The sequence below is a fragment of the Streptomyces sp. NPDC048566 genome (assembly GCF_043199735.1).
In the GTDB taxonomy this organism is placed as follows: domain Bacteria; phylum Actinomycetota; class Actinomycetes; order Streptomycetales; family Streptomycetaceae; genus Streptomyces.
The window spans coordinates 226,465-284,135 of sequence record NZ_JBICWL010000005.1 but is presented as its reverse complement, the minus strand read 5'-3'; the positions used below and the strand labels follow the sequence as shown (position 1 = coordinate 284,135).

Sequence of the window (57,671 nt, the reverse complement as noted above, 5' to 3'; positions counted from 1 at the left end):
GCCTCGCCCGCGGCGGCGATCAGGTCCGCGTAGGCATCCTCCAGAGCAGCGGTGCGCATGGCAGGCTCCTTCGTTCCGGTGCGTGGGGTGGCTGGGGCATCGAGTGCGTCCCGTCCGTCCTCGGCACGGCGGGCGCGGCCGGGCGCCGCGCGGGCGTCGGGTCCGGCGAGGGCCAGCTCCACCAGGCGCCGGACCTCCCCGGGGCCGAGGTCCTCCAGATCGCGCACCATGTCGGCCGCCTCCGGATCGCCGCCGCAGCCGAGGAACTTGGCCCGTGCGAGCGCCGCGTGGCCGGTGCCGTCGGCCCCGCCCGCCGCCCCCACCGCCGAGCGCCGCTCGGCGCGCAGTTCGCGTCCGTCGCGCAGCCGCACGGTGACGCGCGCGCCGAGGTTCTTGGTGGCCCACCGGAAGTCGGTCTCCGGTTCCAGCCAGGCGGGCGGCAGGGCGTCGGCGGCCCGGTCGTCGATGGCGCGGACCCAGGCGTCGGCCCGCTCGCCCGCCCGCCGGAGCGCCTGGCCGAGCGGGGCGGTGGCCAGCAGCGCGTGCCGGCTGAACGCCGGGTCGTGCTCGGTGCGGACGCGGCCGGCGAGTTCCCAGCGGTCGGGCCGGTCCACCGCGGGCGCGGCGAGGTCGCGCGGGCGCAGCGAGCCGGTGAGCAGGGCGGTGGCGACGTTGTAAGGGAGGGAGAAGTTCAGGGCGGCGACGGGGGACCCGGGGCCGATCCGGTGCTGCCGGGCGATGCGGTCGAGTCCGGCGGTGAACACCGAGCCCTCCACCACCACCTCGGCGATGTCGTCCGGGTCGGTTCCGGCGAGCGCGGGGTGCAGTTCGGCCGCGCAGTCCACGGCGGCGCTGGTGTAGGCGCTGCCCGGGTGGATCTTGTACGAGAAGGTCTCGCTGTGCCAGAGGCTGCCGAGTCCGGCGAGGGCCTCCTCGGGCAGTGGAATGTCGGCGAACCGGTGCAGGAACCCCTGCGGGTGCTCCAGGACGTCCTCGGGCCCGGTCAGCCCGGCCCGCGCCCCGTCGCACGCGCTCAGCCCGATCTGCACCGGCACCGCGGCCACCAGCACCTTGGCGTCGGTGTGGAAGAAGCCGCGCGACAGGCTCCATGTCGGCACCGAGAACGCCATGCCCAGGGCGTGCGTCCAGAGGCCGGCCGGGGCGTTCTCCGCGCGCAGCCGCCCGGCGACCGCGCCGGCGAGGTGGGTGTGCCCGGCGGTCTGGCCGCGGAACGGCCCGAGGGTCGCGGCGGCGGTGATCCGGGCGGCGGTCTCGTTGGCGGCGAGCACCGCGGTCAGCAGCCGGTGTCCGTCGAGCCCGAGTGAACGGGCGTAGAGGAGGGGGACGTTGACGGTGGAGTGCGAGAGGTGCCCGGCGTAGGCGGTGTCGTCGTAGTCCAGGCAGACGGTCGCCATGGACAGCGAGTGGACGGCGCGCTGCGGATCGTCCTGGAGCGGGCCGCCGTAGGCCCGTTCGATGCGCCGGCCGAGCGGGTGGCCGTACCCGGCGCGGGCGGCGCCGAGCTGGCTGAGGATCTGGCTCTTGAGGTGCCCGACCACGCGTGCGGGCGCGTCGTCGAGGTCGAGCCGTCCCGCCCAGTCGCCGAGGCGGCGCAGGATGCCGGCGTCGCCGGGCGCGGCGTGCCGGTCCGGCTCCCCGGCCCCGGGCGGGGAGCCCGTCGCCGCGGAGACCGGAGCCGGACGCTTCGCCGGCTCCGGCTCCCGGGACGGTTTTGGGCGCGGGGCGAGCCCGGCGGCGGGGGCCGGCCCGGAGGCGCTGCGGGCCGGTGCCGGAGGGACGGGCGGGACGCGGTCCGGGCCGGGGGCCGGGTCCCGCTCCGGGGGAGTCGTCGCCGAGCCGGGCATCAGGAGTGCTGCCCGGCGGTCTCGACCGGGAGGCCGTCCTGGTCGCGGCCGTCCGCGGCTGCGGCGCCGGGCGCTTCGGTGCGCCGCCCGCCCTTGAGGAAGACCAGCGCGAACAGCCCGCCGACCAGGGCACCGGCACCGGCGATCTCCATGGCGAGGTGCATGCCCTCCACGTAGACCGGGCTCACCGCCTCCATCACCGGCCCCCGGGCCCCGGGGGGAAGGAGGGCGAGGCGGGACAGGTCGCCGTCGCCGAGCAGGTCGACCGCCTGGGCCTGCGTCCGGGCGGGCAGGCCGGTGTCCGCGAGCGCGCCGGGCATGCCGTCGCGCAGGTGCCGCAGCAGCAGGGCACCGGCGAGGGCGACTCCGAAGACCGTGCCGACCTGGCGGAAGGTGTTGGAGACGCCGGAGGCGGTGCCCGCCTGCTCCGCCGGGACGGACCCGAGGAGGGCGACCGTGGCGGGCGCGCCGGTGAAGGAGACGCCGACGCCGAGCAGGGCGAGCGACCACCAGTAGCTGCCGAACCCGGAGCCGGTCTCCAGGACCGTGAGCCCGAACAGGCCGCCGGCCGACAGCACGGACCCGACGGCGATCGGCAGCCGCGGCCCGATCTTGGCGGCCACGACGCTGGCGGCGAACGAGGCGATCATGATCGGCACCGTGAGCGCGAGGAACCGCACGCCGGTCTCGACGGAGCTGAGCCGGTTGATGCTCTGCAGGTACAGGGTGAGCAGGAAGATCGCCGCGAACAGGCCGAAGAGGCTGAGGAAGTTGACGATGCCCGCGACGACCACGATGGGGCTGCGGAAGAAGCTCATCGGCAGCATGGGATCGGGGTGGCGCAGCTCCCACAGCACGAACAGCAGCAGTGTGACGGCCGAGCCGGCGAACGCTCCGAGGATGATCCCGGACGTCCAGCCCTTGCCGTTGCCCTCGATGAGCCCGTACGCCAGGGCCGCGATGGTCGTGATGAACAGGAGCTGCCCGACGAGGTCGAGCCGCCGCTCGCGCACGGAGCGGTTCTCCGTCAGGAGGCGGGCGAGCACGGCGGTGGCGATGACGCCGACGGGCGCGTTGACCCAGAAGATGCTCTGCCAGCCGTAGTGGTCGACGAGCACGCCGCCGAGCACGGGCCCGGTGGACAGCGCGATGCCGCCGACGCCCGCCCAGATGCCGATCGCCTTGGCGCGGGCCGCGGGGGAGGTGTACGCGGCGGACACCAGCGCGAGCGAGACCGGGATCATCACCGAGCCGCAGACCCCCTGGAGGGTGCGCCCGACGAGCAGCAGGCCGATCGAGTCGGACACGGCGCACAGCACGGAGGTGAGGGTGAAGCCGACCAGTCCCGCCAGGAAGATCTTCTTGCGGCCGAGGATGTCACCGAGGGTGCCCGACGTCAGCAGCAGACAGGCGAAGGTGAGCGTGTAGGCGTCGATGATCCACTGGAGCTGGGTGATGTCCGTCGACAGCTCCTCCTGGATGTCGGGCAGCGCCACGTTCACGATCGTGGCGTCGAGATAGACCATGAACACGCCGAAGCAGAGGAAGGCGAGCAGAAGCCCCTTCCGCTGGCCCTGGGCGGTGGTGTCGCTCATCACGGTTCCCTCGTGTCGAAGGTCGGGGTCGGAGGCGTCGAACGTCCGGGGACGGATGGCCGGGCGGGATCAGGGGGTGGGAAGGGGCCGGTGCAGCCGGGCGCCACGACGCTTCGAGGCTAATGACCGACGGTCAGTCAGTCAACTGGCCGACGGTCAGTCAGTGTGGGACGGTAGATTGGTGGGCGGTGTCCCACGCGCCCGACGGGGATCGCCGGACAGGAGACGAGACCATGGCGACGGCAGCGGCAGCAGAGACCGACCCGGGGAAGCCGGCGCGCCGCAAGCGCCGGACCATGAGCCCCGACGACCGCCGCTCCGCGCTGATCAGAGGTGCCACCGAGGTCTTCCGCGAGAAGGGCTTCGCGGCGGCCACGGTCGCCGAGCTGGCCGAGGCGGGCGAGGTGGCCAAGGGCACCTTCTACCTCTACTTCGACTCCAAGGACCACCTGCTCGGCGCGATGTGGGAGGAGTACGTCGACGTCTTCCTGCGCGACACCCGCGCCATGCTCGACGAGGGCGGCGCCTGGTGGCCGAGCCTGGACCGGCTGATTCGCACGATGGTCGAGCACGCCGTCGACAACGCCGACCTGCACCGCGTCGTCTACCGCTCCGCCAACGCCAAGGCCCTGGAGCTGTGCCACGCCTCGAACCAGCGGGTCGTGGACCTGATGTGCGACTTCGTGGCGCGCGGCGCCCTGGTCGGGGCCTTCCGTGCCCGGGACACGGGCCTCGCCTGCCGGTTGGTCTTCCATGCCGCGGACGGCCTCCTCGACGATCTGATCAGCCGCGACGAACCCATCGACCTGGAAGCCGTCACCGCATCCGTGCTGGAACTGGCGCACCGCGGCCTCGGCGACCCGGACCTCGGCTGAACGAGCCCCGGCGGCGGGGCACCCGGACCGCCGCCGGGTGGACCACGCCCCGCGCGGACGCCGCGTGCGCCGACGCGCCGGTCGCGCGGCAGGGGCGAACGGCGGGCCGGGCGGCCGGAACGGAACGGGACAAGCGCGGACGGTGGGAGCCGGCCCGGACCGGAGCCCGCCCGGCCCCAGACGGAACGGGCCCGTGGGACCGCGGCCCGCCCGGCCCGAGGCGCAACGGTTGCGGGGACCGGCAGTGCGGGGGCGCCTCCGACCGGGCGCGCCCCCGCACTGCCTCGTGTGGCGCGCGGTCCATGCAAGAGCCCGGCACTGCGAGGCGCCTGAGACACCCGTCTCAGCGGAATGTCAGGAGCATCGGGAAGAGTCTGCGGTGCACCGGGAAGCGGACAGCGCACCAAGGCCCGCCGAACGGCGCGAGGAGAGGTACCCGAAGCGGCCCAACGGGGTACCGAGGCAACTTGGTTCGGGTTTCGGCCCACGCAGGTTCGAATCCTGCCCTCTCCGCAGCACGTGCCCGAGCGGCGCCGCCGGACCCCCGGCGGCGCCGCCGTGTGTGTCCACCCCGGCTTGGAGGGCCGTCGTCATGAGTGCCCCGTTCGCATCGGTCCTGGTGATGGCCAACCCCGCCGCGGGCGGCTACCTGCCCGGCACGGCCGAGACGGTCCGCCGCCGGTTCGCCGACGCGGGCCGCGCCGTGACCCTCGTCGTCACCGGACACCCCGGCCACGCCCGCACCGCTGCCGCCGAGGCGACGGCGCCGGGCGGCCCCGACCTCGTGGTCGCCCTCGGCGGCGACGGGACGGCGCACGAGGTGGCCGCCGGGCTGTCGGTGGACGGGGACTCCGCGGCCCGGTCCGGCATCCGGCCGCCCGCCCTGCTCGTCCTCCCCACCGGCACCGGCAATTCGTTCTACCGCGAGATCTGGGCCGACCGCCCCTGGCAGGAGGCGCTCGACTGCGCCGCGACCGCGCCGCACGTCCGGACGATCGATCTGGCGCGCGTCGCGGAGAACGGGGCACCGGCCCTGCTCGGCGCCTCCACCGGCGTCGTCGCCCAGTCCCTCGTCACGGCCCGCGACATCGCCGACGCCGGCCGGGAGCGGTACGAGAAGGCGGTCGCGGCATCGCTGCGCACCTTCACCCCCTACCCGGGCCGGGTCCTCGTCGACGGCGCGGTGGTGCAGGAGGGCCCCACCGTCTTCGCCAACGTCGGGGGCGGCCGGCACCGCGGAGGCCGGTTCAGGCTGCTGCCCCACTCCGTCATGGACGACGGCCTCCTCGACGTCTGCGTCGTGGGCGCCGCCCTCCCGCTGCGCGAACTCCCCGCCCTCGCCCGCGACGGCGGGCACGTCGGCCGCGAGGGAGTGGTCTACGCACGGGGCCGGAGCATCGTCGTGGAGCGGACCGACGGCCGGCCGCTCGTCTTCGAGTACGACGGTGACGTCCTGGAGACGCCGGGGGACCGGTTCACGCTGGACGTGGTGCCCGGGGCCCTGCGGGTCGTGGCGCCCCCGCCCGGCAGGTGACGGGCGCTCCGCGCCGCCTCGCCGGCACCGGGCGTCCGCCGTCGCCCTCCCGTGCCGCTGCCGTCCGGTGCGCCGCCCCCGACACGCGGGCGCCACACCGGACGGCAGGACACGGCGGCGTCCCGCACGCCATGCTGGGCCTCGTCGTCCGGACCGGCCGGGCGGACCCGAGGCGCGAAGCAGGAGCCGACGCGATGACGAAGTACCTGATCTCGTTCCCGAGCGATGCCATGGTCGTGGCCGACGGCGAACTCCCGGCCGTGGCGGACGCGGCGCACGCGGTGGTGGCGCAGGCCAAGGCCGCCGGTGTGTGGGTGTTCGGCGGCGGCATCGACGAGAGCGTCCCACCGGTGCTGGTGGACGGCGACGGAACGGTGACCGAGGGCACGTACCCGCAGACCCGACGGATCGAGGGCGGCTACACGGTGCTCGACGTGCCCTCCCGCGCGCAGGCACTGGAGTGGGCCGCGAAGATCGCGACCGCCTGCCGGTGCGCGCAGGAGGTCCGGGAGTTCGCGTACGACCCCGAGAGCTGAGGGGTCCGGCCGCCGGCCGGGAGGGACGGGCGCACCGCCGAGCCGGTGCGCCCGTGCCGCTCAGGGCTCCAGTTCCACGGTGATCTCGGGGGGCCGGCGCAGGGTGTTGTGGACGGTGCAGTGCGAGGCGACGGCCAGCAGCGCAGCCCGGCGGTCCGCGGGGAGTTCCGGCGGCGGCACGAGCACCAGGCGCAGGGAGCCGATCCGGGCCGGGCGGTCGGCCGCCATGCCGAACTCCGTGGTGACGCGCAGTCCGCTGCGGGGCAGGCCGTGCCGCCGGAGGTAGCGGCCCGCGTAGAACGCGACACAGGTCGCCAGGGACGCGGCGAACAACTCGGTGGGGGTGGGTGCCGTGTCCGTGCCGCCGGCGTCGACCGGCTGGTCGACCCGAACCCGGTGTCCCCGCACGTCGACGGCGTAGGCGTCCTCGTCGACGTGCCTGACCTCCAGCCGGTGCACCTGCCCGGACGGTGATCGGAGGGTGTCCTGGATCTGCGGTGTCCTGCCGGCCATGGTCGGTCCCTTCTCGCCGGTGTCGGCTGCCTGCCCCTCCAGTCGACCGCCGCGGGCGCCGCGGTGCGAGAGGCCGACGGGGTGCGACGGGGGCCGTTCGGCCCTCGCGCCAGGTGCCGTCCGCCGACCGCGCGGGGCGTCATGCCCGGTGCCGTCGGCCCGGGTCCTGCGGCAATAGGGCGCAGGAGCCGCGGCGCGTACGGGACCGCCGAGGAAACCGCACCGGACGGTGCGGGCCGGCCGTTCGGCGCCCGTGTCCTCGGCCTTTCCCCGACGACGCGGCTCGCTCTGCCCGGGGTGCGCGGGGCGGGCCGGGGCGGCAACGCGTAGCGTTGCGCGGCGAGGAGCCGCGGCACGCGCGCCGGACGGCAGCCGGTGGGCGCGGCCCGGTGGGAAGCGGAGGAGAAGGCATGGACGCGGACGCCTGGGACGAGCGCTATCGGACCACCGACCGGGTGTGGTCCGCCGAGCCGAACCGGTGGGTGGTCCGGGAGACCGCCGGGCTGCCCCCCGGCCGGGCCCTGGACCTGGCGGCGGGGGAGGGGCGCAACGCCGCGTGGCTGGCCGGACGCGGCTGGAGCGTCGACGCCGTCGACTTCTCCCCGGTCGCCGTCCGCCGGATCGTGGAGGCGGCCGGGCCCCACCGGGACGCGGTGCGGGCGGAGGTCGCCGACGCCACCCGGTACGCCCCCGAGGAGGCCGCCTACGACCTGGTACTGATCTCCTACCTCCACCTTCCCGCACCGGACATGGCGGTGGTGCTGGAGACCGCCTGCCGGGCCGCCCGGCCCGGTGGCGCCCTGGTGCTGGTGGGACACGACGTGAGCAACGCCGAGCACGGCGTCGGGGGGCCACAGGACGTGCGGGTGCTGTCCGACGTCGAGCAGGTCCGCGCCGCGTGGGAACCGTGCGCCGACATCGTCGTCGCCGAGGTCGCCCGGCGCCCGGTCGGCGAGGCGGTGGCGCTGGACACCGTGGTCCGGGCCGTCCGGCGCTGAGAGCGCGCCGCGCCGGTCGGCTTTCGGCGGTGTGCGGCGTGATCCGGGTCCGGCCGGCCCGCCGTGCGCGGCAACCGCCGTCGGGGTGGTGACGGCGTGCTCGTGCTGCGTCCGGAGCAGGGCGGCGCTGTGGCGAGCGCGGTGCCGCGGCGGCCCGGCGCGGGCGCCGTCGGCGGTCCGGGCCGGAGCGCGCGGGTGGCCGGGGGCGCCTCGGTCAGCCGCGGGCTGCGAGGGAGTTGAGCGCGGCGTCGAGGCGCTCCGTCGCCTCGTCCGCCACGGGAGCCATCGCGTCGAGGCCGGACAGGGCGACCATGGTGCCCGGGTCGATCGCCTGGACGATCGTGTGATCGTCCTCGGTGCGGACCACGACGTTGCAGGGCAGCAGCAGTCCGACGGAGCGGTCGGCTTCCAGCGCGCGGCGGGCCAGGGGCGGGTTGCAGGCGCCGAGGATCAGGTAGGGCTCCATCTCGTGATCGAGCTTCGCCTTGAGCGTCGCCCGGACGTCGATCTCCGTCAGGACCCCGAAACCCTGCTGGGCCAGCGCCTCGCGCACAGCCTCCACCGTTTCCTCGAACGGTGCCTCCACCTTCACGGTGCGGTCGTACGGCACGATGTCCCACCTCGCTCTTCCTGAGCCGGCGACGCCGGCGTCCCTGTTCCCGATGTGGCGGGGCCACACCCTGAAATATACCCCCGGGGGTAAGTGTGCGGCTTGAGGTGGCGCGGCCGGCGGGGGAAATCGCCCCGAAGGGGTCGAGTGTGCTCGCCCGGCTGACGCGTGGTGTGCTCACCCGGTGCCGTGATCGCATGCTCGCGTGTGGCAGCGCGCGGGCGACGGCATTGCGCCGCGGCCCGGCGTGTCCCTGGCCCCTGAGGTTGGGGAGCGGTGTCGGGGGTGGCGCGTCCGGGGGCGGGGAGCGTGGTGCCGTCCCGCGTGGCGCCGTCCCCGTGGCCGCTGCCGGTCCGGCCGGCGGTACGCCGTGGCCGTCCCGTCGGGCCGGTCGGGGGCTCCGAGGGGAGTGTCGTCGCGGGGTCGACCGGCCGCGCCCGGTGAACGACTCCGCCCCGCCACCGGCGCGGAGGTGACGGGGCGTGCATGCGTGGGGGTTCGGTCCGGTCGGCCGTGGTGACGGGCGCGTGGTGGCGGCGGCGGTCCGCCGCACCGCCCGTGACGAGCGGGCCGGGTCAGGCCAGGGACAGGAACAGCTTCTCCAGCCGGCCGCGCATCGCGTCGCGGTCCTCGCCGGAGCGGCTGCCGTCCTCCAGGTCGGTCAGGCACTGCTGGAGCCCGGTCGCGATGATCGCGAAGCCCGCCCGGTCCAGCGCGCGCGACGCCGCCGCCAGCTGCGTGACGACCTCCTCGCAGTCGCGGCCCTCTTCGATCATCCGGATCACGCCCGAGATCTGGCCCTGCGCCCGGCGCAGCCGGTTCAGGACCGACTTCAGTTCGGCTCCCGCCAGATCAAGATCCATCATCACTCCTCATGAATACCCCCAGGGGTAATATACTCCCCATGTCCGGGGGTACCTGTGACGAACAAGGATGACAGCCTCCGTGGCGCCGCCCACATCGCCCCGCCCCCTTGATCGGCCCGGCATGGCGCGGGCGCGCCACCGGCCCGCACCGCATGCGGGAGACCCTCCACCCCACGTCCCGCTCGCGGGTCCGCCCGGCCGCTCGTGTCCGCATGCCGCCGCAGCGGTGCGGCGGCGGACGCGGACGGTCCCGCGGTGCGCGCGGCGTCAGCCGTTGCGCAGCCGGGCGAGCGTGGCGTCGAGGTCGGCCTTGCCGGGCCGGTTGTGGGGGAGCTTCGCGAGCATCGCCGCCATGCCGCAGGTGTTGGTGACGGCCGAGAAGACCAGCCCGCCGGCGATGCCCGCGGACAGCAGCCGGAACGCGGGGTGGACCACCTCGCCCAGCGCGAGGCCGAGCAGCACGACCGACCCGGCGGTCAGGCGCACCTGCCGTTCCATGGCCCACGTGGTCTTGCCGCCGCCCTCGGGACGGTGCAGGTCGTGGCCCTGGGCGGCCCAGGCGCCGGTGCCTCCGGAGAGCGTGGCGGTGTCGATGCCGTTCTCCGCGAGGGTGCGGCAGGCGTTCTCGGAGCGGGCTCCGGAGGCGCAGACCACGAGGATGTCGCCGCGCCGTGCCGCCTCGCGGATGTCGGGCAGGGCCCGCTGCATCTGGTCGAGCGGGATGTTCAGGGCCCCGGGGAGGTGGCCTCCGGCGTACTCGCCGGGGGTGCGCACGTCGATGACGGTGAGTTCGTGCAGGCGGCTGCTGGCGTGGCGGGGCTCGATGGCGGTGGGGGTGGGGGTGGGGGTGGTCATGGTGGTGTAAGTCCTCCGGTGTGCCGGGAATTCCCGCTGCGGGCGATTCCCGATGGGTGATGGGTTGTGCGTGGGTGCGAAAGAAGGGGTGCGTGCGAGGGTGGCGCGGATCGGGCGGGTGCCGGATGCGGGTGGCCCCCTGGGTGCCGCCGGGAAGGCGGTCACACGAGGACGTCCACCACCATGAAGGCGGCGACCGCGAGGAGCACGTAGGCGAAGAGGCGTTGCAGCGACTGCACGTCGAGCTTCTTCGCCAGGCGTTTGCCGTCCCAGGCGCCGAGGATGGCCGCCGCCGTGAAGGGGGCGACGACCGCCCAGTCCAGGTGTGTGCCGGTGCCGGCCCGGGCGCCGAGGGCGGCGAGCGAGTTGATCGTGATGACCAGCAGGCTGGTGCCGACGGCCCGGCGCATGGGCAGGCTGAGCACGCTCACCAGGGCGGGGACCGCGAGGAAGCCGCCGCCCACCCCGAGGAATCCGGTCACCGCGCCCAGTCCGCCGCCCGCCGCCGCGGCCTTGCCGGGCCGCACCGCGCCGGTGGGGCCGCCGCGAGCGGGCCGCAGCATGCGCAGGGCCGCGAGCGCGGCGAGGACAGCGAACGCCAGGGTCAGCAGCGTCTGCGGAAGGTGTCCGGCCAGCGCGCCCGCGATCATCGCGGGCACGATGCCGGCCGCCGCGAACAGCAGGCCCGTCCGCCAGGCCACGTTGCCGTCCCGGGCGTGCCCGGCGAGCGCGGTGACCGACGTCAGGGTCACGATGACGAGGCTGGCGGTGGTGGCCTCGGCGGGGGTGAAGCCGAGGAGGTAGATGAGGGCGGGGACCGCGAGGACGCTGCCGCCCCCGCCGAGACCGCCCAGGGCCAGGCCGACGACGGCACCGGCGACCAGCGCGAGGATCAGTGCGGTCATGCTATCGAGCCGCTGTTCCCGTGTCCGTCGACGACAGGGTGCCCCGCGGCGGCCCACGCCTGCATGCCGCCCTTCACGTCCACCGCGTCGGCGCCCCGTCCGGTCAGCAGATCGGCCGCCTGCTGCGAACGGCGTCCGCTGCGGCAGATCACCACCAGCGGCCGGCCCTGGGCCGCGGACGGCAGGGCCGCGCCGGTGGCCAGGGAGGACAGGGGCAGGTGGACGGCGCCGGGGGCGTGCCCCGCGCTCCACTCGGCCCGCTCGCGCACGTCCAGCAGGACGGCGGGTGCGTCGCCGCCCTGCGTGCGCCGACGGGCCTCGTCCACGGTGACGCGGTCGGCGCCACGACGGAAGAAGGACATCTCGAAACCTCTCGGGGGGAGTTGTGGGGGCGGACGGGTGGTGCCGGTCAGCCGGTGACGACGGTCAGTCCCGCGTCGGCGGCGGAGTCGAAGCCGTCGTCCACGGCCACCACGTCCCGCCCGGCGGCGTCCAGCAGTGAGGCCGCGATCCCGGCCCGCATGCCGCCCGCGCAGTGCACCCACACGGTTCCGGCCGGGACCTCGTGCAGCCGCTTGTGCAGCTGGTGGATCGGGATGTGCACGGAGCCCGCGAGGTGTCCGGCGGCCCGCTCGGAGTCCCGGCGCACGTCCAGCACCACGATCCCGTCGGTGCCGTGCTCGGCGAGGCCCGCGAAGGTGGAGCGCGGGAAGGAGGCCGGGGCGACGCCCTCGGGCGTCCACTCCTGCGGGGTCCCGGTCGCGGCGGACGCGGGACGGTCGATGCCGACCCGGACGAGTTCGCGCTGCGCGTCGGCCAGTTGCCCGGGGGACTCGGCGAGCAGCGTCACGGGCTTGCCCCACGGGATCATCCAGGCCAGGTACGTGGCGATCTTGCCCTCGGCCTCGAAGTTGAAGGAGCCGGCGACGTGGCCCTCGGCGAACGCGACCCGGTTGCGCAGGTCCACCACCCACTCGCCGGCCGCGAGCCGGGAGGCGATCTCCCCGGCGTCCGCGACGGCCGGCGGCGTCAGGTCCACCGGGGCGGGTCCGGCGGCGTTCGCGGGGCCCATGTGCGCGTAGTACGCGGGCACGTCGTCGAGGTCGGCGAGGAGCCGGGCGACGAAGGAGTCGACGTCCTCGGTGAGTGCCGCGTTGACGGCCTTTTCCTTGCCGATCGTCGTGGCGTCGCCCTCTGCCTGGGCGGAGGAGCAGAAGCTGCCGAACCCGTGGGTGGGCAGGACGGCCGTCTCGTCCGGCAGCTCCGCCGCGAGGCGGTGGGCGGAGGCGTGCTGGGCGCGGGCCAGGTCCTCGGTCAGCCGCGGCTCGACCAGGTCGGGCCGGCCCACGGTCCCGATCAGCAGTGATCCGCCGGTGAACGCGGCCACCGGCTGCCCCTGCTCCAGCAGGACGTAGGCGGTGTGGTGGGGCGTGTGACCGGGGGTCGCGACCGCCCGCAGCTCCAGGCCGTCGTCGACGGTCACGGTGTCGCCGTCGGCCACCGGCACCCGGGCGAACGAGACGCGGGCCGCCGCCGGTACCAGGTACCGGGCGCCGGTGACCCGGGCCAGCTCGAGCCCCCCGGTGACGTAGTCGTTGTGGAGGTGGGTCTCGACCACGTGCGAGATCCGCACCCCGCGCCGGGCGGCGGCGGCCAGCACCTGGTCGACGTCGCGCGGCGGGTCCACGGCCACTGCCTGCCGGCCGCCGCCGGCCAGGTAGTGGCGGTTGCCCAGGCCCTCGAGCTCGATGGTGTCGATGAAGAACACGAAGATGTCCCTTCCCACGATAATTACCCCCCCGGGTATGTACTCCACCGTAACATGAGTACCCCCGGGGGTATTCCGTCGATGCTGGAGGTCCCCCGTCGCGCGGCCGCCGGCCCTGCCCGGCGGCCCCGGGGGCGCGCCCTGCGGCGGCCCGGTGGCGCCTGGGCGGGCCGGGGCGGACCAGGCCCGCCCCGGCCCGGCGGCCGGGTCAGATGCGGCCGGTCAGCATGCCGCGCCAGTAGAGCTGCGGCAGCGCGTATCGCTTGAAGAGCCACATGTCGCGCCGTTCCCTGAAGGTGTCGATCAGCGGGAACGTCGGCGCGGGCTTCAGGTCGTAGTCGAACTCGGCGAGCACCATCCGGTCGCGGGCGGTCACCAGCGGGCAGGAGGTGTAGCCGTCGTAGCGCCGCGCCGGACGCCTGCCGGCCATCGCGTCGATCAGGTTCGCGGCCACGACCGGCGCCTGCTTGCGGATGGCGGCACCCGTCTTCGAGGTCGGCAGGTTCGCCACGTCACCGAGCGTGAACACGGTCGGATACCGCGGGTGCCGCAGCGTGTGCCGGTCGGCGGCGACGAACCCCTGCGGGCTCGCCGGGTCGGCGAGCGGACTCCGCTTGACCCAGTCGGGCGCGCTCTGCGGCGGCACCGCGTGCAGCAGGTCGTAGGGGACCGTCTCGGCGGTGCCGTTCGCGCGATCGGTCAGGACGACCTCCCCGCGGTCCGCGTCCACCGCGGTCATCTCCGAACTCAGCCGCACCTCGATGCCGTACCGCCGCGCCACCCGCTCCAGCACGCGCTCCCACTCCGGCACCTTGAACAGCACGGGATCGGGGATGACGAGGACGACCCGGATGTGGTCCAGCACCTTCCGCCGGCGCCAGTGGTCCGCCGCCAGGTACGCGATCTTCTGGGGTGCGCCCCCGCACTTCAGCGGCGTCGCCGGATGGGTGAAGACGGCTGTGCCGGAGCGCATGCCCTTGATCAGCTCCCAGGTCCGCGGGGCGTACTCGGGTGCGTAGTTGCTGCACACGCGGTCGTGCGCCATCGCGCCGGCGAGGCCCGGCACACCGTCCCAGTCCAGTTGCAGGCCGGGCGCCATCACCAGGTACTCGTAGGCGAGTTCGGAGCCCGTGTCCAGGGTGAGCGTCCGCGCCTCGGGGTCGACGGCGCGGGCGGCCCGGCGTATCCACCGCACGCCGTCCGGGACGACCGACGCCTCGGGGCGCCGGGTGCTGCGCAGCGGCGCCTGGCCGCCGCCCACCAGCGTCCACAGCGGCTGGTACCAGTGGCTGTCGGAGGGCTCGACCAGGGTGATGCCGGTGACCCCGGCGCGGCGCAGCCGGGCGGCGACACTGATTCCGGCACTGCCGCCGCCGACGACGGCGACGCGGTGCCGGCCGGCGATCGGTTCGTTGCGGGGTGAGGGGCTCGCGACCATGCTCGACGTCCTTCCCGTCCGGCCCGGCGGGCCGTGAGGCGATGGCGGCGACGCCCGCCCGGCGCCCGGCGCCCGGCGCGCCGACGGGTCCGGGGACGGGTCGCCCGCTGGTCCGGGGCCCTTCGGGACGGGCGCCGCACATCCGTTGGTTGCCTTCTCAAATACCCCCAGGGGTGTTTTCGGCAGTGAGCGTACGGAAGCGCCGCGAGGCGGTCAAATACCCGGCAGGGTATTTTGCCCGGGAGGTAACCCGGCGACCCGACCTCGGCGCGCGGCCGTCCACGGACGGCGGGCGCGGGCGGGCGCACGAGCCCCTGCGGGCGGCCGGGCACGGCCCTGCCGGTCACCTCGCTTCCGCGTCAGGTCGCCCGCTCCCGGGGGGACGGCGCGGCCTCCTCCAGGAACAGCCGGCCGGCACGGCGGGGAGTCGGCCCGCCCTCGGGGCCGTACCCGAGCCGGATCAGCATCTGCACGTGGTCGAAGGGCGCCGTCCGGCTCCGCAACCGGTCCCGCAGCTCGGGCCACTCCAGTGCCTGGTGCAGGAGCGAGGTCCGCAGCCCGTGGGCCGTGGCGACCAGCAGGACGTGCTGCATCGCCTGGCCGGCGCGCAGCCAGTCGCAGCGCCGGTCGTGGGCCGTGGTCAGCGAGGCGATGGTCGGGGAATGCTCGAACGACCGCGCGGGCAGCCGCTCCGCGGGACGGCGCGCGGAGAAGTCCCGCATCGGCAGCCGTTCGAACGCGTCCTGGGGTCCGAGGGCGGTCGACGGAATCCCGCTGTCGGCGCCGGCGTCCCGGTCCGTCCAGCGGCGGCTCTCGACCGTGCGCCTCGCGTCGTCGTGGTTGCGCTGCTCGGCCTGCGCCGTCACACGCAGCAGGCGCGCCGCCTCGCGCGGACCCGGCACCGTGAGCCGCGCCCCCTCCGGATGGGCCGCTTCCATCAGGGCGAGCAGGAGGGGGCCGGGCACGCCCTCGTTGCGGAAGGGGAGCCGGCTGCTGTGGCGGCGCCAGATGGCGTCGTACAACTCGGGGGAGTGCACCGTGTGGTTGCCCGCCCGGCCGGCGATCCGCACGGAGCCGAGAAGCCCGGGGTCGCGCGGATCGGGGAGCAGCCGTGTCACCGGCCGGCGGCCAAGGTGCGCCACTGCCAAACGCAGGTTGAACAGCGCGGCACCGGCAGCGAGGTGCAGGGCCCTGCCGTGCGGATCCTCGAAGGGCAGCGCCCGCTCCGCCGCGGCGTGGATCTCCAGGACGGGATCGTCGCCGGCCAGCCGGAAGCGCCACGGCTGCGTGTTGTGCATCGACGGTGCTGCGACGGCGGCGGACACGAGCTGCTCCAGCGTCGCCGCGTCCGGATAGGTCGAGGACATGGCGGCCTCCCGCCGGACGAGGTGGGGCCGCGGGCGTGCGGCTCTCCTCAGGCTGGACCCGCGGCTGCCCGATGCGCAGGGGCCGACCGTCCCGTCCCGCGGGCTGGACGGCCGCGACGTGCTCCGCCACCGGTCGCGCGGGTTGCGCGGTGCCGTGATCGTCCTCCGCCCGGGCCGCGGCGGGCCCCGGCGAGGCGGCCCGGACCCCCGTCCGGAGGCGGGCCGCCGCCCGGCCCGGGACGGCCCGGCGGGGGCCGAACGCGGTCGGGCGGCGGTGGACGCCCCGTGCCGGACCCTGCCGACGCCGTCGGCCGCGCAAGGGGTCGGACGCCGCGCGGCCCGGGCCGACCGGGCCCGCCGGACGGCCCGGGTGAGCGGCGCCACCCGGCACCCCGCCCGGGTGCCGCCCGGTCCACCGGCAGGCATCCTCCGGCGCTCACGGCCGGGCCGGGCCGGTTTTCAGCTCCCGGAGGCCGGCGACGTGATGAGCGCGGCCGTGGCCGCCGGGTCGACGAGGGCCGGCCTGCCCCGCTTCTACGTGGTCGTCCTGTTTCCAAGAGATCGCACCCGGGGACTTTCTGGTGGGCGGACGGCCCACCGCCCTCGGGCTGCGGATCGCCGTCGACCACATCGCCCGGCGCGATCCCGACGGGTCGGCGCGGCGCCGGACGGCCCGGTGGGTCGGCGGCAGGCTCCGCTCCCACCTCGCGCAACTCCCTGGCTTGCACTGGGAGTTCCACATCGACGAGACCAGCAGCGACCTCTGGATGATCAACGGCTTCGTGCCGCCCCCGCCCGTGTCCGACGCGGAGAGGACCTGGGCCCGGACGAACGCGGCGACGGCGTACTAGGGACCGGTGACGGTCCCGCGACGCGGGGTGCCGCCCCGGCGGGTACGGCCGCGCGGGTGTCGGCTGGGCGCGGGCCCGCGGTCCGAGACGGCCGTCGCCTTTCACGCCGGCCGTCCGGTGCGCGATCCCCGTCGCCGGGGGTCGTCCCCGTTCGGGGTCGACCCCCGGGTGCGACCCCCGCCGGGTGCGACCCCCGCCGCCGGTGCGTCCGCGGCGGCCCGGCTGCCTCAGGCGCCGGGCCGCAGCGCCGTGAGGACGAGGGTGACCGCTTGCTCGGCCCATCCCGGACGGCCGGCCCGGCCCGCCATGTAGTCGGCGTAGTACGGACCCAGCAGAGCCGACACGGCCGCGTCGAGATCCGCGTCCTCGCGGATCCGCCCGTCGTGCCGCGCCTGCTCCAGTGCCGCGCGCAGCAGCGATCGGCGGGGCAGTACGGTGCGTTCGCGCAGCAGGGCCAGGAGTTCGGGGGTGTGGGCCTCCTCGGCGAGGCAGGTGCCGATGAGGGCCATGCCGTTGACGCGTTCGACGGTGGCGGCGAAGTCCTCCAGGATGTTCACCAGGTAGGTGTGGAGGTCGGTGCCGGGCGGCGGGGCCTCGGCCATGCGGGCGGCGGCGAGAGCCGCGGTGAGGAGATCCGCCTTGGTCTTCCAGCGCAGATGGATGGTCGACTTGCTGACCTGCGCGGCGGCGGCCACCTGACTGAGGCTCATGCGCGTGTAGCCCTCGGAGGCCAGCAGGCTCAAGGCGGCCCGCAGGATGGCGGTGTCCTTCTCGGCCGAGCGCGGGCGCCCCGCGGTCCTGGTTTCCGTTCCACTCACCTGGTCAGCGTAGTCGAGTTCCCGAACCCGCCGGTTCGGAGTGGCGTGCGGGGCCGTTCGGCGGAAGGGGCCGAGAGGGGTCGTGGCGTCCCCTTCCGCCGCCCGGCCGGAGTGCCGGCGCCGTCGGTCAGGCGCCGGGGCGGGCGCCCGCGATGTGGAAGTTGAAGTCGCCGTGCCCGAGTGCGCCCCACAGGCGCAGCCAGAGGGGCAGCAGCATCTCGGTGCCGCGCGCGGTGGTGATGTCGCCCAGGTCGACGATGCTCGCCGGCGGCCAGCCGAAGGACAGCAGCATCTCCTCGACCTGCTTCTTGGCGTCGGCGTCGTCGCCGGAGACGAACACCTCGTGCTCGCCCGCCACCCGGGACGGGTCGACCATGACCGCGCAGTTCATCGTGTTGAGCGTCTTGACGACCCGCGCTCGCGGGAACGCGCGCTGGATCCGCTCGCCGAGGCTGTCGGTGTTGACCGGGTCCAGCGACGGCGGCATCCCGGCGGAGAAGTCCAGCGGGTTGGCGATGTCGACGAGCACCTTGCCGGCCAGGTTGTCCGCGCCCGCGGCGGACAGGACCTCCAGGCTGGCCGCACCCGCGGTCGTGTTGATCACGGTATCGGCCCGGCCCGACGCCTCGGCGAACGGGGTGAGGCGCACCGCGGGGTGCCCGGCCTGCCAGTGGGCGAAGGGCGGGTTGCCGTATCCGTCGGGCTCGGTGCGGGCGAGGGTGACTTCCGGGTCACGGGTGCCGACGACGGTCTCGTGACCGAGACCGCTGAGCTTGGCGGCGAGGGTCCGGCCGACGATGCCGGTGCCGAGGACGGCGTAGCGCATGGGATTCCTTCGAGCGGTGCGGACGGGACGGCCGGTCCGGCCGATGTGGAAAACCTAAACCGAGTGGTTCGGTATTGCAAGTGGGGCGGCGAGGGTGTGAAGGGCGTGGCGGGGTCGCCGTTTCGGCGGTTGGCGCGGTTCCGGCCGGCCGGCCCGGTGTGGCGGCCGGGTGGAACCGGCGGGTCGGCCGGGGTCCGTGGTGCGGGTGGAGCGGTCGAGTCGGGTGAAAGCCGTGCGGCGGTGACCTCGCCCTCACCAGGGGAGGCCACCGCCGCGACAGGAGCGGAGGGTCAGCGGGCGATCAGAGTGCAGCCTCCCGGGGTCGTGAAGACCTCGTGCAGGCTTCCCTCCGGCGTGCGGACGAAGGCGCGGCCGTACTCGTTCCGGCGGGCGATTCCGCCGTCGCTCCGAGGGCGCCGGCATGGTACGAACACTCCGCCCGGTCCGCGCCGTCGCTGCCGCAGTCCGGGCCGAACCCGTCGTCGTCGGACGCCTCGTCCCGGTCGGTGCCCCCACCGCCGGTCGGCGCCCCGCCCACCCCGGAAAGAGACCGTCGTTTCGCGATGCAGGACTCCACGATCACACCCCCCGAGACCGCCGCGGACGCGACCCGCCCGGGCCGTGCGTTCACCGCGGTGCAGGCCGCGATCCTCCTCAACGGCATCGGCACCCGCTGCGGACAACTGGCCATCGCCTGGTGGTCCTTGGGGCGCACCGGCAGCGCGACCTCCTTCGCCGCACTGGTCGCCGCCGGCTCGGGCGCCGAGGTCCTCGCCCGGGGACTGCTCGGCCGGCTCGGCGACACCCACCGGCCCGACCGGCTCGTCACCGCCTGCTACCTCGTCAGCGCCGTGCTGGTCGCCGGCCTGACCGGCCTCCACCTGGCCGGCCTCTACCAACCGGTCGTCCTGGCCGCCGGTCTCGTCGTGATCGGGCTGTGCAACGGCGTGCGCGAACCCGTGCAGACCACCCTGGTGCGGTCCCTGGTGCCGGTCGCGCTCGTCGAGACGGCCATGCGGCGCCGCGGCGGTGTCATGGCACTGTCCTCCGTGCTGGGGCCGATCGTGGCCGCCGTCCTGCTCGGCCTCGCCGGCACCGGACCCACCCTCGCGATCAACACCATTGCCGTGGCGGTGAGTTGTCTCCTCGTGGCGACGGTCTCCGCCACCTCCCCGGAGACGACCGGTGGCGGAGCCCCTCCGGGCAGGGGCGGCCGGACGTCCCTTGCGACGTGGTACCGCGGCACCGTCGACGGATGGCGTGCCGTGCACCGGATACGCTCCGAGTTCCACCTCGCCCTGCTGGCCCTCGCCGTCAACCTCGCCCTCTACCCGGTCTTCGCCGTGCTCCTGCCCGCGCTGACCCGCCGCGCCTTCCCCGACGCCACCTGGCTGATGGGGGTGGCCGAGGCGGCGTTCGGCGTCGGGCTGCTGCTCGGGAGCACCGGTCCCGTCGCCCGCCGCACCCGCGGCACGCGCACCCGATTCACCACCGTGACGGCCGGCTTCACCGCCACCGGCCTGTCGATCCTCGCCGCCGGGCTCGCCGCCGCACGTCTCACCGGCCGCCCCGGCCCGCTGGCGGCCGTACTCGCCGCCTGCTTCCTCGTCGGCGGCGTCGGACTCGTCACGGTCACGGTCACCACGTCCACCGTGCGGGTCCTCGCCACCCCCGCCGGGATGCGCAACCGCGTCACCGCCGGCGTCACCTTCCTGTCCGGACTGGCCATCCCGCTCGGCAACCTGCTCGGCGGCTCCCTCGCCGAACGCCTCTGGGAGGGGCCCGCCATGGCCGCCCTCGGCCTGGCCGTCCTCGCCGCGACCGCCGCCGGCGCCACCAGCCGCGACCTGCGCACGGTGCTGACCCTGCCCGACGACGCCGTCCCGGATGCCTACGGCCGCCTCTATCCGCTCGCCTTCCCCGGCGGCGAGCCGGAGGAGGTGACGATCACCGGTGAGGGCAGGCCGTGAGCCGTCCCCAATCTGCCGCTGGAACGCGGGCGTTGTGCCGTCGACGCGGCGGAGACTCGGTCAAACGGGAGATCGGGACCGCCAAAGCCCGTCTCCACCGGGAGCCTCACCGGCTTGCCCTCCGAACGCGGGGGCGGGCGCGGAGGGCGACCTGAAACGGCGGTCGTACGGCCGTTCCCGGCATGTCGCAGGCGGCGGCGGCTCGAAGGCGCCCGGGCCCGACGTGGGCGGGGTACCCCGGAGCCGTCCGACGGGCGGTGGCGGCTCCGGCACGGGCTGGTGGGAACCGCCGTGACGGCCGCCGCGCCTACCAGTGAACGGGCCGGCTGAGCGAGGGCGGCAGCCGGGTCGCCGCGTCGCCCCTGGCCGCGTTGAGCTGCGCCTGGGTGAGGAACAGCGCGCCGGTGAGGTCGGCGCCGCTCAGGTCGGCGTCGCGCAGATCGGCCCCGATCAGGTCGGCGTCGCGCAGGTCGGCCCCGCGCAGGTCGGCGGCGACGAGGAGCGCGCCGCGCAGGCTCGCCCCCCGCAGGTCGGCTTCGGGAAGTTTCGCGCCCATCAGGTCGGCCCCGCGGTGGTTCTTCTTGCGGCCGGGGACTTGCTCTCGGACGAGCTCGCCGGCCTTCAGCAGCAGGACGTTCACCTCGCCGCGCAGCGCGTTCACGTCCAGCCCGGTGATCGACTCGGCGCTGCCGCGGGTCAGGCCGTCGACACGGGTCAGTGCCTGCCGCAGCTTCTTGTGGACCGGGCGGGCCGGTGCGAGATCGAGGGCCTCGGTGATGTACCAGAGCAGCTCGTGCAGCTGCCGCATGACGGGGAAGACCTCGAACATGGGGCGTGCGGTCTCCGGTGCCCGGCGCCAGTCGGTGCCACCGAAGGTGACCTGGGACACCTTCTGCCCGGCGCCGAAGCAGTCGAAGACGGTGCAGCCGGGGTAGCCCTTGTCGCGCAGCTGTGCGTGGATGCCGCAGCGGAAGTCCGACCGGAGGTTGGAGCACGGCTGCCCGGCTGCCTTGTCGGCGGCGAAGTCGGTGGAGCGGGAGAACGGCAGGGCCACGCAGCACAGACCGAAGCAGTCGGCGCAGTCCGCCTGCAGCTCCGTGCGGTCCCGCGCTCCGTGGTCCGCCGGGCCACCGCCGTCCTGTGGGCCCGTCCCGGCCTGCGGTGTCGCGCCGTCGCGGCCGGCGGCGCCGCGCCCCCGGCCCTCCCGGCCCGCGGACGCGGCAGCTTCGCGGCCCTGGGCGGCGGACGGGTGCTTTCGCTCTCCGGTCTGGGCCGAGCGCCCTTGCCCGTCGCCCGCGGAAGACCGCCGGCGTCCCGCCGGGGGCGAGGGCTGCCGGGGCTCTCCGCTCGCGGCGGAGCGCTTGCGCCCTCCGGCCGACGAGGGCTTTCCGTGCTGTGGCGACACTGTCCGTGCTCCTGGTGTGCGGCCGGCACCGCCTGCCGCGATGCTCCGAGAACGGCATCCATTCTCGCAGACGGTGCAGGTCGCCCGAGCGGTCGGCGAACCGGGCGCGTTCCCGCTCGCGGTCTCGTGGGTGTGTCCGGGTGCCGTGAGCTCGTCGTCATGCTGCCGACGGGGAGCGGCGGCCGGCGGAGGGCGCCGCCGGTTACCTGCGGCGGCCGGCTGGAGGCGAACCTCCCGCCCGTGGGCGGCGACCGGCTGGATGCCGATGGGCAGACCCTCGCGGCTCTGCCCCGGCGGAAGGCCGGCCGTATCTATTCGTCGCCTGGGCGGCGAGCGTCGTCCAGGACGTCTCGCAGGGCCCAGTAGGCGGGTTTCGCCTCGTACGTCGCGTCCCAGGGGAGAGCGTTTCCCGGACTCGGGGGATAGTGCCGCAGGTCAGCCGTGGAGCCGTACTTGTCGGTGAAACCCCAGGTCGAGAACGAGGTGCAGTTGGGTTCTTCGACGCAGACGGCGAGTTTCCCCGCCAACTGGCGGGCCTGGACGTCCTCTTCGTCCTCGTCGACGAGGACGTCCGACTCCGAGACCCGGGCCTTCAGGCCGAGTTCGGCCAGAGCCCGGACCTTGCGTCGGAAGACCTCCGGATCGGTACGGTCGCCGACCGCGTATTCGTGGTCCTGGAAACCGACGCCATCGATCGGAACGCCCCGCTCCTTCAGCCGGATCAGCAGGGCGTAGAGGGCGTCCCAGCGCGGACCGTCCTCCTCCACCCCGTACTCGTTGAGGTACAGCACGGCGTGCGGGTCGGCCTCGCGGGCGGCGCGGAAGGCGATGTCGATGTACCGCTCGCCCATCGCCTCGAACCACAACTGCGGCCGCACGCCCCGGTTGCCGTTGGAGTAGTCCTCGTCCTCGTCGGACATGGGCTCGTTCACCACGTCCCATTCCGCCACCTTCCCCCGGAAGTGGCCCGCTACCGCACGTATGTGCTCCACCATGACGCGCCTGCGCTGCTCGTGCGTCATCCCCGCGCGCATCCAGGCGGGCAGGGCTTCGAACCAGACGAGGGTGTGGGCGTGCACCTTCATCCTGTTGGCCTCGGCGAATTCCGCCAAGGTGTCGCCTTCCGCGAAGGCGAACACGCCGCGCCGAGGCTGGACGAACTGCGGCTTGAAGTCGTTCTCCGGTGTCAGCATGGAGAACTCCTCACCCGCCGTCCGGCGGTAGGCGCCGTCGGTCAGCAAGGGGCCCGCGGCCAGGGCGGTTCCCATGCGGATCGGGCGCGGGAGAACCGCCGCCAGATCACGCATCGCATCGCTGGACCGTGGGACTCGCAGGCCGGGCGCGTCCACGACGGACATCCGGCCCCGTCCCAGTGACCGCGCGTGGAGAGCGCTGAGAGTCCAGCCCTTCCCGCGGGATCCCGCGTCCGCGCCGAACCAGATGCGGCCACCGCCGAAGACGTCCCGCGCGGGAACGGTCCCCACCACCCTGCCGTCGGCCTCCATCACCAGCCTGTCCGCGCGGACTTCGAGGGCCAGGCGGACGTCGAGCCCTAGGCCGCTCCCGAAGGTCCGGGTCATCGCAGGTCTGTCGGAGTCCCCGTCCCAGCGGTCGATCCGGAGCCTGTCGCCGACCACGCCGATGCGCACGCCGCGCCGTTCGTAGCGCCATTCGTCGTAGACGACCGGCGTCTCACCGTACAGATGCAGGTAGGCACCCGTGTCATCCGTGCGCCGCAGGCCGGCTTCGATCCGGACATCCCCGCGGAACACCATGTGGGGACCGCGCAGGTTCACCGGCGGGTTCGGCTGTCCGCCCGTACCGTCCTGGCGTGTGATGCGCCGGTCCAAGGGGGTGACCCGTACCCCTGCGTCCGTGGGCTTCCCGCCGGCGAAGTGAGCCCAGTCCCTGCCGTTCAGGAGATCTTCCACCGGTCCCCCCGCGGGCGCGGAGAGGCCGGCACGGTCCCCCGAGACACCCGTGACCAAGGCACACACAACCGCGATGACGGCACTCTTTCGAAACCGCATGAACAGCAGCACTCCGCATCCTCAGCCCGTCTTTCGACGGCATCGCCCTCCCCGGCCACACCGTCGCCGAGCACCCTCTCCCCAGCCGCGGCAAGAACGGTACGCAACCGATCGGGCCGCCCGCTGTGCATGATCGCGATTGTCTCAGGTGTGACGGACCGTCGGCCGGGGACCGTTCGGGAACGACGGCCGGAAGGCGGTCGCAGCGGACAACAAGCCGGCTCGGTACGGTGCGCGATGTTCCGCAGGGTCTTCGACCAAAAGGCGTGCCCGTGTACAGTGAAGACCGCCCTTGACCTGCACAAAGCAGGCAGGGAGCCGTCTTCCGGGAGTTCAACATGCTGCGCACCATGTTCAAGTCCAAGATCCACCGTGCCACCGTCACGCAGGCCGACCTGCACTACGTCGGGTCCGTCACCATCGACGCCGCGTTGCTCGACGCCGCCGATCTGCTGCCCGGCGAGCTCGTCCACATCGTCGACATCACCAACGGCGCCCGGCTGGAGACCTACGTCATCGAAGGCGAGCGCGGTTCCGGGGTCATCGGGATCAACGGCGCCGCCGCCCATCTGGTCCAGCCCGGCGATCTGGTGATCATCATCAGCTACGCTCAGGTCGAGGACGCCGAGGCGCGGACCCTGCGGCCGAAGGTCGTGCACGTGGACCGGGACAACCGGATCGTCTCCCTCGGCGCGGATCCGTCCGAACCCGTGCCGGGGTCGGACCAGCAGCGCAGCCCCCAGGCCGTCGCGGGCTGAGCGCCGGTCTCCACGGCGCACGGGCCGGAGCAGGGCGCCCGGACGGGCCGCCCGACGAGCCGAGGAGTGGCCGTGAGCGACATCGAGATCCGTGACGACCGGTCGGGCGGGCGCCTGGAGGCGTTCGCCGGCGACTAGGTGGTCGGGCACGTCGAGTACTTCGTCCTGGAGGAGCCCGCGCGCGCCCTGGTCCCCGTCCACACCCTCGTGGAGCCCGAGCACGAGGGGCAGGGCATCGCCGGGTCACTCGCCCGGGAGCTGTACGGGATCGCCGCGCGCGAGGGCGTCGTCGTGGTTCCGCTCTGCCCGTACGTCGCGAAGTGGGCGGAGCGCCATCCCGCCGACGCCCCGGCGGCCGACCCCGCGCTGCGGCGGGCGGCGCTGAAGTGGCTCCAGGCGCACCCCGGGCGTTTCTGATGTCCCCGGCGGTGCCGCCGGTCCGTCCTGCCCGCCCCTCGGCCGGGCCGCCCGGCCGAGGGAGGCATCCGGGAGCGGCGGAGCCCGGCGCGGCCCCCGCGGCCCCGTCCGGACCCCTCGCGCTGCTCCACACCTCTTCGGCGCACATCCCCGTCTTCGACGCCCTCCGCGACCAGGAGCACGAGGGACTCGGCCTGCGGCACCACGTCGAGGAGGGGCTGCTGGCGCGGGCCCGCCGCGACGGGCCCGCGGCCGTGGCCGACGACGTCCGGACGGTGCTGCGCCGCGCCGTCGACGCCGGTGCCCGCGCCGTGCTCTGCACCTGCTCCACCCTCGGCGCGGTCGCCGAACGGACCGGCGCCGCCGTGCCCGTCCTCCGGGTGGACCGGCCCATGGCCGCGGCGGCGGTCGCCGCCGGACCGCGCGTCGTCGTGCTCGCCACGGTGGCGAGCACCCTCGGGCCCACCGTCGCACTGATCGAGGAGGAGGCCCGCCTCGCCGGCCGGGCCGTCGAGGTCCGCACCCGGCTCGTCGCCGACGCGTGGGACCTGTTCGCGGCAGGCGACACGGGCGGCTGCGCCCGCCTGGTGGCCGATGCGGCCGACGCCGTCACGGAGGCCGACGCGATCGTCCTCGCCCAGGCGTCCATGACACCGGCCCAGGACCTGGTCGGCACCGCCGTCCCGGTACTGTCCAGCCCCCGCCTCGGCCTGGCCGCCGCCGCGGCGGCCGTCCGCCGTCAGACCCCGTCAGAGCACAGCCGCGCCCGCAGCGGCGGCAGCGCTCCGCCGCCGTCCGCCGTCGGCCGGTAACGGGCCGAGCGCGCCGTGGTCGCGGACCCCGGCCCGTTGCCCCACCTGGCCCGCACCGGCGGCACGACGGGGTGAGTGCATGGTCCGCTGCCGGGTACGCGGGGAACAGTCCAGGGCCGACGTACCGACTGGCTGGAGGACCGCCATGACACAGCCGTATCCCGATCCCGTTCCGCCGGGCCCCACGCCCGGGCCGACCCCCGAGCCCCCGGCGCCCGGACCGTCCCCCTTCCCGGACCCGGTGCCGGACCCCGGTGGTCCCGAGCCCGCGCCCGCCCCGCCGCGGCCGGACCCGACGCCCGGGCCGGGCGGACCCGAACCCGTACCCGGGCCGGAGCCCGTGCCGTCGCCGTCCCCCGTTCCCAAGCCGCCGGGCCCGGACCCCGTGCCGGAGCCGGAGCCGCAGCCGGGGCCGCTGTCCTGAGACCCGGCCGCGGACGGACGAACCGGCGGAAGCGGCCACACCTGTCGGGGTGTGGCCGCTTCCGCCGGTCCGGGGCCGCCGGTCCGCTTCCGCCGGTCCGGCCCGCCGGTCCGGCCTGCCGGTCCGGGCCCGAACCCGCGGTTGCGGTCAGGCGAGGGGCCTGCGGTCCCGGCCGTGCGGTGCTCCGGTCCTGGTGGCGCCGTTCGCGCCCACCACGTTCGCGCCCACCACGTCCCAGCGCACCACGTTCCCGCGCACCACGTCCTCGCCCGCCGCTTCTCGCTCGGCGCTCACCGCTCTCCGCTACGCCTCGACCTCCGACCGGTCGCCGCCCCACAGGGTGTGGAACGAGCCCTCCCGGTCCGTCCGCCGGTACGTGTGGGCTCCGAAGAAGTCGCGCTGGCCCTGGGTGAGCGCGGCGGGCAGCCGTTCGGCGCGCAGGGCGTCGTAGTAGGCGAGGGCCGCCGAGAAGCCGGGGACCGGGACGCCCTGGCGGGTCGCGGCGATGACCACCTCGCGCCAGTCGTCCTGGGCCGCCGCGATCTCCCGGGCGAAGGTCTCGTCCGACAGCAGGCTCGGCAGGTCGGGCCGGGTGTCGTAGGCGGCCCGGATGCGGTCCAGGAAGGCCGCCCGGATGATGCAGCCGCCCCGCCAGATGGAGGCGACGGCGCCGAGGTCGATGTCCCAGTCGTACGCGTCGCTGCCCGCGGTGATCTCGTGGAAGCCCTGCGTGTACGAGACGATCTTCGACGCGTACAGCGCCTGCTCCACCCGGTCCGCGAAGGCCGCCGCCTCCGCCTCGCCGAGCCGCTGTGCCGTCGGACCCGCCAGCTCGCGCGAGGCGGCGCGCAGGTCCGCGTGGCCGGACAGCGAGCGGGCGAAGACCGCCTCCGCGATGCCGGAGACCGGTACGCCGAGGTCCAGGGCGATCTGCACCGTCCACCGGCCGGTGCCCTTCTGCTCGGCCTGGTCCTGGACCACGTCCACGAACGGCCGGCCCGTGGCCTCGTCCACGTGCGACAGCACCTCGGCGGTGATCTCGATGAGGTAGGAGTCGAGCCGGCCCGTGTTCCAGGTGCGGAAGATGTCGGCGATCTCGGCGGGGGAGTAGCCGGCGACGTCGCGGAGCAGCTGGTAGGCCTCCCCGATCAGCTGCATGTCGGCGTACTCGATGCCGTTGTGGACCATCTTGACGAAGTGGCCGGCGCCGTCGGGGCCCAGGTGGGTGACGCAGGGCGATCCGTCGGCGGCCTTGGCGGAGATCTTCTCCAGCATCGGGCCGAGCGAGTCGTACGACTCCGTCGAGCCGCCCGGCATGATGCTCGGGCCGTGCAGCGCGCCCTCCTCGCCGCCGGAGACGCCGGTGCCCACGAAGTGGATACCCTGCTCGCGCAGTGCGTGCTCGCGGCGCCGGGTGTCCGCGAAGTGGGCGTTGCCGCCGTCGATGATCATGTCGCCGGGCTCCAGCAGCGGCGCGAACTCCTGGATGACGGCGTCCGTCGGGTCTCCGGCCTTGACCATGACGACCAGGCGCCGGGGGCGTTCCAGCGCCTCGACGAACTCCTTGGCCGTCTCGGCCGCGACGAAGGTCCCCTCGTCGCCGAACTCCTCGACCAGCGCGTGCGTCTTGGCAGCGGTGCGGTTGTGCACGGCGACCGTGTAGCCGTTGCGGGCGAAGTTGCGGGCGAGGTTGCGCCCCATGACCGCGAGACCCGTGACGCCGATCTGGGCTGACGTGCTCATACTGTGTGACTCCTTAGGCAGTGCCCGGGTGGGCGGGAGAGTGGTCCGGCCGGCGGTGCGAGCCGCGCTCGCCGCGACCGGTGTCGGTACCGGCGGGTCCGGGACCGGGACCCGGCTGCGGGCGCGTCCCGTGTCGCCGTGAGCCGGTGAAGCGCGTTCGGCGGGTTCCCGGTGGTCGGTGTGGGTCCTGGTCTCGGTGGTGGCCTCGCGGTCGGCTGCATGTCCATGGTGGCGCGCGGCGAGCACCGGTGCCGGGCGTCGCCGGTGCGTCCTCGTCCTCGGTGGACGTGTGCCGGCGGGCACCGGGGCCCGTGCCGGTCGGGTGCGTCCTCGGCGCGCGTCCGGGATGGTCGTTCCTCGCTGTCCGTCCTCCTGGTGGTGGGCGTTCGTCCCCGGGGGTCCGTCCTGCCGGGTCCCGGCGGTGTCCCAGGGCCATCCTGGCGGCTCGGCGGGGTCCGCGCAGACGCACGCGGCGAACCGGCCGCCACCGGGAGGGCGGCTTTCGGCCAGCCACCCGGGCTCCGCCCGGCGGCACCGGAGGACACGGGCGTACCGCAACGCGTCCCCGGGATCGCGCGTCCCATGCGTGCGGCCTCGACGCCGGTCTCTCGCGCGACCGGGGCATCCGCCCTCCACCGGGCCGCGGCGGCCGGACGAGCCGTCCGCGACGAGGCCGCGAGGGGCGCCCGGGCCCGGGCCCCGGGCAGCGGCCGATCGGGGTCCCGACGGCTCCTCGGCCACCGTCCGGGAGCGTCCGATTGCCGCCTTGTCCTGGCCGGTTCCGTCCGCTTACTTTTGCCGCTCCTGACGCATGTCTAGGGGGGCTCCCTCATGGCCGCACGCGGCCGGCACCGCCGGTATCAGCCGAACAGGATCAACCGCGCCTCGCTCACCGTCACGGTGGGCGGCGCGGGCATCGCGCTCCCGCTCGTCGGAACCGGAGTCGCCCACGCGGCCGATGTCGGCACCTGGAACAAGGTCGCCGCCTGTGAGTCCGGGGGGAACTGGAGCATCAACACCGGCAACGGCTACTACGGCGGTCTCCAGTTCAGCCAGTCCACCTGGGCGGCGTACGGCGGCACGACGTACGCCCATCGCGCGGACCAGGCCACCAGGGACCAGCAGATAGCCGTCGCCGAGAAGGTGCTCAAGGGCCAGGGGCCCGGCGCCTGGCCGGTGTGCTCGGTGCGCGGCGGGCTGACCCGGGGCGGCGGCGCGCCCGACGTCCACCTCGGCACCGCACCGTCCGGGGGCACGAAGGCCGCGCGGAGCACGAAGACCCCGGCCGCGCAGGCGTCGGGCCACTCCGGGACGGCGCGGCACTCCGAGGCCGCGTCCCGGCGCTCGGTCCGGGACGTCACCCCGCAGAGCACGCCGCAGTCGCGGGCGGGGACCGCGCAGATGTACACCGTCGTGCACGGCGACACGCTGTCCGGCATCGCCGGCTCGCGGCATGTCGAGGGCGGCTGGCAGGGGTTGTACGCCGCGAACCGCGCGACCGTCGGTTCCGACCCGGACCTGATCCTGCCGGGCCAGCGACTCGCGCTGCGTGGTGGTACCCACGCGGACGCCTCCGCGCACACCGCGCCGGCCCCGGCGAGGAAGCCCGCGAAGAAGCCGGTGCGGCGCAAGGCCGCCGAGGCCCCCGCGAAGACGTCGGGCGCCGGAAAAGCCTCCTCGCATGTCGCGACCGGTACCGGGACCCACGCGCTGGTGCCCCCGGTGCAGGCGGCGACGGGCACCCCCTACCGGGCCGCGGGGCCCTCCTGGTCGAAGGGCTACCACACGGGCGTCGACTTCCCCGTGGCCACCGGGACGTCCGTGGCGGCGGTGGCCGCGGGCCAGGTGGTCAGCTCGGGCTGGGGCGGTTCGTTCGGCTACGAGGTGGTCATCCGGCACGCCGACGGGCGCTACACGCAGTACGCCCACCTCTCGGCGATCTCCGTGCGGGCCGGCCAGGGCGTGGTGGCCGGACAGCGCATCGGGCGGTCCGGTTCGACGGGCAACAGCACGGGCCCGCACCTGCACTTCGAGGTGCGGACGGGTCCCGGCTTCGGCGCGGACGTCGACCCGGTGGCCTACCTGCGGGCGGGCGGCGTCCGGATCTGACCGGGCGGTGCGGTGGGCCGGCGGCGCCCGGACCGGAGGCGGGACCTCCGCGGCCGGGGAACGAATCGAGCAGGCCCGTTCGGACGGGATGAAGTGCTCCCGGTTCGGTGAGGTCAGAGGTTACGACGGAGCGCCGCTGAACGCCCCCGAACTCCCGCCGGTGCGTGCCGATGCGGTGCCCGCGCCGCTACGTGCTGCCGACACGACGTGACGCGGCGCGGACCGCTGTGCGGGTCCTGGTCGTCGCAGGCGGCGCCCCGGGCGTGATCCGGGGGCGGGCCGCCGTGCCCGGTGGAGGCCGTCAGGACCCGATGCGGGTGCGGCGGTGGGTCGCGAACGGCATCGGCACGTACGGCACGCCGAGCACGGCCGTGAGGTACGGCAGCTCGTCCCGGGCCGATCCGCCCGTCGGGACGGTGTCCGCCCCCGTCCGCGCTGCGGCCGCCGGAGCGTGCGCCTGGAACGACGCCGGTACCAGCACGGTGCCGGCCGCCTGCGCCGCCTCGGGTACCGGTACCGCGCCGTCCACGGGCCGCGTCGCCGATGCCGCCGGGCGGGCGCGCCCCGACCGGGGGAGCGGGGCGGGCGTCGTGCCGGCCGGGACGGGTGTCCCCGGGGCGCCGGACCCGTCGTCCGGCAGCGACAGCCGCGCCAGCAGGTCCCGCACGCTCGCCTCCGCGGCGGCCGGCGACGCGAGCGCGCTCGGCGCGGCGGACACCGCGGGTGCGCCGGGGGAGAGGGCGGAGGGGACCCCCACCGTCGTCGCGTCACCGGCCGGGTGCCGGACCCGGTCCCGGCGTTCCGGGGCGGTTCCGTTCCCGTCCCGGGCCGCTGCGGTGTCGTCCGCATCCGCGGCCGGGCCCGTCGCGGTGTTCGCCGGCCGGTCGGCGTCGCTGCCCATGCGCGCCGTGGTGAGCAGGATCAGGCCGCCCGCCGCGACCACACCGCAGCCGAGCGCGAGCACGGTGCCGGTCGTGCCGTGCCGGAACGTCTCGCCGAACATCGTGATGCCCACGACGGCGGCCACGACCGGATTGACCACGGTCAGGGTGGCGAGCGGCGCCTCCAGGCCCGCGCCCCGGTAGGAGGCCTGGGAGAGCATCATGCCCGCCGCCGCGAAGACTCCGATGGCGGCCAGGCTCGACAGGTCGGCGAGCGAGACGTGCCGGGACCAGTCCACGGCCACGGTCTTGGTGAACACCGAGGACATGCTGAACGCCACGCCCGCGGCGATCGCCAGCAGCACGCTCCGCACGGCCGGGTGCCGGTGCGCCGCGCGCCCCGCGACCATGAGGGCCGCGACCGATCCGCCGGCCACCACGCCCACGGCCAGCCGTTGGGCACTGCTGAGGGAGACGGCGTCGGAGGCGCCGACCAGCGACAGCAGACCCGCGAGTCCGACCGTGGCCATGATCGCGCCGCGCCACGCAGCCGCACTGGCCTTGCGGCCCACGAACAGGGCGGCCATCGGCAGGGCGAAGACGATGGTCAGCGCACCGAGCGGCTGCACGAGGCTCAGCGGGCCGAAGGCGAGCGCGACCACGTGCAGCAGTCCGCCCAGGCCGTTCATGGCGATGGCGGCCCACCAGGCGGGCCGGCGCAGCGGGGCGTAGGTCTGGCCGGGGGAGGACAGCGCGACCTGCTCCTGGACGATGGCGCCCCCCGCGTACGCGACGGCCGAGACGAACGAGAGCACCACGGACAGAGCGAGGGCACTCATGAGTCCCTCCTCTGCGTACGGCGCGGGTTCTCCACCCGGCGCGACGAACGGTCGGCTTCCATGCGAACAACGATCCCCTGCGTTTTAGTTCTCGTCGTCACCCCTGAGCATCCATCGGGTCCTACTGCCGATGGAGTACGGATCGGGCCCTGTCCTCCCCAGGGTGGGCGACATCACGGGGTGATCCACTGGTGGTACCCCCTAAGAGGCTTGGTACTACTGCTCTTCGTGGAACCCGACCCCCGGCCGGCCGCGCTGGACGCGCTCGGCGGCTTCTTCGTCCTCAGGACCGGCGTACCCCCGCACGGCCCGCTGCCGACCCTCGCGGACGCCTACGCGCCCCGTGAATCCGGCGGCCCTCGCGAGGTCTACCGGGATCCGATGACTTTCCGTATCCGCACGGTGGCGGAGGGAATCGGCGCCCGGGAGGTGCGGGTCGCGGCGTCGGTGGCGCAGCAGGGGCTCGCCGCCCGCCTCTGGTCGGTGGCGCTGGGCTCCGCCGTGCTCCACGACCGGGTGCCCGACCTCGATCCGGAGCTGCTCCGGTGGGACCCCGGTGCCGGCGTCGGAGACGACCTGTGGCTGACGGAGGTGCGGCACCGGCCCGCGGGCGACCTCGACGCGGTCGTGCGGGCCGGGCACCTCGTCCCGCTGAACGCCGCCCTGCACTCCCGCCACGGCCCGGCGCCCGGTCTGCTGTGGGGCAACGCCGCCTCGGCCCTGGTCTCCGCGGCGCGCGGGATCGACCGCTGGGCGTCGGCCCGAGGCCGCCGGGACCTGGGGGAGCGGGCCGGTGCGCTGGCCGCCGGGCTGCTCGCGCACCCGGATCTCGCGGGCGCCCTCGACCCGCGCACGCTGCGCCGCCGCAGCTGCTGCCTGTACTACCGGGTGCCCGGCGGCGGCGTGTGCGGGGACTGCTGCTTCGACCGGCCGCCGCGCTCCACGCCCTCGGGCGGGCCCGCCGATCGCCCCGGCGGCTGACCCGTCCGGTCGTCCGCCTCGCCCCGGCCGGCCCCGGGCCGGGGGGAGCGGGTTCCCGCACGCTCTTCCGCATCGGCGCCAACTGGGTGACCATGAAGGGCAGTCGCCGACTACGACAGGGGTTCTGTGTGCGCGTGGGCCTGCTGACCCGGGAGTACCCGCCGGACGTGTACGGCGGTGCCGGCGTCCATGTCGAGTTCCTGGCGCGGGAGTTGCGCGCCCTCACCGATCTCGACGTGCACTGCTGGGGCGAGGGCGCCGCGGGCGGGGTGGTCCGGCACCGGCCGTGGCCCGCGCTGGACGGCGCCAACGACGCCCTGCGCACGTTCTCCGTCGACCTCTCCATCGCCGCCGGCCTGGCGGGCCGCGACCTGGTGCACTCGCACACCTGGTACGCCAATCTCGCCGGCCACTTCGGCAAGCTCCTGCACGGCATCCCGCACGTCGTGACCGCCCACAGCCTGGAGCCGCTGCGGCCCTGGAAGGCCGAGCAGCTCGGCGGCGGGTACGCCCTGTCGAGCTGGGCCGAGCGCACCGCCGTCGAGGCGGCGGACGCGGTGATCGCGGTGTCCGGGGCGATGCGCGAGGACCTCCTCGGCTGCTACCCGGAGCTGGACCCCGCCCGGGTGCGCGTCGTGCACAACGGCATCGACACCACCCTGTACCGCCCCGACCACGGCACCGACGTGCTGGACCGCGTCGGCATCGACCCCGAGCGCCCCTACGTCCTGTTCGTGGGCCGGATCACCCGGCAGAAGGGCGTCCCTCATCTCCTGCGCGCGGTGCGGACCCTCGACCCGGCCGCCCAGGTCGTGCTCTGCGCCGGGGCGCCCGACACCCCGGAGATCGACCGGGAGTTCCGCGAGCTGTACCGGGAGCTGAGCGCGGCGCGGGACGGCGTGCACTGGATCCCGCAGATGCTGCCCCGCCCGGACGTCATCCAACTCCTCACCCACGCGGCGGTGTTCGTCTGCCCCTCGGTGTACGAGCCGCTGGGCATCGTCAATCTGGAGGCGATGGCCTGCGGCACGGCGGTGGTCGCCTCGCGGGTGGGCGGCATTCCCGAGGTGGTGGAGGACGGCCGCACCGGTCTGCTGGTGCCCCTGGACGACGACTTCGAGGCGGGCCTCGCGACCGCGCTGGACACGGTGATCGCCGATCCGGGGGCGGCGCGCCGCATGGGCGAGGAGGGCCGGCGGCGCGCGGTGGAGGAGTTCGGCTGGGACGCCGTCGCCCGAAGGACCGTCCGGTTGTACGAGGAAGTCCTCAAAGCGGGGTAGTGGTCAGGGCAGGCGCAAGGTTCGACATCCACGACGGCCGGCCCCGGGCATCCGGGCGGCCGGAGGGCTCAGAGGGGCGGCGGCATGCGGCGCGGTGGACCTTCGGTGCTGGGCATCGTACTGGCGGGCGGTGAGGGCAAGCGGCTGATGCCGCTGACCACGGACCGGGCGAAACCGGCGGTGACCTTCGGCGGCACGTACCGCCTGGTGGACTTCGTCCTGTCCAACCTCGTCAACGCGGACATCCTGCGCATCTGCGTCCTCACGCAGTACAAGTCGCACTCGCTGGACCGGCACATCACCACGACCTGGCGGATGTCGAGCCTGCTCGGCAACTACGTGACGCCGGTTCCCGCGCAGCAGCGTCTCGGGCCCCGCTGGTACCTGGGCAGCGCGGACGCGATCCTGCAGTCCCTCAACCTGGTGCACGACGAACAGCCCGAGTACGTCGCGGTGTTCGGTGCCGACCACGTCTACCGCATGGACCCCCGGCAGATGCTGGAGCAGCACATCGAAGGCGGCGCCGGGGTGACGGTGGCCGGGATACGGGTGCCGCGTTCGGAGTCCTCGTCGTTCGGCGTCATCAGCCCCGGGTCCGACGGCCGGACCGTGCGGGGCTTTCTGGAGAAGCCCGCCGATCCGCCGGGCCTCGCGGACGACCCGGAGTGCGTCTTCGCGTCGATGGGCAACTACATCTTCACCACCAAGGCGCTCGTCGAGGCGCTCCACCGGGACGCCGAGGACGAGAACTCCGTGCACGACATGGGAGGTTCGATCCTGCCCGCGCTGACCGAGCGCGGCGAGGCGCAGCTGTACGACTTCAGCGACAACCACGTGCCCGGCGAGACCAGCCGCGACCAGGGCTACTGGCGGGACGTCGGGACGCTCGACGCCTACTACGACGCCCACATGGACCTGATCGCCGAGCGGCCCGCCTTCAACCTGTACAACCGCAACTGGCCCGTCTACACCAGCTCCGGTCAGTTGTCGCCGGCCCGTTTCAACGCGGGCGGCATCGCGAGCGAGTCCATCATCAGCGCCGGTTCGCTGATCCGCGGGCAGGTCACCCGCTCGGTGCTCTCGCCGGGTGTGCTCGTGGACCCGGGTGCCGTGGTGCAGGGCTCGATCCTGCACGACAACGTGAAGATAGGCCGGGGCGCGGTGGTGCGCGGCGCCGTGCTCGACAAGAACGTGGAGGTGCCCCCGGGCGCGACGATCGGCGTCAATCCCGAGCGGGACGCCGATCTCTACACGGTGTCCAAGGGCGGGGTGATCGCGCTGGGCAAGGGCCAGCGCGTGCCGTAGTCCGCCTGCCGGCGCGCCGGGTGCGTGCGGCGCGCGGCGGGGCCGGTCGGGCCCGGCCCCGCGGCCGGATGCCCCCGGGCCGCGAGCGGCTGTGCGGCCCGGGGTCATCCGTCGCCCGGGTGGGTTGTTGCCCGGGGCCGGCGTCCCGCCTGCCACCCCGGAGCCTTCTTTGTCATGTCCCTGGACAGCAGTGGGCGGTGCGTGCTGTCATGCCGTCGGACCGGAAGGACATCGTTGTCAGACCGGCGACGTCTCCCGGACCGGACGCGACGCGTCCCGGGGATGGAAGCCGGTTGCCGGGAAAACCGGCCCCCCGCACCGACCATGCACCAAGAGACGACAACGATGTCGAACATCCCACCGGAGGTCTCCCGCATGAGATGGACCCGGCGCCTGCGCCTGTGCACGGCCGGGCTGGTGGCAGCGTCCGCGCTGCTCGTCCCGCCCACCGCACGGGCCGCCGAGCCGCGCGACGGCCAACTCACCGACCTGGTCAACCCGTTCATCGGGACGGAGAACGAGGGCAACACCTACCCCGGGGCCGCCGTGCCCTTCGGCATGGTGCAGTTCTCGCCGGACACCGGGCACAACACCGGCTACGACCACGCGCAGAACCACATCCGGGGCTTCTCGCTGGTCCACCTGTCCGGTGTCGGCTGCGGACTCGGCGGCGACCTGCCCGTGCTGCCCACGACCGGGGACGTCACCCGGACGGACTACGCGCAGTACGCGGCCGAGTTCGGCCACGACACCGAGGCGGCGAGCCCCGGTTCGTACCGGGTCGGCCTGAAGGGCGGCATCGAGGCCGAACTGACGGCCACCCGGCGCACCGGTGTGCAGCGCTACACGTTCCCGGCCACCGACCAGGCCAACGTGCTCCTGAACGCGGGCCAGTCGCTGCACAAGACGGTCGCCACCCGGGTCGAGATCCTCGACAACCGGACCGTCCGCACGGCCATCACGGGCAGCGGCTTCTGCCAGGGCACCGAGCCGTACACCGTGTACACCATCACCCGCTTCGACCGGCCGTTCACGGCCTCCGGCACCTGGAACGGCGCCACCGTCACCGAGGGCTCCGCGCAGACCTCCGGCACCACCGGGCGGACCGGCGCCTTCGTCCGCTTCGACACCACCGAGGACCGCACGGTCGAGGCGACCACCGCGCTCTCCTACGTCGACGCCGCCGGAGCGGCCGTCAACCTCCGCGCCGAGGGCGGCCGTTCCTTCGACGCGGTCCGCGCCGTCGCCCGCCGCGCCTGGGAGGACCGGCTGGACGACGTACGGGTGGAGGGCGGCTCGGGCACCCTGCGCCGCACCTTCTACTCGTCGCTCTACCGCTCCTTCCTCGCCCCCAACGTCGGCAGCGACGCGGACGGCCGCTACACCGGCTGGGACCGGCGCGTCCACCGCGAGAAGGGCTTCACCTACTACCAGAACTGGTCGCTGTGGGACACCTACCGCACCCAGTCGCAGCTGCTGTCGCTGCTCGCGCCGCGCGAGGCGCGCGACATGGCGATCTCCGTCATCAGGATCGACGAGGAGAGCGGCTGGCTGCCCAAGTGGGGCTACGGCACCGCCGAGACCAACATCATGACCGGTGACCCGGTCACCCCCTTCCTCACCAACGCCTACCAGCAGGGTCTGCTCAAGGGGTGGGAGGAACGGGCCTACCGCGCGCTGCGCAAGAACGCGGACGGCGTGCCGCCCGCCGACTCCCCGGCCCTGGGCCGCGAGGCCAACCGGGAGTACATCGCCCACGGTTTCGCGCCCTACGTCAAGGGCCGCCCGCACGCCAAGCCCGGCGACTCGGACTACGACCACGGCGCCTCCGCCACCCTGGAGTACGCCCTGTCCGACGCCGTGCTCGGCGCGATGGCCCGGGACCTCGGGCACGGCGAGGACGCCGCGCGCTACCTCGCGCGAGCGCAGAACTACCGCACGCTCAACGACCCCTCGACCGGCTTCTTCCGCGCCCGGGACGCGGCCGGCGCCTTCACCGGCCCCGCGGACCCCGCCGAGAGCGAGGGGTTCCACGAGGGGACCTCCTGGCAGTACCAGTGGCTCGTGCCGCAGGACCTGCCCGGCATGGTCGGCCTGATCGGCGGCAGGCAGAAGGCGAACGACCGGCTCGACGCGTTCTTCGCCTACGACCGGCTGCTTCAGGACCCGGGGAAGACCGCCCGCGAGGTGTGGGTCAACGGCCCGTACGCGTACTACAACGCGGACAAGTACAACCCGCAGAACGAGCCCGACCTCATCGCCCCGTACACCTACCTGTCCACCGGGCAGCCGTGGAAGACGACCGACGTCGTGCACGCGGCGCTCACCCTCTTCACGGACGCGCCGACCGGGATGACCGGGAACGACGACCTCGGCACCATGTCCGCCTGGAACGTGCTGTCCTCGATCGGGATCTTCCCGGTGCAGCCCGGTTACGACACCTGGGGGCTGTCCACGCCTGTCTTCGACCGCGTCGACCTCACCCTCGACCGGCGCTACTACCCGCGCGGCGCCCTGACCGTCACGGCGCCGGGCACCTCGGACACGGACCGGTACATTCGTTCGGCCCGGCTGGACGGCGCGCCGTACGGGCGGACGTATCTGACGACCGGCAGGCTGCGGAGCATCCGGCACCTCGGATTCACGGTCGGCCCGGAGCCGTCCGGGTGGGGAACGTCCGCCTCGGCGGCGCCTCCGGTCCTGAAATGACGGCAGGCACGTCCTGATGCGACCCACGTCCCGCCCCTCTCCAGGGGCGGGACGTAATCCGCTGTTAACTGTGCGTAGCCTGATCGTACTTGACCGTAATCACCGGTCCGGGTTTGACTGGCGGTCCACCCGTCGTCGACGCGAGGACAAGCCCGTGACCTCCGATGTGCTCGCACCACTCGACCTGGCCTTCTGGAACATCGAGTCCCCCCGGCACCCGATGCACCTCGGCGCCCTCGGCGTCTTCGCCGCGCACTCCCCGACGGCCGGGGCGCACGCGGCGGACCTGCTCGCCGCCCGCGCCGCGGCCGTCCCCGGGCTGCGCATGCGGATCCGCGACGTGTGGCAGCCGCTGGCCCCGCTGGCCTTCGGCAGCGCGACCCGGGAGACCGCACCCGACTTCGACCCGCTCGACCACGTCCTGCTGCACGCCCCGGCGGCCGACTTCCACGCCGACGCCGGCCGGCTGATGGAACGCCCGCTGGAGCGGGACCGCCCGCCCTGGGAGGCCCACGTGCTGCCCGGCGCGGACGGGGAGTCCTTCGCGGTGCTCTTCAAGTTCCACCACGCCCTCGCCGACGGGCTCCGGGCGCTCATGCTCGCCGCGGCGATCATGGACCCGATGGACCTGCCGGAGCCCCGCCCGCGCCCCGCCGAACCGCCGCGCGGACTCCTCCCGGACGTCCGCAGCCTGCCCGGCCTGCTCCGCGGCACCCTCTCCGACGTCGGCCGCGCCCTCGACATCGGCGCCTCCGTCGCCCTCGCCACCCTCGCCGCGCAGTCCTCGCCCGCCCTCACCTCCGCCCCCACCGGCACCCGGCGCACCGCCGGCGCGGTGATCGACCTCGACGACGTCCACCAGGTCCGCAAGACCGTCGGCGGCACCGTCAACGACGTGCTGATCGCCGTGGTCGCCGGGGCGCTGCGGCGCTGGCTCGACGAACGCGGCGACGGCAGCGAGGGCGTCTCGCCGCGCGCCCTCATCCCCGTGTCCCGGCGGCGTCCGCGCTCCGCGCAGCCGCAGGGCAACCGGCTCTCGGGCTACCTGATACGGCTTCCCGTCGGCGATCCCGACCCGCTGGGCCGGCTGCGCGCCGTACGGACGGAGATGGACCGCAACAAGGACGCCGGGCCGCACCGGGGCGCCGGCGCCGTGGCGCTGCTCGCCGACCACGTGCCGCCCCTCGGGCACCGGCTCGGCGGCCCCGTCGTCGGCCAGGCCGCCCGGCTGCTCTTCGACATCCTCGTGACCAGCGTCCCGCTGCCCAGCCTCGGCCTGCGGCTCGGCGGCTGCCCGCTCACCGAGGTCTACCCCTTCGCCCCGCTGGCCCGCGGCCAGGCCCTCGCCGTGGCCGTCTCCACCTATCGGGGGAGCGTCCACTACGGCCTCGTCGCCGACGCCGAGGCCGTTCCCGACCTCGACCTGCTGGCCCGTTCCCTCGCCGAGGAGGTGCGGACGCTCATCGCCGCCTGCGCTCCATGATCGTCACGGGTTTGGTGCCGCGCGCGGTTGCTCCGTAAAATTCCGCCTTCGACGGCGAGCGCGGTTCGAGCGCGGCGCACCACCCGAGGAAACGGCAGCAGTGATGACGGTGACAGACGACGGCAGGACGACCCCTGCCGCGGACACGACAGAGGTGGCCGACGTCGCGTTCGGTCCCGGGATCGACCCCGAGCGGCTGGCCGTCTGCCTGAGCGTGCTCGACGAACTCGACACCATCGACGTCGACCACCCCGACGCCATCGCCGTGCGCCGCGCCACCGCGGGCGTCTACCGGACGGTGAAGCAGCGCCGCAGGCAGGAGCGGCGCGCCGCCAAGACCGCCCACGACAAGCAGGTCACCGAGTCCACCGCGACCGGCTCCGCCCAGCGCATCGACGACGAGACCGAGGGCATCCTCCCCTCGTCGGCGACGGAGGAGGGCAGGATCGCGGGGATACTCCAGCGCCCGCGCTCCTGCTACACCTGCAAGACCCGCTACGTCGAGGTCGACTACTTCTACCACCAGCTCTGCCAGAGCTGCGCCGCCCTGAACCGCTCCCGCCGCGACGCCCGCGCCGACCTCACCGGCAAGCGAGCCCTGCTCACCGGCGGCCGGGCCAAGATCGGCATGTACATCGCGCTGCGGCTGCTGCGCGACGGTGCCCACACCACCATCACCACGCGTTTCCCGCACGACGCGATCCGCCGCTTCAAGGCCATGGACGACTCCGCGGACTGGATCCACCGCCTGGAGGTCGTCGGCATCGACCTGCGCGACCCCGCGCAGGCCGTGGCCCTGGCCGAGCGGATCGCCGAGCAGGGCCCGCTCGACATCCTCATCAACAACGCGACCCAGACCGTCCGGCGGCTGCCCTCCGCGTACGCCGCGCTCGTCGAGGGCGAGAGCGCCCCGCTGCCCGCCGGCGAACTGCCGGCCCGCCACGTCATCGGCGCCTTCAACTCCGGAGCGGTCGACGGACTGACCGCGCTGCCCGCCGGAGTGTCCGGGCTGGACGCGCAGAAGGTCGCCGACCTCGCGCTCGTCGCCGGCAACGCGAGCGTGGTCCGGCACCGCGACGGCACCGCCATCGACGCGGGCGGCCTGCTGCCCGACGTCGTCGCCAGCAACACCTGGGTGCAGACCATCGAGCAGATCTCGCCGGTCGAACTGCTGGAGACCCAGCTCTGCAACTACACGGCGCCGTTCATCCTCATCAGCGCCCTGCGTCCGCAGATGGCCGAGGCCGCCCGCAAGGCGTCCACCGGGCGCTCCTACATCGTCAACGTCTCCGCCATGGAGGGCGTGTTCGGCCGCGGCTACAAGGGCGCGGGCCACCCGAACACGAACGCCGCGAAGGCGGCCATGAACATGGTCACGCGGACCAGCGCCCAGGAGATGTTCCAGAGCGACGGCATCCTGATGACCTCCGTCGACACCGGCTGGATCACCGACGAGCGACCGCACTACGACAAGCTCCGGCTGGCCGACGAGGGCTTCCACGCCCCGCTCGACCTGGTCGACGGAGCGGCCCGGGTCTACGACCCGATCGTCCGCGGCGAACTCGGCGAGGACCTGTACGGCGTCTTCCTGAAGGACTACGCGCCCGGCAAGTGGTGACCCGGCGGCCCGCGGCCCGACGCCTCCGCGCCGCCCCGGCGGGCACCCGGCATCCGCGGCCCGCCGAGCCCGCCGGGCCGCGACCTCGACCGGCCGGTCCGTGGTCCCGCGGGGCCGGGGCGGGTCGCGGCCCGGCGGTCCGCGCCGGGTCGCGGAACGTGCGGGGTCGGCCCTCGGCCGCGTGCCCGCCGTCCGCTCAGGCGCCCCCCGGCGGACGGGTCGCCCGGCCGGCGATCCGGCAGGGCGAGCGTGGCCCTACCGCCCTACCGCCCTACCGCCCCGGCGACGCCTCAGCCGACCGCCCCGCGGCGGCCCGCGCCGGAGGCCACCCGTTCCAGAACCGTGCGCCAGTCCTCCACGACCCCCGCGTTCAGGCCGACGACCTTGCCCGCGTCGTCCGCCTGGCGCAGTGTCACCGCGTCCTCGGCCAGCGGGTCGGCCGCGAAGGCCGCCGCCTCGCGCGGGTCCATCGCACCTCCCTGAGCGGCCAGGGTCAGCGTGCTGCGCGCGGACAGGCGGCGGTCCGGCGAGGCGGCCGCGAGGTAGCGCTTCGCCGGCACGTGCAGGGCGACCAGGCGGGCCACCCGGTCACCGAGCAACGGCCGGACCGCCTCGGCGGCCCGATCGGCGTGCCCGGCGTCGTCGCCGGGCCCGAGCAGGTGCCCGATGTCGTGCACCAGGCCGGCGACCTGGAGCTCCTTGTCGCCGGGGTGACTTCGGCGCAGCAGCGCGGCGGTCTGCAGGGCGTGGTCGTGCAGGTCGACCGGATCGCCGCTGCGGTCCGGGGTGTCCCACACGCCCCTGCAGGCGAGCAGCAGATCCATCAGATCGTCGACGCCGCGCAGCTCCATGCCCCGGTCCTCCCGTGAGAAAGCCTGTGCCGGGCGCCAGCAGACCATGGCCTCCTTGCGAACCGGCCAACGGGACCTGAACGGTGCGCCGACCGCGTCGCCCGGCGCCGGGACCCGTTGGACGCCGGTGACTTCAGGCTGGCCCCGGGCGCGGCCCGCGGCTCCCCCACAGGGGCGGAATTGAGCCGAATGGGTGGTGGCGAAGCGGGCATCATGTTTCAAATCGCCGCAGATCCGGGCCTGATGGAGGCTGGATGACCCGCGACGGTAACGCGAAGTTTTCGGCCCCATCGAGCAGCCACCCGCTCATTTGGTTACCCTGTAGCCGACGGACAGCCTTACTGGGGTCCACCCACACCCACGGTCCGTCCCGGGACATGCCGGTCACCACGGCCTGCTCTCACCAGAGTTACCGGCGCCACCGCGTCCCTAACTGCCTTCGACTCACGCCCGAGCGGACGTCAGGCGACCGGAGCGGACCGGCCGCACGTCCCGAGGGTGACCCGACACATAAGGAGTGCGCGGTGACACCAGAGACGACGAATCGCGATCAGCGCCCCAAGGAACGCACGGAGCGCGCCGGCGGTGCCGACCTGAAGCTCGGCAGCCTGGACGTGTGGGCCAGGTCCGCCCCGATCCGCCTCGCGGGCTACGAGGACGACCTCGCCGAGCCCCACATCCTCCCCAGCGTCGACTGACCGGCGCCCGGAACCTCGGCGCGATCGCCGACGGGCCGGGTGCGCCGGCTGCGCGCCCCGCCCTCCCGAGACAGCCGCGGCCGGTGAACGGCCGCGGCTGCCGTGTGCCCGGACGAGCGCGGGGCCTGCTCCGCGCCCGTCGCCGGCCCGCGTCGCAGGCGACCGCCGGAGGCGTCACCGGGTGATCGGACACCGGCCGCCGTGCGCTCGGGAGGGGCCCCGGACCGGGGATGTCGCGCGCCGGCCCGGGGAGGCGACGGAACGGCGGCCGCGACCTCCCGAGCCGGTCACGCCGTGCTCACGCGTCCCGGTCCGGTCCCGATGCGGGCCCCTGGGCGAGCCGCGCCGTACGCCGCCAGGGGTGCAGCACCTCCAACTGGCCCGCCACGTCCAGCAGTGCCTGCTCGGAGCCGGGGCGGCCGACGAGCTGCACGGCGCAGGGCGCGCCGCCGGGCAGCGTCCCGAACGGGACCGTCATCGCCGGCCAGCCGGTCAGGTTCCACGGGGGAGTCATCGGTGAACAGGCCGTGTTCACGGCCATGTTGCGCAGCCAGCCGCGCTCGTGCCAGGGCGCGGCGGCCGGGCCCCGGCGGGCCAGCGCCGGGGTGAGCAGCACGTCGTGCTCCGCGAAGAACGGTGCCAGCCGCGTCCGCAGTTGCTCCCGGCGGACCCCGGTGCGGACCCCGGTCACGAAGTGGCGCCCGAGGGCGGCGTGCACCCGGGTGCGCCGGGTCAGCCGGCGTGGATCGAGGTCCTCGGCGTCCACGGCCGTGCCGGCCGTCCAGTGCGCCAGCGAGGTCGTGCTCAGCCACACCGGGTACGGCGGGTCGGCTCTGCGGACCCGGTGCCCCGCCTCCGCCAGCAGGGCGGCGGCCCGGCGTGCCGCGGTCGTATACGGTCGCGTGACCGGGACTCCGGCCAGCGGACTGCGCACCGACACGGCGATCGTGCGGGTCGCGGGTTCGGGAGGCGGCACCTGCCCGGTGTCCGCGAGGACGCCGAACATCAGCCGCGCGTCCTCGACCGTGGTGGCCAGCGGGCCGTTCTCCGACATGCCGAACCAGTCGCCGTGGCCGATCCCGGCCGGCACCACCCCGTGCCCGGGCTTCAGCGCGACCAGCCCGCAGTGCGCGGCCGGGATGCGCAGCGAGCCCATCCCGTCGTTGCCGAGGGCGACCGGCGTCATCCCGGCGGCGACGGCGGCGGCGCTACCGCCGGAGGAACCGCCCGCCGTCCGCGACAGGTCCCAGGGATTGCGGGCGGTGCCGTGCACCCCGTCGGTGGTGCCGAACACGCACAGTTCGGGCACGTTCGTCAGGCCCACCACCACGGCCCCCGCCGCGCGCAGCCTGGCCACCGTCACGTGGTCCTCGTCGGCGCGGGTGTCCGGGGTCGCCGCGGAGCCGTCGCGGTGCGCCTCGCCGCGCACCGCGAGGTTGTCCTTGACGGCCACCGGCACGCCCGCGAGGGGGAGTCCGTCCAGATCCCGCGCCCCCAGCGCGTCCGCCTCCGCGAGCGCCGCCTCGGCGCGGACCCTCCGGAAGGCGCCGACCCGGTGGTCGAGGCGGTCGATCCGCTCCAGGTGCTCGGCCACCACCTCGCGAGGGGTGACCCGCCCTTCGCGGACGGCGACGGCGATCTCGGTGGCGGTCCGGCCGGCCCAGGTGGTCACGGGCGCTCCTGTCTCCGTGGCTCTGCACGGCGTGTGGCGCTGCACGGCGTACCGGCGAGTAGGCCGTGTACGGGATGCACTCTGCCCGTCCCGGGACCACCGCGTCGAGGGTCACCGCGCCCCCGATCTCCGCGAGCGGCCCGCTCCGGCCGCAACGGGGCGTCCGGCCGGCGGTCCTCCGGGCAGATCGCCCGCCGCCGGATGCCGGGGTGCGGGGGATCGTCCGAGGCGGCCGGCGTCGCGGAGGGCCGCGGGGCCGCCGACGGCCGTCGCGCCGTGAGGTCACCGGCGGGCGCGCGGACTCCGCCCCGTCACGACCGCGGGACGCGGGGGCCGGTGCTCTCCCGCCCGATCAGTCGGGGGACCGGAACCCGCACCGTCCGTGCCGGGCCGCCGTCCAGCAGGGCCGTCAGTTCCTGCGCCGCGGTGCGGCCGAACTCGACCGTGTCCCGGGAGAGCGCGGACAGCCAGGGCCTGACCATGCGGCACAGCGGGGAGTCCTCCCAGGCGACCACCGACAGCGTGCCGGGGACGGAGAAGCCCAGCTCCGCGGCGGCGGCCACCCCGGCCAGGGCCATCACGTCGTTGTCGTACACCAGGGCGCTCGGCGGGTCGGCGCCCTCCAGCAGGCGCCGGGTGACCGCCGCGCCCTCCGCGTCCGAGTAGTCGGTCGTCACCGAGCGGACCTCGGGCAGACCGCGCCGCAGCGCCTCGGCCCGCAGGGTGCGGATGCGCCGCTCGGTGTGGGCGAGTCCCGGCAGGCCGGCGATGTGCACGATCCGCCGGTGGCCCAGCCCGTACAGGGCGTCGACGACCGCCGCCATGGCGCCCGCGTCGTCGGCCCACACGGTGGACAGTCCCGGATGCCGGGCGTCCGGCGCGCCGCCGATCACGACGGCGGGCAGGCCGAGCGAGTCGAGCAGGTCCGGGCGCGGGTCGTCGACCCGCGGGTCCACCACGAGCACGCCGTCCACGCGGTGCTCGGCCCACCAGCGCCGGTAGACCGCGCACTCGGCCTCCACGTCCTCCACCACCTGGAAGAGCAGGCCGAGGTGACGCTCGGCCAGCACCTCCTGGATGCCCGAGATCAGCTGGAGGAAGAACGAGTCCACGCCGAGCGTGTCGGCCGGGCGTGCCACCACCAGGCCGAGGGTGGCCGCGCCCTCGCCGGACAGCTGGCGCGCGGCGGTGCTGGGCCGCCAGCCGAGCTGCTCGGCGACGCGGCGCACCCGGTCGCGGGTGACCTCGGAGACGCCGGGGCGGTCGTTCAGCGCGAAGGAGACCGCGCTCTCGGAGACCCCGGCGCGGCGCGCGATGTCCTTCATCGTCGGCCTGCGGGCCGGAGACCGTTTCGCCGGCACGGGACGCCCTGCTTTCTGCGAGTGGATGTACTAAAGCGCTTGAGCGGTATCACTCTAAAGCGCATTAGTGATCTCTCGCAAGAGAGATTCCATACGTCTCTGACCTGGACTAATGCCGATCCCATTTCTTTAGTGAACGTCAATCCATTGACTTCGTTCGCGGCCGCCGGGCAGGGTGCTGGCGCCACCACCCGCCGGACGCCGCAAGGGAGCCGTGTCACCGTGCCCATACCCCGCAGAGCACTCGCCGCCGCCGCCGTCGCCCTCGTCCTGCCGCTCAGTGCCTGCGGCTCGGGCGACGGCGGCGGCTCGACGGACGCCTCCGGCAAGGTCGAGGGCGACATCACCTTCCAGACCTGGAACCTGAGGGCCAACTTCAAGCCCTACTTCGAGGGCCTCATCGCCGACTTCGAGAAGAAGTACCCCGGCACGCACGTGAAGTGGATCGACCAGCCCGCCGAGGGCTACGCCGACAAGATCAGCGCGGACGCCGCCGGCGGCACCCTGCCCGACGTCGTGAACGTCTCGCCCGACCTGGTCGCCCCGCTCGCCAAGGCCGGACTCGCGCTCGACCTCGACGCGTCGGCCGCCCGGTACCGGAAGGAGTACCTGGCGGGAGCCTGGGCCGGCCATCGGATCCCGGGCATGCGCGGCACCTACGCGTTCCCCTGGTACCTCAACACCGGCCCGCTGTTCTACAACAAGTCCCTCTTCGAGAAGGCCGGTCTCGACCCCTCCCGGCCGCCGACGACGTACGACGAACTCTTCGCGGACGCCCTCCGGTTGGCGGACCGGACCGACGGCAAGGTCGCCACCCTCGCCAACGTGCCCACCATCGAGGACTTCGGCCGCTACGGCGTCCCGCTGATGAACAAGGGCGGCACGGCGTTCTCCTTCAACGGCACCAAGGGCGTGGAACTCCTGACCAAGTACAAGGAGTTGTACGACGCGAAGGCGCTCGACCCGCAGGCGCTCACCGCCACCCCCGAGTCCTCCGGCAAGAAGTTCCTGACCGGAGCCGTCGCCATGAACCCGGGCAGCGCGCTCGACCTCGGGAACTTCAAGAAGCAGGCGCCGGGCCTGTACCGGAACATCGGCATCACGGACCAGATCACCAGCACCGGCAAGGTGAACATGTACGTGATGGGCGTGATGGTCAACGCCCGCACCCGGCACACCCCGGCCGCCGTCGCCTTCGCGCACTTCGTCACCGACGCGCGGAACCAGATGGCGTTCGCCAGGAAGGTCGCGATCTTCCCGAGCACCGCTGGGTCCCTGGACGACCCGTACTTCACGAAGGAGGACGGCACGGACGAGACCCGCGTGCGCGTCGCCGCCGCGAAGTCCCTCAAGAACGCCGTCAACTACACGCCGGTCCTGTTCAGCGACCAGATGAAGACCGCGCTGCGCAACGAGATCGCCAAGGCGCTCCAGGGCAAGGAGAGTCCCAAGACGGCGCTCGACAACGCTGTCAAGGCGTGCGACACCCTGCTGCGGCAGCAGGGCTGAGCGGTCATGGCGCATCCCTCCACCACCGCCCGGCAGCCCCGCACACCGCCCCGGGAGCCGCGGCCCGGCTCCCGGACGGCCACCCCGCGGTCCTCGCCGGGCACCCGGGTGCGGCGCCAGCCGGCCGTCAGCCCGTGGCTGTTCGCCGCGCCGGGCCTGCTCGTCGTGGCCGTGTTCATCCTCTATCCGTTCGTCTCGACGGTGCTCAACTCCTTCACCGACCGGCGCACCCTGATCCCCGGCGAGTTCGTGGGACTCGCCAACTTCCGGGAACTGCTGCACGACGAGATGTTCTGGACCGGCCTGCGCAACAGCACGCTGTACGTCCTCGGCGTCGTGCCCGCCCTCGTCCTCCTGCCGCTGCTGCTCGCCCTCCTGGTCCAGAAGAACATCCCCGGCATCGCCTTCTTCCGGTCGGCCTTCTACACCCCCGTCGTGGCGTCGATCGTCGTGGTCGGACTCATCTGGGTGTGGCTCCTCGACGAGCGCGGCCTGGTGAACTCGCTGCTGGAGGCCGTCGGGGTCGGCAGGATCGGCTTCCTCAGCGACCAGTGGCTGCTGCTGCTCAGCGCGATGGCCGTGACGGTCTGGAAGGGCCTCGGCTACTACATGATCATCTACCTGGCGGCCCTCGCCGACGTGCCCCGCGAACTCCACGAGGCCGCGGCGGTGGACGGAGCGGGAGCGGTGCGCCGGTTCCTCACCGTCACGGTGCCCGCCGTCCGCTCGACCATGGTCCTGGTGGGCGCGCTGTCCTCGGTCGCCGCCTTCAAGGTGTTCTCCGAGGTGTACCTGATGGCCGGCCCCGACGGCGGCCCGGCCGGCGAGGACACCACCCTCGTGATGCTCGTCCAGCGCACCGGCACCGGACTGACCGGCCGTGTCGGCTACGCGTCCGCCCTGTCGGTGGTCGTCTTCGCCGTCACCGTCGCGCTCATGCTGCTCGTGCTGCGCGCCGACCGGAAGGAGGAGGCATGAGCAGCGTGCCGGCCGAACGCCGCACCACCGGCCCCGGACCGGTGGCCGGGCCACCCCGGCGCCGGATCACCGACGAGCGCGGACGCCGGGTCCCGGCATGGGAACTCCTCCTGCGCTACCTGCTGCTGCTGGTCGTCCTCGCCCTGACCGTGGGCCCCTTCCTCTGGCAGCTGTCCACCTCGCTCAAGGGGCCCACCGAGGACATCTTCGGCTCCCCGCCCGCGTTCCTGCCCGGCGATCCGACGCTGCACAACTACCAGCGCGTCGCCGACACCATCCCGGTGTGGGACTACGCCCTCAACTCCCTGAAGGTGGCCGCGGCGAACGTGGTCACCAACTGCACGGGCTCCGCCCTCGCGGGGTACGCGCTCGCCCGGCTCCGCTACCGCGGGCGGCGGGTGGCCACCCTGGTCTTCGTCCTCGCCATGCTGGTGCCCGTGGAGGGCATCATCATCGCCCAGTTCACCACCATGCGGGAACTCGGCCTCAACAACACCCTGATCGGGGTGGTGCTGCCGGGCTGCGTCGGTGCGATGAACGTCCTGCTGATGCGCAACGCGTTCCGGAACCTCCCCTACGAGATCGAGGAGGCGGCCTTCGTCGACGGCGCCGGCGTGTGGCAGCGGTTCCTGCGGATAGCGCTCCCCTCGGTGAAGGGCACCCTCGCCGTCGTCGCGATCTTCGCCTTCATGGGCGCCTGGGACGACTTCCTGTGGCCGCTCATCGTGCTCAGCGACCCGTCCAAGTACACCCTCACCATCGGACTCAACTACCTGCACGGCACCTTCGCGGGCGACGAACGCCTCGTCGCCGCCGGCACCGTCATCGCCGTGGCCCCGCTCATCGCCCTCTTCGCCTGCCTCCAGCGGTACTTCTTCCGCGGCGTCGGCGAGGGCGCCGTCAAGGGATGAACCACCGGCACCCCGCCAGGGCCGCCCCGAGACCACCCGCCCGCCGCCGTCCGCCCGGTCGCGCCCCGCCGCCGTGCCGCGGACACCGCACACACCACCACGCCGCTCCGACCCGCGAGGAATACCCGCATGACCTCTGCCGTGCGCTTCGGCGTCAACTACACGCCCAGCCAGGGGTGGTTCCACCACTGGCTCGACTTCGACCTCGACGCCGTCCGGGCCGATCTCGACTCCATCGCCGCGCTCGGTCTCGACCACATCCGCGTCTTCCCGCTGTGGCCCTACTTCCAGCCCAACCGCACGCTGATCCGGCCCCGCGCCGTCGAGCAACTCGTCGCGCTCGCCGACGCCGCCGCCGAACGCGGACTCGACGTCGGCGTGGACGGCCTCCAGGGTCACCTGTCGAGCTTCGACTTCCTGCCCGCCTGGACCCGGACCTGGCACCGCCGCAACATCTTCACCGACCCGGACGTCGTCGCGGGGGAGGCCGCCTACCTGCGGACGCTGGCCGCCGCCCTCGCCGACCGGCCCAACTTCATCGGGATGACCGTCGGCAACGAGGTCAACCAGTTCGCGGCCGGACCGCACCCCGACCCCGACCGCGTCACCGAGGCCCAGGCCGGCGCGTGGCTGCGGCGCCTGCTCGCCGCCTGCGAGGAGGGCGCCCCCGGCCGGCTGCATCTGCACGCCTCCTACGACGCCGCCTGGTACCAGGACGACCAGCCCTTCACTCCCGCCCACTCGGCCCGGCTCGGCGCGATGACCGCCGTCCACTCGTGGGTGTTCAACGGGACGGCGCAGCGGCACGGCCGCGGGGGCGTCGCCACCGAGCACCACGCCGCCTACCTGATCGAGCTGTCCAAGGCGTGGTCGGACGACCCGCACCGCCCCGTCTGGCTCCAGGAGGTCGGCGCGCCCGCCCCGCTCGTCCCCGCCGAGCACGCCGCCGCCTTCACCGAGGCGACCGTCGCCAACGCCCTGGACTGCCCCGACCTGTGGGGCGTGACGTGGTGGTGCTCGCACGACGTCGCCCGCGACCTCGCCGACTTCCCCGAACTCGAGTACAGCCTGGGCCTGCTGACCAGCGACCGGCGCAGGAAGCCCGCCGCGGACGCCATCGCCCGGATCGCCCGAGGGGACCGGCCGGCCGCCCCGGCCGCGCGGACCACCGCCCTGGTCGTCGACACCGGTCCCGGCCGGTCGGTCTGCGCGCCCGGCGGCCCCGTCTTCGACGCCTTCGCCCGCCTCACCGCCGACGGAGTCCGTCCCACCACCGTCCTCGCGAGCCGCGCCGCCGACCGCGACCACCTCGTCACACGCGGCATCACCGAGGTCGTCACACCGGATCAGGTCACCGCCTGAGCCGTGCACCGTAGCCCGTTCCCACACGAAACGGAGCACATCGTGAACCTCAGCAGACGCGCCGTCCTGCTCGCCGGGGCAGGTGCCGCCGCGGGCGCCCTGCCGGCCCCGCGGGCCGCCGCCCAGGCCCCGGCCGCCTCCCGGGACCTCCAGCCGTACGCCTCCTACTGGTACCCCGACTCCTTCCCCGCGGGCACCCCCGGGGACGGCATCACCTGGCGCAGCCTGAAGTCCTGGCGCGCCGACACCGACGCCGACCTGGCCTTCAACGCCGCCGCCGTGCCGCTCGCCGCCCGCTTCACCCCCGTCCCCGCCAACACCACGGCCCGCGCCGACCAGGCCCGCATCCAGTCCCTGGTCTCCTTCGGACCGACGTCCCGGAACCCCTCGCAGGGCGCGCCCACCGCCGACACCTACGCCCTGACCCACTGGGCGTACCTCGACGAACTCGTCTTCTGGGGCGGCTCCTCGGGCGAGGGCCTGATCCTCGCGCCCAACGCGCCGATCGTGGACGCCGCGCACCGCCACGGCGTCCCGGTGCTCGGCAACGTCTTCCTGCCGCCCGCCGCCTACGGCGGGCAGCTGCGCTGGACCCGCGACCTGGTGCAGAAGGACGGCTCCGGCGGATATCCGCTCGCCGCGCAACTCGTCGCGGTCGCCGAGGCGTACGGATTCGACGGCTGGTTCGTCAACGCCGAGACCGGCGGCGGCGACAGCGCCCTGGCCGCCGACATGCTCGGCTTCCTCGGCGAGCTGACCTCGCGCGGTGCGGCCAAGGGGCAGCGGGTCACCTGGTACGACGCGATGACCGTGACCGGCACCGTCGGCTGGCAGGGGGCGCTGAACGACCGGAACGAGGCGTTCTTCCGGGCGGCCGGCTCGATGTTCCTCGACTTCCGCTGGTCCGCCGCGACCCTGGCGTCCTCCGGCACCGCCGCCGAGCGCCTCGGCCGCAGCCGCTACTCGGTGCGCGCGGGCGTCGACGTCGAGTCCGGCGGCACGAACACCGCCGTGGACTGGGACGCCATCGTGCCGCCCGCGACCGCGCACGTCACGTCCGTCGGCTACTACCGGCCCGAGTGGACCCGCAACCACCTCCCCGCCGGACGCACCCCCGGCGACTTCCACGCGGCCGACGACGCGTTCTGGACGGGTGCCTCCCTCGATCCCGCACGGCCCGACACCACCGGCCGCTGGCGCGCCCCCGCCCTCTTCGCCGCCGACCGCTCCACGGTCGCCTCCCTCCCCTTCGCGACCGTCTTCAACACCGGCCACGGCCTGAAGTGGTACGAGGACGGCGAGGTCACCGGCGGCGGCGCGTGGAACCACCTCGGCCTCCAGGACCGGCTGCCCTCCCGCCGCTGGGTGGTCCGCACCACCGGCCGCCGGCCGGCCGTCGCCTTCGACTTCGCGGACGCCTGGCGCGGCGGGAGCAGCCTCCTGGTCTCCGGCGACCTCGACGCCCCGGTCACCCTGGACCTCTACGCGACCCGGCTGCCGCTCGACGGGGACACCGTCGTGGAGCTGACGCACCGCACCGACGAGGGCGACGTCCGCGTGGAGCTCGCCGTCGCCACCAGCGACCCCGCGTCGCCCGGCGCGCCACCCCCGTACACCCGGCTGCCGGTGCCGCCGTCCTCCGGCGGCGGCTGGCGGACCTCCACCGTGTCCCTGGCCGGGCTCACGGGCACCGTCCGGGCGCTCGGCGTCCGGCTCACCGGGGCGGGCGGCCCGGTGCGCTGGCGGCTCGGCCGGCTCGCCGTGCGGACCGCCGCCGCCACCCCGGGCGCGCCCTCCTGCCTGCGGGTCACCGACGCCGACGGAGGCGACCTGCGCCTCGCCTGGCGGGCCGCCCGCACACCGGTGCGCCACTACGAGCTGCACCGCGTCCTTCGCGACGGCACCCGCCGCTTCCTCGGCGGCACCTGCCAGCGCGCCTTCCACGTCGCCGGGCTCGCCCCCGAGCAGGGCGAGCGCGCCGCACGGTTCGAACTGCACTCAGTGGGGGAACTGTTCAGCGTCTCCACACCCGCGACAACCACGCACCCCTGGTAACACACCGCATCCACAACCTCACGGAGCACTCTCATGCATGACGACCGCACCCTGGTCGAATCCCGCCTCAAGCGCGTCCTGGACGAACGGATCCGTCCCGCCGTGTACCCGGAGTCCGTGCCGCTGGAGGTGGCGGTGTGGACGGCGCCCGGCGAACCGGTGCCGGTGGAGGAGGGGATCGCCGCCCCGGCGGAGCCGATCGAGGTGGGCGCGCGCTGGGGTGCTCCGTGGGGCACCAGCTGGTTCCGGGTCACCGGGACCGTTCCCGAGGCGTGGGCGGGCAGGACCGTCGAGGCCCTGCTCGACCTCGGCTTCGACGAGAACATGCCGGGCTTCCAGTGCGAGGGGCTTGTCTACCGGCCCGACGGCACCCCCGTGAAGGGCCTCAACCCGCGCAACCAGTGGGTCCCGGTCGCCGCCCCCGCCGAGGGCGGCGAGCGGGTCGACCTGCGCGTCGAGGCCGCGTCGAACCCGGTGATCCTCGACTACCACCCCTTCCTGCCCACCCGGCTCGGCGACCGGGAGACCGCGGGCGACGAGCCGCAGTACCGGCTCGCCCGGATGGACCTCGCCGTCCGGGACGAGGAGGTGTGGAACCTCGTGATCGACCTGGAGGTCCTGGGCGAGCTGATGGCCGAGCTCCCGGTGGACGCGCCGCGGCGCTGGGACGTCCTGCGCGCGGTGGAGCGCGCCCTGGACGCCGTCGACCTCCAGGACGTCAACGCCACCGCCGCGGCGGCCCGCTCGCAGCTGCGGGAGGTGCTGGCGGCGCCCGCCGTGCCGTCGGCGCACCGGATCAGCGCGGTGGGGCACGCGCACATCGACTCCGCCTGGCTGTGGCCGCTGCGCGAGACCGTGCGCAAGGTCGCCCGCACGACGTCCAACATGACCGCGCTCATCGAGGACGAGCCCGACTTCGTCTTCGCCATGTCGCAGGCCCAGCAGTGGGCGTGGGTGAAGGAGCACCGGCCGGAGGTGTGGGCCCGGGTGAAGAAGGCGGTCGCGGACGGCCGCTTCGTCCCGGCCGGCGGCATGTGGGTCGAGTCCGACACGAACATGCCCGGATCGGAGGCGATGGCACGGCAGTTCGTCCACGGCAAGCGCTTCTTCCTCGACGAGTTCGGGATCGAGAACGACGAGGCGTGGCTGCCCGACACCTTCGGCTTCGCCGCCGGACTCCCGCAGATCATCAAGGCGGCCGGCTCCAAGTGGCTGCTCACCCAGAAGATCTCCTGGTCGCAGACGAACACGTTCCCGCACCACACCTTCCGCTGGGAGGGGATCGACGGCACCCGCATCTTCACCCACTTCCCGCCCGTCGACACCTACAACTGCTCCATGAACGGCCGGGAGATCGCTCACGCGGCGGCCAACTTCAAGGACAAGGGCGTGGCCCGGCACTCCCTCGCCCCCACCGGCTGGGGGGACGGAGGCGGCGGCACCACCCGCGAGATGATCGCCAAGGCGGCGCGGCTGCGCGACCTCGAAGGCTCCGCGACCGTCGTCTGGGAGACCCCCGAGGCCTTCTTCCGCAAGGCCGAGGCCGAGTACCCCGAGGCCCCCGTGTGGGTCGGCGAGCTGTACCTGGAACTGCACCGCGCCACGCTCACCAGCCAGGCGCAGACCAAGCGGGGCAACCGGCGCAGCGAGCACCTGCTGCGCGAGGCCGAACTCTGGGCCGCGACCGCCGCCGTCCGCACCGGGTTCGCCTACCCGTACGAGGACCTGGACCGCATCTGGAAGACGGTGCTGCTCCACCAGTTCCACGACATCCTGCCCGGTTCGTCCATCGCCTGGGTGCACCGCGAGGCCCGCCGCACCTACGAGCGGGTCGCCGCCGAACTGGACGCCGTCATCGACGCGGCCCAGCGGGCCCTGGCCGGCGAGGGGTCGGCGCCGCTGGTGTTCAACTCCGCCCCGCACAGCCGCGACGGGGTCCCGGCCGGCGGCGCGCGGACGGCGGCGGTGCTCGGGGAGACCGGTCTCGTGCCCCGGACGGACGGCGGTTTCGTCCTGGACAACGGTGTGCTGCGCGTCGAGATCGACGACCGGGGACTCGTGGTGTCCGTGTACGACCTGTCCGCCGACCGGGAGACGGTGGCGCCCGGCCTGGCGGCGAACCTGCTCCAGCTCCACCCCGACTTCCCGAACATGTGGGACGCCTGGGACGTCGACGCGTTCTACCGGAACACCGTCACCGACCTGACCGACGCCGACGAGGTCGTGCCCGGGGAGGACGGCGTCTCGGTGCGGATCGTCCGCTCCTTCGGCGACTCCAAGGTCGTGCAGGTGCTGTCGCTGGCCCCGGGCGAGCAGCGCCTGGACATCGACACCGAGGTCGACTGGCACGAGACGGAGAAGTTCCTGAAGCTCGCCTTCCCGCTCGACGTGCACGCCGAGCGGTACGCCTCGGAGACCCAGTTCGGGCACGTCCACCGGCCCACCCACACCAACACCTCGTGGGAGGCCGCCAGGTTCGAGGCGTGCAACCACCGCTTCGTGCACATCGAGGAACCGGGCTGGGGAGTCGCCCTCGTCAACGACGCGACGTACGGGCACGACGTCACCCGGACCGTCCGCGACGGCGACCGCGGGACGACGACCACCGTCCGGGTCTCGCTGCTGCGCGCCCCGCGCTTTCCCGACCCGGAGACCGACCAGGGCGTCCACCGCTTCCGGCACGCCCTGGTTCCCGGCGCCGCCATCGGTGACGCGGTGCGTGAGGGCTGGCGTGTCAACCTGCCGGTGCGGAGGGTGGCGGGCTCCCAGGAGGTGGCCCCGCTGGTCGGCGTCGGGCAGGACGCCGTCGTGGTGACGGCCGTCAAGCTCGCCGACGACGGCAGCGGGGACGTGGTGGTGCGCTTCCACGAGTCGCGCGGCGGCCGGTCACGGGCCACCCTCACGATGGGCTTCGCGTTCGAGGACGTCACGGTGACGGACCTGCTCGAACGGCCGCTCGCCGACGCCGTGGAGCCGGAGCGGGACGAGGCGCGCGTGCGGGTGTCCCTGCGGCCGTTCGAACTGGTGACGCTCCGGTTCCGGCGGGCCTGAGCCCCGCCGCTCCGCGCGGCCGTGCCGGGGCGGCCGACGCCCCTGCGACTCCGCCCGCGCCCGCCGCGCGGGCGGAGCGCGCCGGCACGCGTGCCGCACCCGTGCACGCGTGCCGCACCCGTGCACGCGTGCCGCACCCGTGCACGCGTGCCGCACCCGTGCACGGGTGCGGCAGGGCGGCCCGGGCGCGGACCCGCAGGGCCGCGCCCTTGCCGGGGCTCGCCTCCCGGCCGGTCCGGCGCGGGCGCCGCTCAGCGCGCCCGCCGCGCGGCCGGTGCCAGCCGGGTCGGCGGAAGGACGTCACGGACCGGGGTCCGGTGCCAGCACGCGCCCGTCTCGCGCAGCTCGCGCCAGGTCGTGTACCGGTAGCGGAAGAGGCGGGCCCGCACGAAGCGCGGGGGGCAGCCGGCCGGGAACGGCGAGCGGCGCAGCAGCCGCAGCGTGTCCCGGTCGTTCGTCAGGAGCCGTTCCACCAGGCCGCCGAACCACTGCTCCGCGTAGGCGGGGGACAGGGCCGCGAACCACATCAGCCAGTCCAGACGCAGGTGGTACGGCGCGAACTGCCGCGGCCAGTGCCGCGGGTCGCCGGGCTTGCCGCGGAACTCGTACTCCCGCCAGCCGGTGTCAGCGTGCGGCACCTCGTCGCTGGTCCCCTCGATCACCACCTCGTGCCGCACCCGGCTGACGCTGCCGAACGCCCCGTAGGAGTTGACCAGGCGGAACGGGTCGAAGGAGCGGTTCATGACCTGCCGGCGGGAGAGCATGTTGCGCACCGGGCGGACGCTCAGCGCCAGCAGGACGGCGCAGACCGCGAGGACCACCACCTCGTACCAGAGCGGCGGCGCGGCCGTGCGGGGCGCGGTGCCGGGGGTGCACACCGCGGTCACGGCGAGCGCGATCGTCGTCCAGTTCAGCCAGGAGAAGTTGCCCGACAGCACCAGCCACAGCTGCGTCGCGATCATCAGGCAGGCCGCGCCGGTCGCGAGCGGCTGGGGGGTGAACAGCAGGAAGGGGACGACGAGTTGGGTGACGTGGTTCGCGGCCGTCTCGACGCGGTGCAGCGGTTTCGGCAGGTGGTGGAAGAACCAGCTCAGCGGCCCCGGCATCGGCTGGGTCTCGTGGTGGTGGTCGAGGCAGGTCAGGCGGCGCCAGCAGGGATCGCCGCGCATCTTGATCAGCCCCGCGCCGAACTCGACGCGGAACAGCAGCCAGCGCAGCAGGAACAGCACGGCGACCGGGGGCGCCACCTCGTCGTTGCCGAGGAGGACCGCGAGGAACCCCGCTTCGAGCAGGAGCGACTCCCAGCCGAAGGCGTACCAGGTCTGGCCCACGGTGACGATCGACAGGTACATCGCCCACGGGACGAGCCACAGCGCCATCGCGGCCCACAGCGGCAGATACCCGTCGACGCCGGCGGCCAGCGCCGCCGACACCCCGCAGCCCGTCCACGCCCAGGCGGCGAAGAAGCGGTCCGAGTAGGCCAGCCGGAACACGCTGGGGGCGTCCCGGAACCGCACCCGGCGCACGTACCGCGGCACCGGCAGCATGCCGTGCTCGCCGATGAGCGCCCGGAACTGGAGGGCGGCGCCGAGGAACGCCACGACGTACAGAACGGCCAGACCCCGCTGGAACACCAGGCGGCCGATCCAGTAGTCGGGTGCGACGAACCACTCCACGTCGGTCGCTCCTCTCCTCTCCATTGTGGCCTCGGCCCCGGGCCCCGGGACGATCCAGGCACCGGCCCGCGGCCCGCGGCGGGAACGCGGTGTGCGGCGCCACCGCCCGCGGCGGGACCCGGGCCTCACCGGGCACCTCGGCGGCCGGGAACGGGGACCCGGCGGCACGGCACGCGGTCCCGCCGCCCGGTCCCTCCCGGCCCGCCGGCCCCGTTTCCGGACGCTGCCGAGTGCTGTCTGTCCCGCGAGCCCGGACCCCCCACGTGCGGCGCCCGCCTCCACCGCACCCCCGCGGCACGTCACGCGGACGCCGCACCCCCTCCGGGCCCCTCGCCGGCCGATGGCCGCGCCCCACCGGTTCCGCCGCCCGTCCCCCGGGCGGAGGGCTCTTGCGCGTTCTTCGCCGCGGTCCCGCCGGAAGGGTGCCCGACCGGCCGCGGGGCCCGCCGGTACCGGCACCGGGGGAGTGCGCCGGACGCGCGGACGCCCGGGGCGGGGGAGCCCGCGAGCGGGTTTATCCGGAACCCGACCGAGGATGCTCCAGAAGTCGAATAATCGGGCAA

44 protein-coding genes, 1 tRNA gene and 1 pseudogene (1 of these 46 running past the window's edge) are annotated in these 57,671 nt (G+C 74.4%); 24 read left to right on the top strand and 22 right to left on the bottom strand.

The window, feature by feature from the left end; all coding sequences use genetic code 11:
* Together ACGFS9_RS11945 and ACGFS9_RS11940 are read right to left on the bottom strand one after the other, a co-directional pair.
* Positions 1-1,865: the 5' portion of an MmgE/PrpD family protein gene (locus ACGFS9_RS11945; protein ID WP_393252461.1), read on the bottom strand. 427 nt of this gene lie to the left of the window's left edge; 1,865 of the gene's 2,292 nt are visible here — the first part of the coding sequence; the start codon lies at positions 1,863-1,865; its stop codon lies off the left edge, out of view.
* The gene (locus ACGFS9_RS11940) at positions 1,865-3,460 is read right to left on the bottom strand and encodes a DHA2 family efflux MFS transporter permease subunit (RefSeq protein WP_393252459.1); all 1,596 of its coding nucleotides are present in this window, start codon (positions 3,458-3,460) and stop codon (positions 1,865-1,867) included. Before ACGFS9_RS11940 ends, ACGFS9_RS11945 begins: the two co-directional genes overlap by 1 nt.
* 233 nt (positions 3,461-3,693) lie before the next feature.
* Between ACGFS9_RS11940 and ACGFS9_RS11935 the strand changes: the two genes are divergently transcribed.
* From ACGFS9_RS11935 to ACGFS9_RS11920, 4 genes are all read left to right on the top strand, one after another.
* Positions 3,694-4,335: a TetR/AcrR family transcriptional regulator gene (locus ACGFS9_RS11935; protein WP_393252457.1), complete on the top strand. Its 642-nt coding sequence runs from the start codon at positions 3,694-3,696 to the stop codon at positions 4,333-4,335.
* Positions 4,336-4,761: 426 nt separating this feature from the next.
* A tRNA-Cys gene (locus ACGFS9_RS11930) sits at positions 4,762-4,848 on the top strand.
* 79 nt (positions 4,849-4,927) lie between these two features.
* On the top strand, positions 4,928-5,869 hold the full coding sequence (locus ACGFS9_RS11925) for a diacylglycerol/lipid kinase family protein (RefSeq protein WP_393252455.1): 942 nt from the start codon (positions 4,928-4,930) through the stop codon (positions 5,867-5,869).
* 194 nt (positions 5,870-6,063) lie between these two features.
* The gene (locus tag ACGFS9_RS11920) at positions 6,064-6,405 is read left to right on the top strand and encodes a YciI family protein (RefSeq protein WP_393252453.1); all 342 of its coding nucleotides are present in this window, start codon (positions 6,064-6,066) and stop codon (positions 6,403-6,405) included.
* A gap of 60 nt (positions 6,406-6,465) precedes the next feature.
* On the opposite strand, the gene ACGFS9_RS11915 is transcribed toward ACGFS9_RS11920, so the two are convergent.
* A complete protein-coding gene (locus ACGFS9_RS11915; RefSeq protein ID WP_393252451.1) occupies positions 6,466-6,918 on the bottom strand; it encodes an OsmC family protein in 453 nt (150 codons plus the stop codon).
* 410 nt (positions 6,919-7,328) lie between these two features.
* Between ACGFS9_RS11915 and ACGFS9_RS11910 the strand changes: the two genes are divergently transcribed.
* Positions 7,329-7,916, top strand: a complete 588-nt coding sequence (locus tag ACGFS9_RS11910; RefSeq protein WP_393252449.1) for a class I SAM-dependent methyltransferase — start codon at positions 7,329-7,331, stop codon at positions 7,914-7,916.
* 214 nt (positions 7,917-8,130) lie between these two features.
* Here the strand turns inward: ACGFS9_RS11910 and ACGFS9_RS11905 are convergent, their stop codons facing one another.
* The 8 genes from ACGFS9_RS11905 to ACGFS9_RS11870 all read right to left on the bottom strand — a co-directional run bounded on the left by ACGFS9_RS11905 (position 8,131) and on the right by ACGFS9_RS11870 (position 15,725).
* Positions 8,131-8,526 carry a DUF302 domain-containing protein gene (locus ACGFS9_RS11905; RefSeq protein ID WP_393252448.1) on the bottom strand — a complete coding sequence of 132 codons (396 nt, stop codon included), beginning with the start codon at positions 8,524-8,526 and terminating at the stop codon, positions 8,131-8,133.
* 575 nt (positions 8,527-9,101) lie between these two features.
* Positions 9,102-9,389: a metal-sensitive transcriptional regulator gene (locus ACGFS9_RS11900; RefSeq protein ID WP_393252630.1), complete on the bottom strand. Its 288-nt coding sequence runs from the start codon at positions 9,387-9,389 to the stop codon at positions 9,102-9,104.
* Positions 9,390-9,659: 270 nt separating this feature from the next.
* Positions 9,660-10,247 (bottom strand): rhodanese-like domain-containing protein, encoded by a 588-nt coding sequence (locus ACGFS9_RS11895; protein ID WP_393252446.1) that lies wholly within the window; start codon positions 10,245-10,247, stop codon positions 9,660-9,662.
* A gap of 161 nt (positions 10,248-10,408) precedes the next feature.
* Positions 10,409-11,152, bottom strand: coding sequence for a sulfite exporter TauE/SafE family protein (locus ACGFS9_RS11890; protein WP_393252444.1), 744 nt, complete (start codon positions 11,150-11,152; stop codon positions 10,409-10,411).
* Positions 11,149-11,514, bottom strand: a complete 366-nt coding sequence (locus tag ACGFS9_RS11885) for a rhodanese-like domain-containing protein (protein WP_393252442.1) — start codon at positions 11,512-11,514, stop codon at positions 11,149-11,151. Before ACGFS9_RS11885 ends, ACGFS9_RS11890 begins: the two co-directional genes overlap by 4 nt.
* Before the next feature lie 47 nt (positions 11,515-11,561).
* On the bottom strand, positions 11,562-12,920 hold the full coding sequence (locus tag ACGFS9_RS11880; RefSeq protein ID WP_393252629.1) for a rhodanese-like domain-containing protein: 1,359 nt from the start codon (positions 12,918-12,920) through the stop codon (positions 11,562-11,564).
* Between the two features lie 208 nt (positions 12,921-13,128).
* Positions 13,129-14,358, bottom strand: a complete 1,230-nt coding sequence (locus tag ACGFS9_RS11875) for an FAD-dependent oxidoreductase (RefSeq protein ID WP_393252441.1) — start codon at positions 14,356-14,358, stop codon at positions 13,129-13,131.
* 359 nt (positions 14,359-14,717) lie between these two features.
* Positions 14,718-15,725 carry an Acg family FMN-binding oxidoreductase gene (locus tag ACGFS9_RS11870; protein ID WP_393252440.1) on the bottom strand — a complete coding sequence of 336 codons (1,008 nt, stop codon included), beginning with the start codon at positions 15,723-15,725 and terminating at the stop codon, positions 14,718-14,720.
* A 581-nt stretch (positions 15,726-16,306) separates the two neighbouring features.
* Between ACGFS9_RS11870 and ACGFS9_RS11865 the strand changes: the two genes are divergently transcribed.
* Positions 16,307-16,576 carry a tautomerase family protein gene (locus ACGFS9_RS11865; protein ID WP_393252439.1) on the top strand — a complete coding sequence of 90 codons (270 nt, stop codon included), beginning with the start codon at positions 16,307-16,309 and terminating at the stop codon, positions 16,574-16,576.
* Positions 16,577-16,803: 227 nt separating this feature from the next.
* Here the strand turns inward: ACGFS9_RS11865 and ACGFS9_RS11860 are convergent, their stop codons facing one another.
* Both ACGFS9_RS11860 and ACGFS9_RS11855 read right to left on the bottom strand, forming a co-directional pair.
* Positions 16,804-17,394 (bottom strand): TetR/AcrR family transcriptional regulator, encoded by a 591-nt coding sequence (locus tag ACGFS9_RS11860; RefSeq protein ID WP_393252438.1) that lies wholly within the window; start codon positions 17,392-17,394, stop codon positions 16,804-16,806.
* Positions 17,395-17,521: 127 nt separating this feature from the next.
* Positions 17,522-18,220: an NADPH-dependent F420 reductase gene (locus tag ACGFS9_RS11855; protein ID WP_393252437.1), complete on the bottom strand. Its 699-nt coding sequence runs from the start codon at positions 18,218-18,220 to the stop codon at positions 17,522-17,524.
* A gap of 563 nt (positions 18,221-18,783) precedes the next feature.
* Between ACGFS9_RS11855 and ACGFS9_RS11850 the strand changes: the two genes are divergently transcribed.
* Entirely contained in the window at positions 18,784-20,190 is a 1,407-nt protein-coding gene (locus ACGFS9_RS11850) for an MFS transporter (protein WP_393252435.1), read from the top strand.
* 307 nt (positions 20,191-20,497) lie between these two features.
* Here ACGFS9_RS11850 and ACGFS9_RS11845 read toward each other — a convergent pair whose 3' ends face one another.
* Both ACGFS9_RS11845 and ACGFS9_RS11840 read right to left on the bottom strand, forming a co-directional pair.
* Positions 20,498-21,283 carry a pentapeptide repeat-containing protein gene (locus ACGFS9_RS11845; protein WP_393252628.1) on the bottom strand — a complete coding sequence of 262 codons (786 nt, stop codon included), beginning with the start codon at positions 21,281-21,283 and terminating at the stop codon, positions 20,498-20,500.
* Positions 21,284-21,906: 623 nt separating this feature from the next.
* Positions 21,907-23,526 carry an endo-1,4-beta-xylanase gene (locus ACGFS9_RS11840; protein WP_393252433.1) on the bottom strand — a complete coding sequence of 540 codons (1,620 nt, stop codon included), beginning with the start codon at positions 23,524-23,526 and terminating at the stop codon, positions 21,907-21,909.
* A 437-nt stretch (positions 23,527-23,963) separates the two neighbouring features.
* Between ACGFS9_RS11840 and panD the strand changes: the two genes are divergently transcribed.
* The 3 genes and pseudogenes from panD to ACGFS9_RS11825 all read left to right on the top strand — a co-directional run bounded on the left by panD (position 23,964) and on the right by ACGFS9_RS11825 (position 25,612).
* Positions 23,964-24,383, top strand: coding sequence for an aspartate 1-decarboxylase (gene panD / locus ACGFS9_RS11835; RefSeq protein WP_393252431.1), 420 nt, complete (start codon positions 23,964-23,966; stop codon positions 24,381-24,383).
* 72 nt (positions 24,384-24,455) lie between these two features.
* Positions 24,456-24,800: pseudogene (locus tag ACGFS9_RS11830) on the top strand (GNAT family N-acetyltransferase).
* Positions 24,800-25,612 carry an aspartate/glutamate racemase family protein gene (locus ACGFS9_RS11825; RefSeq protein WP_393252429.1) on the top strand — a complete coding sequence of 271 codons (813 nt, stop codon included), beginning with the start codon at positions 24,800-24,802 and terminating at the stop codon, positions 25,610-25,612. The pseudogene ACGFS9_RS11830 and the gene ACGFS9_RS11825 overlap by 1 nt, the downstream one beginning before the upstream one ends.
* Before the next feature lie 571 nt (positions 25,613-26,183).
* Here ACGFS9_RS11825 and ACGFS9_RS11820 read toward each other — a convergent pair.
* Together ACGFS9_RS11820 and gndA are read right to left on the bottom strand one after the other, a co-directional pair.
* The gene (locus tag ACGFS9_RS11820) at positions 26,184-26,330 is read right to left on the bottom strand and encodes a hypothetical protein (protein WP_393252428.1); all 147 of its coding nucleotides are present in this window, start codon (positions 26,328-26,330) and stop codon (positions 26,184-26,186) included.
* Positions 26,331-26,339: 9 nt separating this feature from the next.
* Complete coding sequence (gene gndA / locus ACGFS9_RS11815; RefSeq protein WP_393252426.1) at positions 26,340-27,779, bottom strand: NADP-dependent phosphogluconate dehydrogenase; 1,440 nt, start codon at positions 27,777-27,779, stop codon at positions 26,340-26,342.
* Between the two features lie 831 nt (positions 27,780-28,610).
* On the opposite strand from gndA, the gene ACGFS9_RS11810 reads away from it, so the two are divergent.
* A complete protein-coding gene (locus ACGFS9_RS11810) occupies positions 28,611-29,888 on the top strand; it encodes a transglycosylase family protein (RefSeq protein ID WP_393252424.1) in 1,278 nt (425 codons plus the stop codon).
* Between the two features lie 301 nt (positions 29,889-30,189).
* On the opposite strand, the gene ACGFS9_RS11805 is transcribed toward ACGFS9_RS11810, so the two are convergent.
* Positions 30,190-31,608: a DMT family transporter gene (locus ACGFS9_RS11805; RefSeq protein ID WP_393252423.1), complete on the bottom strand. Its 1,419-nt coding sequence runs from the start codon at positions 31,606-31,608 to the stop codon at positions 30,190-30,192.
* A gap of 228 nt (positions 31,609-31,836) precedes the next feature.
* Here ACGFS9_RS11805 and ACGFS9_RS11800 point away from each other — a divergent pair, with 228 nt between their 5' ends.
* From ACGFS9_RS11800 to ACGFS9_RS11775, 6 genes are all read left to right on the top strand, one after another.
* On the top strand, positions 31,837-32,589 hold the full coding sequence (locus ACGFS9_RS11800) for a (2Fe-2S)-binding protein (RefSeq protein WP_393252421.1): 753 nt from the start codon (positions 31,837-31,839) through the stop codon (positions 32,587-32,589).
* 128 nt (positions 32,590-32,717) lie between these two features.
* Positions 32,718-33,869 (top strand): glycogen synthase, encoded by a 1,152-nt coding sequence (gene glgA, locus ACGFS9_RS11795; protein ID WP_393252626.1) that lies wholly within the window; start codon positions 32,718-32,720, stop codon positions 33,867-33,869.
* An 84-nt stretch (positions 33,870-33,953) separates the two neighbouring features.
* Entirely contained in the window at positions 33,954-35,174 is a 1,221-nt protein-coding gene (gene glgC / locus ACGFS9_RS11790) for a glucose-1-phosphate adenylyltransferase (protein ID WP_393252420.1), read from the top strand.
* 375 nt (positions 35,175-35,549) lie between these two features.
* Complete coding sequence (locus tag ACGFS9_RS11785; protein WP_393252418.1) at positions 35,550-37,883, top strand: GH92 family glycosyl hydrolase; 2,334 nt, start codon at positions 35,550-35,552, stop codon at positions 37,881-37,883.
* A 154-nt stretch (positions 37,884-38,037) separates the two neighbouring features.
* A complete protein-coding gene (locus tag ACGFS9_RS11780) occupies positions 38,038-39,366 on the top strand; it encodes a wax ester/triacylglycerol synthase family O-acyltransferase (RefSeq protein ID WP_393252416.1) in 1,329 nt (442 codons plus the stop codon).
* Between the two features lie 103 nt (positions 39,367-39,469).
* Complete coding sequence (locus ACGFS9_RS11775) at positions 39,470-40,984, top strand: SDR family NAD(P)-dependent oxidoreductase (RefSeq protein WP_393252414.1); 1,515 nt, start codon at positions 39,470-39,472, stop codon at positions 40,982-40,984.
* A 290-nt stretch (positions 40,985-41,274) separates the two neighbouring features.
* Here the strand turns inward: ACGFS9_RS11775 and ACGFS9_RS11770 are convergent, their stop codons facing one another.
* The gene (locus tag ACGFS9_RS11770; protein ID WP_393252413.1) at positions 41,275-41,835 is read right to left on the bottom strand and encodes an HD domain-containing protein; all 561 of its coding nucleotides are present in this window, start codon (positions 41,833-41,835) and stop codon (positions 41,275-41,277) included.
* Between the two features lie 524 nt (positions 41,836-42,359).
* Between ACGFS9_RS11770 and ACGFS9_RS11765 the strand changes: the two genes are divergently transcribed.
* Positions 42,360-42,533, top strand: coding sequence for a hypothetical protein (locus ACGFS9_RS11765; RefSeq protein WP_393252412.1), 174 nt, complete (start codon positions 42,360-42,362; stop codon positions 42,531-42,533).
* A 298-nt stretch (positions 42,534-42,831) separates the two neighbouring features.
* Here the strand turns inward: ACGFS9_RS11765 and ACGFS9_RS11760 are convergent, their stop codons facing one another.
* Both ACGFS9_RS11760 and ACGFS9_RS11755 read right to left on the bottom strand, forming a co-directional pair.
* Positions 42,832-44,205, bottom strand: a complete 1,374-nt coding sequence (locus ACGFS9_RS11760) for an amidase (RefSeq protein WP_393252411.1) — start codon at positions 44,203-44,205, stop codon at positions 42,832-42,834.
* A gap of 311 nt (positions 44,206-44,516) precedes the next feature.
* Entirely contained in the window at positions 44,517-45,566 is a 1,050-nt protein-coding gene (locus ACGFS9_RS11755) for a LacI family DNA-binding transcriptional regulator (protein ID WP_393252409.1), read from the bottom strand.
* A gap of 222 nt (positions 45,567-45,788) precedes the next feature.
* Between ACGFS9_RS11755 and ACGFS9_RS11750 the strand changes: the two genes are divergently transcribed.
* The 6 genes from ACGFS9_RS11750 (at position 45,789) to ACGFS9_RS11725 (ending at position 55,432) form a co-directional block, all read left to right on the top strand.
* Positions 45,789-47,075: an ABC transporter substrate-binding protein gene (locus ACGFS9_RS11750; protein ID WP_393252408.1), complete on the top strand. Its 1,287-nt coding sequence runs from the start codon at positions 45,789-45,791 to the stop codon at positions 47,073-47,075.
* 6 nt (positions 47,076-47,081) lie between these two features.
* Positions 47,082-48,053: a carbohydrate ABC transporter permease gene (locus tag ACGFS9_RS11745; protein WP_393252407.1), complete on the top strand. Its 972-nt coding sequence runs from the start codon at positions 47,082-47,084 to the stop codon at positions 48,051-48,053.
* Positions 48,050-48,964 carry a carbohydrate ABC transporter permease gene (locus ACGFS9_RS11740; protein WP_393252406.1) on the top strand — a complete coding sequence of 305 codons (915 nt, stop codon included), beginning with the start codon at positions 48,050-48,052 and terminating at the stop codon, positions 48,962-48,964. Before ACGFS9_RS11745 ends, ACGFS9_RS11740 begins: the two co-directional genes overlap by 4 nt.
* 129 nt (positions 48,965-49,093) lie before the next feature.
* Positions 49,094-50,326, top strand: coding sequence for a glycosyl hydrolase (locus tag ACGFS9_RS11735; protein WP_393252404.1), 1,233 nt, complete (start codon positions 49,094-49,096; stop codon positions 50,324-50,326).
* 42 nt (positions 50,327-50,368) lie between these two features.
* Complete coding sequence (locus ACGFS9_RS11730; protein WP_393252403.1) at positions 50,369-52,381, top strand: endo-beta-N-acetylglucosaminidase; 2,013 nt, start codon at positions 50,369-50,371, stop codon at positions 52,379-52,381.
* Positions 52,382-52,414: 33 nt separating this feature from the next.
* The gene (locus ACGFS9_RS11725) at positions 52,415-55,432 is read left to right on the top strand and encodes an alpha-mannosidase (protein WP_393252402.1); all 3,018 of its coding nucleotides are present in this window, start codon (positions 52,415-52,417) and stop codon (positions 55,430-55,432) included.
* Positions 55,433-55,683: 251 nt separating this feature from the next.
* On the opposite strand, the gene ACGFS9_RS11720 is transcribed toward ACGFS9_RS11725, so the two are convergent.
* A complete protein-coding gene (locus ACGFS9_RS11720; RefSeq protein ID WP_393252401.1) occupies positions 55,684-57,108 on the bottom strand; it encodes a lipase maturation factor family protein in 1,425 nt (474 codons plus the stop codon).
* Positions 57,109-57,671: the final 563 nt, after the last annotated feature.

Coding starts and splice junctions, on each gene's coding strand:
- ACGFS9_RS11940 (WP_393252459.1), bottom strand. CDS start 3,460: ATGAGCGACACCACCGCCCAGGGCCAGCGGAAGGGGCTTCTGCTCGCC.
- ACGFS9_RS11935 (WP_393252457.1), top strand. CDS start 3,694: ATGGCGACGGCAGCGGCAGCAGAGACCGACCCGGGGAAGCCGGCGCGC.
- ACGFS9_RS11925 (WP_393252455.1), top strand. CDS start 4,928: ATGAGTGCCCCGTTCGCATCGGTCCTGGTGATGGCCAACCCCGCCGCG.
- ACGFS9_RS11920 (WP_393252453.1), top strand. CDS start 6,064: ATGACGAAGTACCTGATCTCGTTCCCGAGCGATGCCATGGTCGTGGCC.
- ACGFS9_RS11915 (WP_393252451.1), bottom strand. CDS start 6,918: ATGGCCGGCAGGACACCGCAGATCCAGGACACCCTCCGATCACCGTCC.
- ACGFS9_RS11910 (WP_393252449.1), top strand. CDS start 7,329: ATGGACGCGGACGCCTGGGACGAGCGCTATCGGACCACCGACCGGGTG.
- ACGFS9_RS11900 (WP_393252630.1), bottom strand. CDS start 9,389: ATGGATCTTGATCTGGCGGGAGCCGAACTGAAGTCGGTCCTGAACCGG.
- ACGFS9_RS11895 (WP_393252446.1), bottom strand. CDS start 10,247: ATGACCACCCCCACCCCCACCCCCACCGCCATCGAGCCCCGCCACGCC.
- ACGFS9_RS11890 (WP_393252444.1), bottom strand. CDS start 11,152: ATGACCGCACTGATCCTCGCGCTGGTCGCCGGTGCCGTCGTCGGCCTG.
- ACGFS9_RS11885 (WP_393252442.1), bottom strand. CDS start 11,514: ATGTCCTTCTTCCGTCGTGGCGCCGACCGCGTCACCGTGGACGAGGCC.
- ACGFS9_RS11875 (WP_393252441.1), bottom strand. CDS start 14,358: ATGGTCGCGAGCCCCTCACCCCGCAACGAACCGATCGCCGGCCGGCAC.
- ACGFS9_RS11870 (WP_393252440.1), bottom strand. CDS start 15,725: ATGTCCTCGACCTATCCGGACGCGGCGACGCTGGAGCAGCTCGTGTCC.
- ACGFS9_RS11855 (WP_393252437.1), bottom strand. CDS start 18,220: ATGCGCTACGCCGTCCTCGGCACCGGCATCGTCGGCCGGACCCTCGCC.
- ACGFS9_RS11850 (WP_393252435.1), top strand. CDS start 18,784: ATGCAGGACTCCACGATCACACCCCCCGAGACCGCCGCGGACGCGACC.
- panD (WP_393252431.1), top strand. CDS start 23,964: ATGCTGCGCACCATGTTCAAGTCCAAGATCCACCGTGCCACCGTCACG.
- ACGFS9_RS11825 (WP_393252429.1), top strand. CDS start 24,800: ATGTCCCCGGCGGTGCCGCCGGTCCGTCCTGCCCGCCCCTCGGCCGGG.
- gndA (WP_393252426.1), bottom strand. CDS start 27,779: ATGAGCACGTCAGCCCAGATCGGCGTCACGGGTCTCGCGGTCATGGGG.
- ACGFS9_RS11810 (WP_393252424.1), top strand. CDS start 28,611: ATGGCCGCACGCGGCCGGCACCGCCGGTATCAGCCGAACAGGATCAAC.
- ACGFS9_RS11805 (WP_393252423.1), bottom strand. CDS start 31,608: ATGAGTGCCCTCGCTCTGTCCGTGGTGCTCTCGTTCGTCTCGGCCGTC.
- glgC (WP_393252420.1), top strand. CDS start 33,954: ATGCGGCGCGGTGGACCTTCGGTGCTGGGCATCGTACTGGCGGGCGGT.
- ACGFS9_RS11785 (WP_393252418.1), top strand. CDS start 35,550: ATGAGATGGACCCGGCGCCTGCGCCTGTGCACGGCCGGGCTGGTGGCA.
- ACGFS9_RS11775 (WP_393252414.1), top strand. CDS start 39,470: ATGACGGTGACAGACGACGGCAGGACGACCCCTGCCGCGGACACGACA.
- ACGFS9_RS11770 (WP_393252413.1), bottom strand. CDS start 41,835: ATGGAGCTGCGCGGCGTCGACGATCTGATGGATCTGCTGCTCGCCTGC.
- ACGFS9_RS11745 (WP_393252407.1), top strand. CDS start 47,082: ATGGCGCATCCCTCCACCACCGCCCGGCAGCCCCGCACACCGCCCCGG.
- ACGFS9_RS11740 (WP_393252406.1), top strand. CDS start 48,050: ATGAGCAGCGTGCCGGCCGAACGCCGCACCACCGGCCCCGGACCGGTG.
- ACGFS9_RS11735 (WP_393252404.1), top strand. CDS start 49,094: ATGACCTCTGCCGTGCGCTTCGGCGTCAACTACACGCCCAGCCAGGGG.
- ACGFS9_RS11725 (WP_393252402.1), top strand. CDS start 52,415: ATGCATGACGACCGCACCCTGGTCGAATCCCGCCTCAAGCGCGTCCTG.